Here is a 56752-nt window from a genome sequence, read left to right on the forward strand (position 1 = left end):
TTCTCACCGTATTTGGGGGACCATGGGGGTAAATATTTCCCTTAACTTCATGAAGTTGACTGCCATAAGTAATAATTAGGACTATGAAAATCCTTGTGGTGGATGATGAACAAGCTGTCCGCGAATCGCTACGCCGTTCCCTACGTTTCAACGGCTACGATGTTCTGACCGCTAATGACGGCTTGGAGGCCGTGGAGGCGGTGCGTACTGAGAATCCAGAATTGCTCATTTTGGACGTCATGATGCCTAACATGGATGGCCTTGAGGTGTGCCGCACTCTGCGCAGCGAAGGCTGGGACCGCCCTATTCTCGTGCTGACCGCACGCGATGGTGTTTCGGACCGCGTTGCTGGCCTTGATGCCGGCGCGGATGATTACCTACCAAAGCCGTTTGCATTGGAAGAGCTTTTAGCTCGCGTTCGTTCTTTGGTTCGTCGCGCCTCTGCAGACTCCATTGCTACTGAAGCTCCCGTGGAGAGCAAACTCAGCTTCGAGGACCTTGAACTGGATGCAGATACCCGCGAAGTAAGCCGCGGTGGCCGCGCAATTTCTTTGACGCGCACTGAGTTTGCCCTGTTGCAGTTGCTTATGGAAAATCCCCGCAAGGTTCTCTCTCGTAGCAAGATCTTGGAAGAGGTTTGGGGCTACGATTTCCCTACCTCTGGCAATGCGCTCGAGGTCTACATTGGCTACCTGCGCAAGAAGACAGAGGCGGATAGTGACTCCCGCCTCATCCACACTGTGCGTGGTGTGGGCTATGTCTTGAGGGAGTCTAATCCGTGATTTTAAGGAAGCCCGCTTCCCCCGCGGTGGCTTCCGGGAATGAACAGTCCACGCCCGTTTCTGAGTTCTCCGATAGTCAGGGCAGCTGGGCCTCACGGGCGCCACTGCGGTGGCGCCTAGCTACTGTAACCGGCCTTGTAGTGGCGGTAGCTGTAGCCTTGATGACCTTGGCAACCTACTGGGTGGTTTCTATGTCCTTGACCGCCTCCGTAGATGACCGCCTGGAGGCCAAGGCTGATGTTTTGTTGCGGCAAAGCCAAGACCCCCGGTTCATGGACCACGTGGACCAGGAAATTGAGGACTTCAAGTCCTATAACCCCGGTACCCGGGTGGCCCTATCTCCGCCCTCTATGAGCTTTTCCTATGGCGATACTATTCCCGTGGGCGGGGACTTTCACCGGACCGAAGACTATACGGAAACCTCCGTGCGTACCGTCGGGGGCGAGCGCGTATTAGCTAAGCGTCACGACCTTGGCTCAACAGTTGTCGTCGCGCAGTCCCTAGCTCCTACCCAAGAGCTCATCGCCATCCTGGGTACGGTTCTCCTGATCATTGTTGCCATTGGCATTGTGCTCGCCATCTTTGCCGGACTCATCGTCTCTAAGACCGGTATGCAGCCCATTGCTAGGTTGAAGCGCGCAGTGGATTACGTGACGCAGACAAATGATCTGCGCCCCATTGAGGTCTCTAGTAATGACGAGATGGCCCAACTGACTACCTCCTTTAACCAGATGCTAGAGGCGCTGCAGGAATCTCGTTCGCAGCAGTCTCAATTCGTGGCCGATGCCGGACACGAGTTGAAGACACCGCTGACCTCAATGCGTACCAATATTGAGTTGCTGATGATGCTCAACCGCGCTGGTGGTGGCTTTGGCATGAGTGATGAGGACCGTAAGGACCTGGAAGACGACGTCATGTCCCAAATGAACGAACTATCCACTTTGATTGGGGATCTCGTTGATCTGGCACGCGAAGACGGCAACGAACGCGAGCCGGAACCGGTGGATCTTTGTGAAGTCATGATGTCTTCCCTGGAACGTGCTAGGCGCCGTCGTCCCGATGTGGAATTCTTGGTGCGCTTTATTCCGTGGGAGCTAGATGGCGATCCTTTCGCGTTGGGTCGTGCCACGCTTAACCTGATGGACAATGCGGCTAAGTGGTCGCCGGCTACTGGCACGGTTCGCGTTTCTATGGAACAACTATCCTCCCACGAGGTGCGGTTGCGCTTCGATGACTCCGGGCCGGGCATTGCACCCGAAGAGCGGGAAAAGGTTTTTGAGCGCTTCTACCGTTCTGCAGAGGCTCGCTCAATGCCGGGTTCTGGCTTGGGCTTGGCCATCGTTAAATCGGTGATTGAGCGTCACGACGGCACCATTAAAATCCGTGAGTCCAATGATGGCGGCACCCGTATGGAAGTGATATTGCCGGGCCAGCCCGTGCCGGGTGAGATCTTTGTAGATGGTTTGGCGGATCCGCAGGAGGGGCTGCCGGGTGGCAAAGAAGACCCGCGTGATCGCGGTGAAATCTTTGCACAACGCTGGTTTAACCAGGGGTGAGCAAGAGCCTTTATACTGGTGATGTCACACAGTTACCTTTCAGGAACTCCTAGTAGGTTGACAGATCAGTATCAGTCTTGACCAAGCGAAGTGAGGCATAGTTTTCTCATGAACATGAGGAATGACGATTACCGCGGCTTTGAAGGAACCTCCCCGGAGGGGGAGTCCCAAGAAGGCTCTAGTCGGGCCGAGCCGGTACACGGTGGTCCGAACTTTGGAGAAGGCGGCCAGCCGAGCGCAGACGCTGGCAATGCTGGTCCCTATAGCAACGGCGCCGGCGCGCAAGCATATGAGACTGGCTCCTACTCGCAAGGCTGGAACCAGCCGCGCGGCGGCGCGGAAAGCGCTGATCCGCACACAGCAGAAGCGCTGGGTCCGTACCCGAATGGACCGCAGACCCAAAGTTTTAACACTCAGGGGCAGGAAGGTCCGATGGTTACCCCGCTGCCCCCACAGCCGGAGCAAAAGAAGAAGATCGGCCTCGGCGCTGCCACTGCCTTGGCGGCCGTAACTGCCATCGCTGCGGGTTCTATCGCCGGAGCTGTTGTTGGAATGAACTCCGGGGGAGGAAATAACGATACGTCAGTGGTCAATGAGGCGCTCAAGGCCGAGCCGGCCAACAATAGCACTGGCAAGGAACCAGAAAAGGGCTCCGTTGAAGAGGTGGCCTCCAAGGTTTTGCCGGCGGTGGTTTCTATCCAGACGATGACTCGGACGGGCGGGGCAGAAGGCTCCGGTTCCGTTATCTCCCCGGACGGCTACGTGTTGACCAATCACCACGTGGTGGCCGGCGCCGAACAGGGCGGCATACTGCAGGTGACCATGAATGATGGTAGCAAGCATGATGCTGACGTAGTCGCCTCCGATGTGAATACTGACGTGGCCATTGTGAAAATCAAGGATGTTAAGGATTTGCCGTTCCTGCAGTTCGGTGATTCTGATTCCGTCGCTGTGGGGCAAGAAGTAGTCGCAGTGGGCTCTCCTTTGGGGCTCAATGCAACCGTAACCTCCGGTATCGTTTCTGCTAAGAACCGTCCTGTCCGTGCGTCCCAAGAAGGTGGCGAATCCTCCTTGATTGACGCCATTCAGACCGACGCCGCGGTTAATCCTGGCAACTCCGGCGGTCCGTTGGTGGACCGCGACGGCAATATCGTGGGCATGAATTCCATGATTGCTTCGCTATCGAGTAATTCCACCGGTGAGGGTGGCTCCATTGGACTCGGCTTTGCTATCCCGTCCAACTTTGCTAAGCGCATGGCAGATGAGCTGATCAACAACGGCAAGGTTACCCACCCGACCCTTGGCGTGAAGGTGCTGGCGCGTGACGACGGCAATGGTGCTCGCATCGCCGAGGTCGAGCCGGGCGGCCCAGCGGATAAGGCGGGTCTGAAGGATGGCGACATTGTTACCCGCGTCAATGATCGCTTGATCGAGAATGCCGATGCACTTATTGCAGCGGCGCGTTCGCAAGACTTTGGTGCGACGGTGACCTTGGAGGCTACCCGCGAAGACTCGGATGAATCCCGTCAGGTAGAGGTAACCCTCTCTGGCGAGTAAATTACTGTGCAAGAGCACTGTTAGGTGCTGAATGCGCCGTACCTCACCCCGCCGAAAGGCCATACCGCCCTAAACTAAGGAGAAATATGCCAGATTCGCAGCACGACTTGACCGACTCCGCGCAGCTGGAGGGCGAAGACAAGCACGATTCTTTGATGGATGTCGCCGAACCAGATGATGCCTTTCTGCTCGCCAGTGAGCAGGAGGATAGCGTAGCTGCCCCGCGCCGCGCTCTCATCGTTATTGTCACCGATCATCCTGGCGAGCAATCTGATAGCACCTCTCAGTTGGTAAGTGAGTTGCTTGCAGAGGCTAACTTCCGGGTTGATGGCGCCATTGTGGTCCGTTCCAAGAAGTCCAAGATCCGCCAGGCTATTGAGACCGCCGTGGTCGGTGGCGTGGACTTGGTACTGACCGTTGGCGGCACCGGTGTAGGCCCGCGCGATAAGACTCCGGAGGCTACGCGCTCGGTGATCGACAAGATGGTTCCGGGCGTAGCCCAGGCGCTGCGGTCTTCTGGACAAGCCTGCGGTGCGGTGGATGCCTGCACATCTCGTGGCCTGTCGGGCGTTTCTGGCTCTACTGTCGTGGTCAACCTTGCCTCTTCGCGCGCTGCGGTGCGCGATGGCATGGCTACATTGGCGCCGCTGGTACATCACCTCATTGATCAGCTGCAGCAGTCCAGCGTCCAGTAATCTCAAGGCATTTTCTATGACGTCTCGGAAGTATCGCCGGCGCGCATTCCGCCAATCGGATGCGGCCGATTATGATCGCAGCGCCGATCAGCCCGGTGTATCGGTGACACATGGGTCCGATGAAGGGCGAATCGTCACCGTAGATGACGCAGGCTCAGCCGCCGAAGCAGAAAGCGAGTCTGGCCAGCGTGATGAGCAGTTCTATCGGGAGAACCGGCCCCCGCACTATGGCGGTTAGTGCACAGGGAAATCTGCGGCCACGTAGCTAATAAAAGGTATGCAAAAGCCCGCGCAGGAAGGGGTTACTTGGCCTGGTGGCGGCCGCCGCCGGTGGAACCGTAGTCAGTGTCGGTCGCGGCGTCGGCGGAACCGTTGATCCCGGTGCCCGGGATCTCCTTAGCGGAAACGCTCTGGGCCTCAAGCAGGTCGCGGATTTCGGCAAGCAGCTCCTCGGAGGTTGGGGCGGGCGCCTCAGGGTCGACACCGTGGCGGCGCTTAGCGGCCTCGGTGAGCTTATTGATTGGCATCACGATGAGGAAGTAGACTACTGCGGCGATAATGAGGAAGTTGATCGCCGCAGAGATGACGGCGCCAAAGTCTACAAAGGTGTTTTCTGCATCCGTGATCTGGAAGCCAACGGCTCCCACCTCGGCGGATCCAAGGGAGTTAATGAGCGGCTGGATAATAGAATCCGTAATGGATTTGACGATTGCGGTGAAGGCAGAGCCGATGATGACCGCGGTGGCAAGTTCGATAACGTTGCCGCGCATGATGAAGTCTTTAAATCCCTTGAGCATGGTGAAATGCACTAACCTTTCTGGGAATAACTAACGGTTGCTAAAACCAAGGACAGTGCGAAACCTTAGTGGAGCCGGTAACCAACCACAACTGTTGTGTCTGAAAAGGTCTAGTGTTGTTGAGGGTGAGCGCGGTCACCAACTATGACGACGGTGAGTGGCTGGCTTAATGACGCCGCGGCAACATCATTGGCATGGTCATGGGGCAGCGCGAGCAAAACAGTAGACGAAGAAGCCTTGCCTTCAGCGTTAGAGGTGGACACCACGCGTCCGCCGGTGGCGATAACGCGCGTGGTGGGCATCGCAGGATCCGCACCCTCCTCGGCTGGGGCAGACCCGGCGTCCACCGCGGTCACCACGTCCACGGCATCGCCGTGATGTAAATGCGGAATAATATCGGGCTCGGCTAGTTTGACCGGAATCATCCGTCCTGCCGTGGCTTTGGGGCCGCCGACCAGGGTGGAGACTAGATCTTCTCCCAGAAGCCGGGCATCGGTTACTACCTCGCCCTTGCCGGCTGCGGCGGTGATAATGCGGCCGCGAAGTTCTTCTGGCTGTGCAGCTACCGCGGATTCGGGGATAGAGGAAGCCGGAAGTCGGGCCAACTCGACGTCGGCAAGCGCAAGCTCTGCTCCCGCCGGCAGATCGCGGCTAAAGACGGGCACGCGCGGTAGCTCCTTGGCTGCGGACAGGGCCGAGACAAGCGCGGCAATAAGCAGGGCCACTGCAATGGCGCGGCGTACTAATACGCCGCGGCGGTGGCCAGGGGTGCGAAGGGTGGAAAAGAGGCGGGGTAAACGCGAAGTGGACATACTCTTTTAGACTGCCCGAAGCCACGCATGGTTCCCACGCCCTGGAAATTAGAAGCAGGTGATGCCCTCAGCAGTAACGGCGGCATCGACCTTGCGGTCATGGTCTTCGGTAGGCAGTTCATCTACCAACTCGGCGGGGTAGACCATGGCGAAGACCGGTGGCTTGCCGTGGGGAAGCGGCTCTAATGCGCGGTCATAGTAGCCACCGCCTTTGCCCATGCGGTTGCCCTTGGCATCTACCGCCATGGCAGGGGCGAGCACCAGATCGCACTCGGCCAGCACGCTGCTATCAAAGGTCGGACCCTGCGGCTCATTCAAGCCCAGTGGGCTTTCGTGCATGGCCTCTTTGCCGCGGTATTCGGCAAAGGTCAACGTGCCATTCTTGCCGGAAATTGGCAAAAGGACGCGGGAGACATGTTCCTTGAGCCAAGGCACAAAGTCGGCGCCACCGGGCTCGGAGTCTAGTGGCCAATATGCGGCCACGGTCATGGACGCAGTGAGTTCGGATTCAAGGTGCTTGCGCACGGCGGCGGTAAAGGCAGCGCGGTCCTCGGTGGAAAGTTCGCGGCGGGCCTGGACCAAGCGGGCGCGCAGCTCGTTTTTAGCAGTGTTGGGAGACGTCATAAATAAATCATAGCCCCGCGGCGTAGCGGTGCACGGGAAAAATAATGTGGCGTTGTACGCTATTACGCATGGCTATAGAACGCGAAGATTCCGCACGCGGAATCACCACGGTTGTAGTTCCAGCGGCAGGTATGGGCACGCGATTTTTGCCCGCCACCAAGACGGTTCCGAAGGAACTGCTGCCCGTTGTTGATACTCCCGGCATTGAGCTCATCGCAGAGGAGGCGGCCTCTGTGGGAGCGCGCCGCCTAGCGGTGATTACCGCGCCTGATAAGCAAGAAGTCATGCGCCACTTTGAGGCTTTCCCAGAGTTGGTGGATACCCTTGAATCCCGTGGCAAGGATGAGCAAGTAGTCAAGGTCAAGCGCGCCAACCAGCTCATCCACCCCGTTGCGGTGGAGCAGAAAAAGCCCCTGGGTTTGGGCCACGCGGTAGGGCTGGCAGAAGAGGTGCTCGGCGAGGATGAGGATTCCTTCGCTGTCATGCTCCCAGATGACATCGTGCTGCCCGCCACTGTCATGGCGGACATGGCTCGAGTGCGCGCTGCTTTGGGCGGTAGCGTGCTGTGCGCCTTCGAAGTCCCGCGCGAGCAGACCTATAACTACGGCGTCTTCGACGTAGAAGATACAAATGCCCCCGGCGTTAAGAAGGTCGTGGGCATGGTGGAAAAGCCGGCGGTAGAAGATGCCCCGTCTAATCTTGTGGCCACCGGTCGCTACCTATTGGATCGCAAGATCTTTGATGCCCTGCGCCGCATTAAGCCAGGCAAAGGTGGCGAGCTGCAGTTGACCGATGCCATTGAGCTCCTCATTGAGGAAGGTGAGCCCGTCCACGTAGTAGTCCACCAAGGAAAGCGCCATGACTTGGGTAATCCCGGCGGCTATATTCCCGCTAATGTGGACTTCGGCCTGCGCGATGAAAAATATGGTCCCGCGCTGTATAAAGCGATTAAGCAGATTATGGCCGAGTATGAGGAAGAGCACGGCCTAGCCTAGGGAGGTTTCCCAGGGGCCGAGGACGCGGAAGCGAAGAAAGGGCGGGCAGAGACCTTATGCGTTCAGTGGATGACCAGTTGGCGCTGGTAACGGATGCGGCGACGACACCGGAGCCGGTACGCATCGGTATTTCCAACGCGCTGGGCTTAATGTGCGCAGAGGAAGTGCAGGCTAACCAGCCCCTGCCGGGCTTTCCGCAGGCAGCCATCGATGGCTATGCGGTGCGCGCCGTAGATATTGGAGGCGAGCGTGGCTTGAGGGTACGCCGTCCCAAAGGGCAGGAAGAACAGCCTGCGCAGGGCGAAGAGGAGTCAGAGCCCCAGCAGCCAGAGGTAGAGCGTTCCTTACCTGTGGTGGGTGAGGTTCCGGCCGGTTCCAAGCAGCCGCTGCGCCTGCAGCCTAAGCAGGCGGTGCGCGTGTATACGGGTGCGCCTTTGCCTACGCTTGCCGACGCCGTCCTCCCCCTCGAGTGGACCGATCGCGGCCGCAAGCGTGTCACCGCTCATCGCCCAGTGCGCTCCGGTGACTTTGTGCGCCGAGTAGGCGATGATATCCAGCCTGGTGATGTCGCCGTATCTTCTGGAACCGTGTTGGGCCCCGCCCAGATCGGACTTCTGGCCGCTGTCGGCCGCTCTAAGGTGCTGGTTTATCCTCGCCCGCGCATCACCATCATTTCCTTTGGCCGCGAACTGGTTGATTTGGACCAAGAGCCAGCACTGGGCCAAGTCTTTGACGTCAATTCTTATTCTCTTGCCGCCGCGGCCCGCGAGGCTGGGGCAGAGGTACATCGCGTTGGCATTGCCGAGGGCGAGCCGCGCCGCATCCGCGAGGCGCTGGAAAAGCATATTGCCCGCAGTGAGGTGCTGGTGATCTCAGGCGCGGTTGGCGGCGCAGGTGCCGAGGCCATCCGTGAGATTCTGGATGACCTTGGTGATGTCGATACCTCCCGTGTGGCCATGCATCCCGGCTCTGTCCAGGGGTTTGGCTTGGTAGGCGAGGAGCGCATCCCGACCTTTTTGCTGCCGTCTAATCCGGTGTCCGCGCTCGTGGTCTTCGAGGTATATATCCGCCCGCTCATCCGTTTGGCACTAGGCAAGCGCAATGCACACCGCCGCGTGGTGCGTGCCCGCGCGTTGAACCACATTGATTCGCGTCCTGGCCGGCGCGGATTCATCCGCGCGCGCTTGATGCGTGATGCGGAAACCGCAGACTATCTGGTGGAAGGCCTCGGCGGTGCTGCAGGCGCTCCGGCGCACCTTTTGGCTGGCTTATCAGAGGCCAATGCCATGGTTCGCGTACCAGAAGAGGTAACGGAAATTCGCCCTGGCGATGTGGTTGATGTGTTGTTTTTGACCCAGCGCAGCTAATGCTTGATCCCTTTGGCAACGCAGCGGATAGATTCCGCCATCCTGCTAGCGGCCCTACCGATGACGTGCATCCGGGGTGGCCGGAATCTACTCCCTTTGTGCGGCTGCCCTCTTCTTCTGTCTTCCCTTCTGGGGCGCGGCTGCGTTTGCGGCCGCTGCTGCGTTCCGATGGCCACGAATGGCGGCGGCAACGCATCGAAGATGAAATGTTCCTTCGCCCCGTTGAGCCGACCCAAACCGCTCCTTGGGCGGCGGCGCATAGCCAGCAGGCGTGGTGGAATCACCTGATGTACCTGCGCAACGCCGCGCGCGAGGGGCTGGTGGTCCCACTGGTCATTGAGGTCGAGGGCCAGTTTGTAGGCCAGATGACTTTGGGAAATATCCAGCATGGCAGCATTCGCGATTGCTGGATCGGCTACTGGGTATATTCCGCGGTCCACGGTGCTGGAGTAGCTACGGCCGCAACCGCCTTGGGAGTGGACCATGCCTTTGGGCGGGTGGGCCTACACCGAGTGACAGCCACCTATTTGGAGCACAATCCTGCTTCCGGTCGGGTTTTGGCCGCCAATGGGTTCCGGCACGAGGGGTACTTGCGGCGCAACCTGCATATCGACGGCGCGTGGCAGGACCACCACTACGTGGCGTTGGTAAGAGAGGACTACGCCTTTACTGCTGTAGATCGCCTCCGCCAGGCTGGTCGATTGGTATGAATCAGCTTCCCATTCACTGAGTTAACAACCTCAATTTTCACATAAGTCACAACATTGTAATTTATGTGTATTTAGGGTGCTACAGTGCGCTTTTACCGTTTAAGGTGGAGTAATCATCTGCATCCTAGGGGAAGGTCCTATTCGTGTCGACAGCTGTGCCGATTATCGCGATCATCGTGGTGTGGCTCTTCGTACTCGCACCGTGGCTATTGGGGAGGAATAATCGCCCTATGAGCCATACCGGTGAGGCCTTTGAGGATACTCGTGTCCTTTTCGAGGGAGATTCCGGCAAGGTTGCCGGCCGCCGACGCCCACGTTTGCGCGCTGATGATGTCCACCTCCGCGATGACCAGGATGAGGCGGACTATGAAGTGGTAGAGGCCGCAGACGCTGCCGAGGATGAACCGGATGTCGAGTCCATTAAAAATTCCTCGCGCTCGGTGACTATTGCCGGCGCCGCCCGCCGCGCTAAGTCTCAGCCTTTTGGCACCGGTAGCCGTGCGTTTACTACAACGGCGGCGTCTACCACTGATGAGGAATCCCCAGCAGAGGCGGACACTGTCGACGGCGAAGTGGTGGAGGAGGGCCTCGCGGAAGAAGGCGATTCTGCTGCTAAGCCACAGGCAGATGCGGTTCCGGCCTCTCGACAGCCTGATGCGGACCAGGCCGCTGATACCGGCGATGCAGACGATGCTGATGATGTTCTTCTTGAAGACGAGGAGGATGCCGCGGACAACGCCGCAAAGGATGATTCTTCCACTGTTGACGCCGCCGAGGCAGAGGTCTTTAGCGCTCCGGCAGTTTCTTCCGTGGCGAGCGATGCTTATGCTTACGACGAGACCTATACCTCCCCGGTAGATCTTATGTATCCGGGCGCTGTAGATAAGGCCGAAGTCAGTGAAAATGACGCTGCGGGTTCTGATGCCGCGGAGGATTCCGAGCCTCACTCTGCGAATGCGGCTGATGCCGAGCTCGCTGAAGAGCCGGCCAATGCCGCTGAAGTAGACGATGCCGGCATGGACACCGATCTATCCGAGGACGAGGTGGAATTTGCGCAGCGCCGCTTGGGCCGGGGTGGCTGGGATCCGGTAGCAGAAAAGGAAAAATCTGCTACTCGCTACCAGCGCCGCCAGCGCACACTGCTGGGCCTAGCGGTGGCCGTGGTCCTCACAGTGGCCCTGGGCATCGTGGTGGGCGGCTGGACCTGGTGGTTGGCTGCGGTCGCCGGAGTACTTACCGTGGTCTACCTGATAGCGCTTCGCGCCCAGGTTCGCCAAGAACAAGCACTCATGCGTCGCCGAGTACGTCACTTGCGCCGCGCCCGTTTAGGCGTGCGCAACGCGGACGATGAAGCATTGAAGATCCCGCGCAACTTGCGCCGCCCGGGCGCTGTGGTCGTGGAAATCGATGATGAAAGTCCCGACTTCGTGCACCTTCCGCTGAGCTATAGCGATGGTGAAGACGGCGACTTTGACGGCCCGCATGCCGGGCCCGACGGCTATGGCCGCCGCGATGACTTAGCAGCCCGCCGCGCTGGATAGGAATTGATGATGGCTTAGCTAGCGGCGCTTTGGGGCCCGGCGGAAGAGGCTGGCTGGGAGTGCGTGAGCGCGTTATATTCCTGGGCTAGGCCGTAATTCGGTACGCCGCTGTCGTGCCATACCCCGGAGGTGCCGCGGCGGTGAGAGCCGATGAGGTGAGTATCAATCATGCCGATAGCCTCCATGAGGGCGAAACAGGTAACTGGGCCGACGAAGCGGAATCCCTTCTTCTTTAGCTCGCGCGACATGAGCTTGGACTCGTAGCTCTTTTTCGGAATATCTTCCATCACGGTGGGGTAGAGGTTCTCTGGAGGTTGGAAGGCCCAAATGAACTCCGCTAGCCCGCCTTCTTCGCGCAGAGCAATGGTTGCTTTGGCGTTATTAATTGCGGCGCGGATTTTGGTTTCGTTGCGGATAATGGAGGCGTCGCCAAGCAAACGCTCAATATCTGCTTCACCGAACTGGGCAACCTTGTCCGGGTCGAAGTGACAAAAGGCCGCGCGGAAGGCCTCGCGCTTCTTTAAAACCACTGCCCAGGAGAGGCCGGACTGGAAAGACTCCAGGCTCAAACGCTCGTAGAGCGCAGCTTCATCGAAAATGGGCAGACCCCATTCGGTGTCGTAGTACTCCTTCAACATCGGCGAGGACATGGCCCAGGGCGGGCGGCCCAAACCATCATCGTCGTAGACCAAGGTGGTGCGATCTTCGGACTGCGTAGTTGATTCGCTCAAGGTGTTCTCCTTTAATTCTTCTGTGCGTGGTACCCATTGAAACAGCTCGTTCCCCGCAGAGCTGCTCCTTCCCCCCGCCAAAGGGCGAATTTCCCAGGAGTACGGGTCTAGCCCACTGCCTTCGCATCGGGAGAGTGGTTCAGGGTAATCTGTTCAGCATGAATAGACCTGCCGTACGCGATGCTGCACTGCTAATTTTTCGAGCGGTCCTCGGATTAATCTTTATCGCACACGGCGTGGACAAGATGTTTATGACTGGCATGGATGAAACCGTGGGGCAATTTTCCGCCCTCGGGGTGCCGCAGCCACAACTTTCTGGCTATATAGCCGCCATCGGGGAGATGGCGGGCGGAGCCTTCCTCGTCGTCGGGCTGCTCACCACCTTTGTCGCCGGTGCTCTTGCCTTGCTCATGGGGTGTGCCTTGTATTTCGTGCACCTGGGCCACGGCTTTTTTGCCGCCGATGGTGGAATCGAATACCCACTGGTCTTACTGCTATCTTTGCTGATGATCGTAATTTTTGGCTCCGGTCGAGCCAGCATGGATGGGGTGCTCAGCAATGTTGACGCATAGTCAAGTCCAAGCGGCGATCTCTGCCCAATTGGACGGTGAGCACTCGGATCTGCCTAAGGACGTCATTGATGCTCACCTGGAAAGCTGCGCCGAGTGCCGCGCTTTCCGGGATAAAGCGGCCGCGTTATCGCGCTCATTGAGCTTTGTAGAGCCCGCGGATTCCGGCATGGCGCCGCCAACGGACCTTTCTGAGGTCATTTTGGCCGGTGTGGAGCCGGAATGGCGGCGCACCTCGAGCGCTCGCCAAGCCAACCTCACGGTCGCGCGCGCCGCCATGGTGGCTATGGGCGCCGTCTTTGCGGTCTGGGCTGTGGTGCTTATCGTGCATGCCTCCGGGCTTGTGCCGTTGGGGGAGGATGCAAAGGTGCTTGATCCTACTGCGGATCCAGGGCGAGCCAACCTGTTAATGGAGGGCGCAGCGGTGCGTTTTGGCATGGCCTGTGGCCTATTGTTCAGCGCTTGGCGCCCCGCGGCGGTGACCGGCCTGCTCCCCGTTTCGGCCACGATGTTTGCCTTTCTCTTCGGCTTTGGCATGCGGGACATAGCGTTGGGCACCGTGACCATTGAGCAGGTGTATTTCCTTATTGCTACCGCGCTGGCAACTCTGAGCCTGGGGTGGGCTTGGGCAGCAGAAAAGGGCTACTTGGTGCGCGCTTGGTGGAAGTCCCTCAACGCGCAACCGCAATAAACCCCGTTGTCGTGCGGCTAAGTCCAGCTAGGCAGCCACATCATGGAGTGGTACCAGGAATCTGGAATCTTGTATCCGTACAAAATGGGAGAGAAATAGAAGAACATCGCTACTACCAGCGCTAGGTAGAATACGGCGGCGATAGTTCCCCAGCGCACGGGCCCGCCCGCTAGACTTTCCAGCCACCCCCAGCGCACCGGCCTGCCATGGCCGATGAGTTGGCCGAGTGCCAAGGCAATGAGCACGATGACAAAGGGGATAAAGGCGGTGGCGTAGAAGAAATACATCTGGCGGTCAAAGGCTGCAAGCCATGGCACAAAACCTGCTGCAAAGCCCACCAAGGGGATAAGAAAGGCGCGGTTGCGGCGAATGATGAGGGACCACAGTCCCCACAACACGGCCGGGATGACCAGCCACCAGATGGCCGGGGTGCCAAAGAGGTAGAGCATCTTGCGGCATTCGTTGCTGCCGTCGCCGCACTGCAAGTCGGTGGAGGAGTAGTACAAGATGGGGCGGGCAGCTACGAGCCAAGCCCATGGCTTGGAATCCCATGGGTGGTGGTGGCCACCGGAAGAGGTCAGGCTGGCGTGAAACTCTAGTACAGAGGAGTGGTAGTAGAACCAGCCGGCCAGGGAATCGGGCAGGTGCATCAGCCACGATCCATTCTCTATGGTGCCGTCAACCTTGGCGTGGCGGTATACGGCAGTCTCTGAAGAGAACCAGGCGCGCCAGGTCCAGGCGTAGAGCAGCACTGGAACGAGGACGATGGAGGCCAAGGCAGCGGGGGTATCGCGCACTAGGGTGCCTAGGATATAGCGGCGCACCCCGTAGCGCTTGCGCAGGGCAAGGTCGCTAAAGACGGACATCAGGCCGAAGAACATGATGAAGTACAGGCCGGACCACTTTACGCCCAAGGAAAGACCGAGGAAGACACCAGCGAGGAGACGCCACCAGCGAAATCCAAAACGCGGGCCGAAGGCCGAAGAGCCCATCCGGCCTTGTAGAAAAGCGGCGTGGAGGCGCTCGCGCATCTGATTGTGATCGCGGGCGAGCGCCCAGGCGGCGGCTACGACGAAAAAGACTTGGAAAATATCCAGCATGCCGAACTTGGAGGAGACCAAGAGCACGCCATCAAAGACGGCGATAAGGCCAGCCAGTGTTGCTACCTGCCAGGATAAAGAGACGCGGCGCGCGAGTGACATGGTCAACAATACGGTGGCTGCACCGAAGAGGGCCGTCATAAAGCGCCACCCCAGAGGGGAATAGCCAAAGACCCATTCGGATAGTGCCACGATCTGCTTGCCTAGCGGTGGGTGAACCACCAAGCCGTACCCGGGGTTGGTTTCAATGCCGCCGATGAAAAGGTTATCCCAGCTTCGCACCATGTCCCAGGCCTGCGGAACGTAGTGCTTTTCATCAAAGACGGGCGTGCCTTTTGATACGGGCGCGGTCAGTCCGACAAATCGGGTAAGGAGCGCGAGCACGCCGACGACGCTAGTGCTTATCCAGTCAGCCTTGCCCCACTGATAGGCGCGGGGTGCTGGCGGGGCCACGGTGTCGTGCGTGGTGCGCGATGGGGCAGCGGTAGCAATAGTCACTTGGTTGAGTCTAGGCGACAAGCTACCGCGACCGCGCATTAGAGAGTATGGAATGCTAGAGACATGTCTGATTTAGGTCTGGATCCATTACCGCGCGGGGTTATCCTCGCCGCCACGCCGCTGGGAAACGTGGGGGACGCCTCCGCGCGTTTAATGCATGCCTTGCAGCATGCGGACGTCATCGCGGCCGAAGACACACGGCGCGTGCGCAATTTGGCCCAGGCTTTGGGGATCGAGATTTCCGGGCGCGTGGTGTCCAATTTTGATCACAATGAAAAAGACCGTGCCCAGCAGCTTATCGACGCCGCCGCGGCCGGCACTGTCCTTGTTGTTACCGATGCCGGAATGCCGATTATTTCTGATCCGGGCCTGTCCATTGTGGCTGCGGCGGCCGAGCGCGATATCCCCGTGACCTGCTTTCCCGGACCTTCTGCCGTGCCGACAGCCCTGGCACTGTCTGGCCTAGGCGTGGGGCATTTCCTCTTCGACGCCTTTCCTCCCCGCAAGCCCGGGCCCCGCAGAGCCTGGCTGGAGTCATTACAGAATGAAAAGCGCGCCATTGTCTTCTTCGAATCGCCCCACCGCGTGGCCGAAACACTGGCAGAGGCAGCGGAGGTTCTCGGCGCCGATCGCCCGGCCGCGGTGTGTCGGGAGCTGACCAAGACTTATGAAGAAGTACGCCGCGGCAGCTTGCGTGAGTTGGCCGAGTGGGCGGCAGAAGGAGCCCGGGGAGAGATCACCGTGGTAATTGAAGGCGGTACTGCCGCGGCCGCCACCGCCGCAGATTTGGTTCCCCAGGCGCTCGAATTGGCGGCAGCGGGAATGCGGCTAAAGGACGCCTGTAAGCAGGTAGCGAAGAGTACCGAAGTTTCCAACCGCGAGCTTTACGACGCCGCTTTGCAAGCCCGCAAGTCTTAGACAGCATTGTTTTTCGACTACGTCCCACCTTGCAGCACCCGTAGACAGCTTCACTAATGGTCCCTTTGTAATTGAATTGTTATAGTTTTCGGGCGTGTGAGCGGCTTAAAGCGCTATCTACATGGGGAAATGAAGCGTAAAAATCCTTCAGATAATCGTGGAAAATCCCTGGCAAACGGCGTTGAGCAGCGAAGTTTATGCGTAAATCGTTTGATAATTGGGCAGTCCGGCACCACTGTATAGTTCATGACAAACTCGGATAACATGGGCACAGGCGTGCCAGAAGAGGGAAAGGAACCGGTCGGCGCACAGGCGCAGCCGGCTTCTGCTTCTTCGAGCGAGCAGCCTATTGAGAATTATCAGACTGTAGATGAGCAGCTGGACGCACAATCTGCCACCGGCCAGCTGCAGGATATGATTCACTCCGATGGTTTCCACCCGGAGCGCTACGACGATCCTGAGGTGGAAATTGCGGCCGATCGTGACAATATGCCAATCGATTGGTCCATCGTTGGCATCGCGGGCGTGCTGATTGCCGCGATCGTCGTCTGGGGCCTGGCCGCTCCGGATAACTTTGCAAACTTCTCCTCTTCGGCTCTGACCTGGGTCGTAGACAACTTTGGATGGGCTTATATTCTCTTCGGCACCGTCTTTGTGGTGTTCGTTGTCTTTATTGCTGCCTCCAAGTTTGGCTCCATCAAGTTGGGCCGCATTAATGAGGAGCCGGAATTTTCCACGCCATCGTGGATCGCCATGATGTTTGCCGCTGGTATGGGCATCGGCCTGATGTTCTACGGCGCCTCTGAGCCGCTGGCTAACTACCGTGACGGAACTCCGGGCCAGGGCACTGGCAACGTCGGTTCGTCCATGGCCTATGCCATGTTCCACTGGACGCTGCACCCGTGGGCCGTCTACGCCATCGTTGGCCTGGCTATTGCCTACTCCACGTTCCGCATTGGCCGCAAGCAGCTATTGAGCCAAGCCTTCGTGCCGCTTATCGGCGAGCGTAATGCTAATGGTGCGGTGGGCAAGTTCATCGACATCCTGTCCATTTTCGCCACCGTCTTCGGTACCGCCTGCTCCTTGGGCCTGGGTGCCCTGCAGATTCAGGCCGGCCTGAAGGCTTCCGGAATCATCGATAACCCCACCAACTCCGTGGTTATCGGTATTGTGTTGGTTCTGACCCTTGCGTTTATGCTGTCTGCGATGTCCGGCGTGGGCAAGGGTATTCAGTACATCTCTAATGCGAATATGGTCCTCGCCGCAGTGTTGGCTATCTTCGTGTTCATCTTGGGCCCGACCGTTACCATCCTGAACCAGATTCCTGGCTCCATTGGTAACTACCTGAACTACTTCACCGAGATGATCGGCCGCACCGCCGAGTCCGAAAACGGCGCCGCCGCTGAGTGGCTATCCGGCTACACCATCTTCTACTGGGCATGGTGGGTTTCCTGGTCTCCGTTCGTGGGCATGTTCCTTGCACGCATTTCCCGCGGCCGTTCCGTTCGCGAGTTCTGCTTGGGCGTACTGCTTATCCCAGCTGGTGTATCTACCCTGTGGTTCGCTATCTTCGGCGGCACTGCTATCCACATGGAGCAAAACGGCGAATCTATTACCGGTGAGTCTGCCGAGGAAGAGCTGTTTAACCTCCTGCAGTCCATGCCTGGTGGCTTCGTTGCCGGCATCGTCGCGGCAATCCTTCTGGCTACCTTCTTCATCACCTCTGCGGACTCCGCTTCCACGGTGATGGGCTCCATGTCCCAAAATGGTGCTTCCACCGCTAAACCATGGCTATCTGCCGCATGGGGTGCACTGACTGCCTTGGTAGGCCTGACCCTGCTTTTGGCTAATGAGGACGCACTGTCTAACCTGCAGAACGTCACCATCGTTGCCGCATTGCCATTCCTGTTCATCGTTATCGGCCTGATGTTCGCCATCTACAAGGCGTTGAGCGAGGATATTATCTACCTTGAGTACCGCGAGGCACAGCAGTTCCAGCGCAGGATGGCCCGCGAGCGTCGCCTGCACCGCGAGTACCAGCGCACGCAGGTTCTCAAGAAGCGCCGCAATGAGCGTTTGAAGCACCCGATGAAGCGCAAGTAAAACGCGCCTTGCTCGGTTGCCTAGATAGCGCCCATCGTTTCCACAGCAGTGGGGAAGCGGTGGGCGCTTTCTGCTGAAAATGCGGTTCACCTGCGAGGCAAATATTCGCCCTAATCGTGTGGGCAGGAGTCGGCTTCGATAGAGTAGAACCCATGACTGAGTCTGTAGTAGTTAATGTTGCTTGGCCCTACGCCAACGGCCCGCGCCACATCGGCCACGTGGCCGGCTTCGGTGTACCTTCCGACGTCTTTGCACGTTTCCAGCGAATGCGTGGCCGCAACGTTCTCATGGTCTCTGGCACCGACGAGCACGGTACTCCGCTATTGGTTCAGGCGGACAAGGAAGGCGTCTCTGTTCGGGAACTTGCAGACCGCTACAACCGTCAGATCGTTACCGACTTAGCCAACTTGGGCTTGTCCTACGATCTCTTTACTCGCACTACCACCCGTAATCACTACTCCGTAGTGCAGGAGCTATTCAAGGGCCTTTATGCCAACGGCTACATGCTCAAGGAGACCACTCAGGGCGCTATTTCGCCGTCTACTGGGCGCACCCTGCCGGACCGCTATATCGAAGGCACCTGCCCCATCTGCGGTGCGGATGGTGCCCGCGGCGACCAGTGCGATGAGTGCGGCAATCAGCTTGACCCTGTGGACCTGATCAATCCCGTTTCCAAGATCAACGGCGAGACCCCGAAGTTTATTGAAACCGAGCATTTCCTGCTGGATCTGCCATCCATCAAGGATGAGCTGCAAAAGTGGCTTTCTACCCGCGAAGATTGGCGCCCGAACGTCCTGAAGTTCTCCTTGAACCTGCTAGAAGATATGCGCCCGCGTACCATGACGCGCGATATTGACTGGGGTATTCCGATTCCGGTCGAGGGTTGGCAGGACAATAATGCGAAGAAACTCTACGTGTGGTTCGACGCGGTCATCGGCTACCTGTCTTCTTCCATCGAGTGGGCATATCGAACCGGACAGCCTGAGGCGTGGAAGGATTTTTGGCAGAACCCAGAGGCTCGCCACTATTATTTCCAGGGCAAGGACAACATCACCTTCCACTCCCAGATTTGGCCGGCCGAGCTTTTGGGCTATGCCGGCAAGGGCAGCAAGGGCGGCGAACTCCACCAGTACGGCGAGCTGAACTTGCCTACGGAAATCGTCTCCTCCGAGTACTTGACCATGTCGGGCTCCAAGTTCTCCTCGTCCAAGGGCGTTGTCATCTACGTCAAAGACTTTTTGGCGGAGTTTGGCCCTGATGCTTTGCGTTACTTCATCGCCGTGGCTGGGCCAGAAAATAACGACACGGACTTTACCTGGGATGAGTTCGTGCGCCGTATCAACAACGAACTGGCCAATGGGTGGGGAAACTTGGTCAACCGCACCGTATCCATGGCCTTTAAGAATTTCGGCGAGGTTCCTGCACCGGCGGGGCTGGAAGAAAAAGATAAGGAAATCCTGCAGCTAGCGGAGGAGACCTTCGATACCGCCGGAGCCTTGCTGGAGCAGTCCAAGTTCAAGCAGGCGATTACCGCGATCATGCACGTTGTGGGCGAGGCCAACGCGTATATTGCAGACCAAGAGCCCTGGAAGCTGGCTAAGGATGAAACCCAGCGCGAGCGCCTAGCCACTGTGCTGTGGACCGCCCTCCAGGTCGTTTCTGACTGCAATGTCATGCTCACGCCGTACCTGCCGTTTACCGCGCAGAAGGTGCACGAAACCCTAGGCCGCAGCGGCGTGTGGGCGGCCCAGCCAGAGGTACGCGACGTTAAGGACGATATTCCAGTAGAACTCGTGGGCGCTGGTCTGCCGCCAGAGGGCCACGAATATCCGGTCATCATGGGAGACTATACCCAGCAGCAGGCAAAGTGGGAGCGCATTCAGGTAGAGCCAGGAGTCACGCTGGCGAAGCCGAAGCCGCTCATCTCCAAGCTGGACCCAGAGCTGGGTGAGACTGGCCCAGAGTGGGCTCCTGTCTCCCAGTAGCACCATATAAATAGCCGCGTTATTGCCCTCTTTTTACGAAATTAAGGGCATAACGCGGCTATTTGTGTGCTCCGGCGCTTTGTCGTGGAGCGGCTAGGAAAACTTGGCGGTTAGTGCTGGAAATCGCGCTGTAGGTGCACCAGGCCGAGGCGGACGCCATCCTTAGTATGGATATTCGGCATGCGGCCGGTCTCGGTAAAGCCGAACTTCTTGTGCAGGGCAATAGAGCCCTTGTTGGTATCGACGATATAGGTGATCATCGTCTGCACGTAGTCGTCATCGGCTGCATGGTCCATGAGGGCGTCGAGAAGCTCGGAGCCCACGCCCTTGCCCTGGGCGGAGGGGGCAATATAGACGGAATCTTCTACGGTGCCGTAATAGATGGCGGGGGTTACAAATTGGAAGTAGGCCGCCCAGCCAATGATTTCATCGTCGTGTACGGCGACGAAGACCGGGGAGCCAGCCTCAAACATCTCCTTGAGCCACTCTTCGCGGTCGGCCACATCTTCTTGCCAGGTGACCAGGTTGGCGGCGGGTTTCGCTGCGGAGCCGGCGTTGTAGATAGCGGTGAGCGCGGGGGCGTCGGCAAGCTCAGCAGGGCGGATATGCATAGAAATTCCTTTACACCAGAAGTTGTAGGTGGGCGAGGTTCAGCCAATGATCGAACTTGTAGCAAACCTCTTTAAGAGTACCCACGTTTTCAAAACCGAACTTCTCATGCAACTTAAGCGATGCCGCATTGGTGGAGACGATGAGGGCGAGCAGTGAATGTACCTTCTTATCGGTACGGGCCTCCTCAATCAAGGCGCTCAGGAGGGCGGTGCCCACGCCCTTGCCCCGGGCAGTCGGGGAAAGATAGATGGTGGTCTCATAACAACCAGTCCACACCTGTGGATCGCGGTAGGGATGGTAGAGCGCCCACCCCAGGTAGTCGCCAGAATCGGACTCCGCAATGAAGCAAGGGCAATCTTCTTCCCAGATATGGCGCAGGTAGTCCTCGCGTTCGGCGATGCTGGCCGGGTTAGTGCGGAAAATAACGTCGGTGTGCTCGATAGCCCAGTTGAGGGTTTCGGTCATAGCGGGCACATCCGCAAGACCGACGGGTCTGATCAACATGGCAGCCAATATTACAATTGCGAACATGGCTAAAAAGAAGCGACGTCGCACTCCCGTTCCGGCACCGGGCTTAAGCGGCCTTACTGATGCACACACGCACCTGTTTTCTCATAAGGACACCGATGAGGTGCTGGTCAATCGCGCGCGCACCGCCGGCGTTGGCCGCATGGTCACGGTAGGCGATGACCGCCGCGAGTCGGAGGCTGCACTGGCTACTGCTCATGCCTTCCCGGATGTTTATGCTGCTTGTGCCATCCATCCAGTGCGCGCCAATGAGCTGGATGCACCAACTAAGAAAGCGCTCGAGGAGATGGTGGCGGATCCGCGTTGCGTAGCGATAGGGGAGACTGGCCTGGATGCGTACTGGGTGCATCACGAGCCGGAGACTACTGCGACCATGGCCCAGCAAGAGGAATCCTTGCGGTGGCATATTGATCTTTCGGTGCGCCAAGGCAAGACGCTAATGATCCACAACCGCGAGGCGGACGCGGATTTAATGCGCATTCTTGCCGACGCCCCCGCTCCCGCTACCGTTATGCTGCACTGTTTTTCTTCGCCGCTGAAGGTGGCAGAGGAGGCCCTGGAGCGGGGCTACGTATTGTCCTTCGCTGGCAACGTAACCTTCAAGCGCAACGCCGAGCTGCGGCAGGCGGCGGCGAAGGCGCCGGCCGGCCAATTGTTGGTAGAAACTGATGCGCCGTATATGACTCCAGAGCCCTACCGTGGGCAACGCAATGAGCCCGCTCTTATCGGCCACACATATGAATGTATCGCCCGCGCGCGCCATCAGACGGTGCAGGCGCTTGTGGCGGAGGTAAACGACACCTTTGATCGCGTCTACGGCCTGAACTAATGCCTGGGTGATGGTTTTCACAAAAATAAAACCCGCTGGTCAGGGGTGGCGTGGGTGTTTGTTGTGACGGCTGTGTGCTCAGTGAGACGTGTGGCGGATTAGTCCTCGACTTTATGTTGCTGTTATCGTATCGTTATTAAACGTTCGTTTAGGTTTTAGTATCCCGCAGCGCCGCCTTTGGTGCGGCAGCAGCGGATCTGAGCACAGCAATTGCCTGCGAGGACAACTTTGCTGGCCTAAACTCTTGTAATTGTTGAAACCTGCACTACCGGAGATTTATCCAGCATGTCACCTCATCAGATCAAGCGCATCAATAACTCCCGCTCGCTGCCACTGCGCCTGGCAACGGGTGGCGTACTGGGCACCCTGGCCGTTGGCGGTGTGGTTGCCGTAGCGTCACAAAAGGATGTCACCGTGGACATCAACGGCGACAAGGTGGAGCTGGCTACTTTTGCTAAGGACGTCGACGGTGCGCTGGAAGCAGCTGGCGTCCAGGTAGGGGAGGAAGACATTGTCTACCCCGCCCCCTCCGAATCTGTGGGCGATGGCGATGAGATTTCCGTGCGTACCGCAAAGCCGGTGGCTGTGACTATCGATGGCGTGCAGCAACAGCTGTCCACCACCGATCTCACCGTCTCTGACCTATTGGGCAACCTAAGTGGGGTGGCCAAGGGTGCTTCTATTAAGTCTGGCGACTCTGACGTGGACGAGGATGCCCAGCTAGAAGAGGGCATGAACCTTGAGGTTGTTTCCCCGAAGATCGTCAAGATTAATGACGGTGGCAAGGTAACCTACACCAAGATTGCTGCCAAGACCGTCGAGGACGTTCTTAAGGCTCGCAATATTGACGTTGACGATGATGATCGAGTCTTCCCATCCAAGGACACCAAGGTTACCGACGGTATGTCCATCAAGGTAGATCAGGTTTCTACCACCGTCTATGACTCGGAAGAAGAGTTTGATGCCGAGCCAAACTTCGTCGATGACCCAGAGCTTGAAGAGGGCACCGAGGAGGTCCGCGAGGAAGGCGTTAAGGGCAAGCGCGTTATTACCCACAAGCTGGTAATGAAGGACGGCGCCAAGGAATCTAATGACGTCATCAAGGAAAAGGTGACCGTAGAGCCTAAGGCTGCCACCATCGCCCGCGGCACCAAGAAGGCCGAGGAAGCTAAGCCAGAGGAGGGCGGCAACTCTGGTGCTGCTGCTCCGGCAGTCGCCGATGGCTCCGTCTGGGATTCCATTGCACAATGTGAGGCCACCGGCAATTGGTCTATCAATACCGGCAATGGTTTCTCCGGCGGCCTGCAGTTTACTCCATCGACTTGGGCCGCATTCGGTGGCACTGAGTACGCACCGGAAGCATGGCAGGCTTCCCGCGAGCAGCAGATTGCCGTAGCGGAAAAGGTGCAGGCCGCGCAGGGTTGGGGCGCTTGGCCAGCATGTACTTCCAAGCTGGGCCTGCGCTAAACTGAAGCGCCTTATCGCCGCACGCCACACTGTGGTGTGCGGCTTTTTCACCTCTTCTACTAAATTAGAGGGCATGACTGATTCCACCGGCGCCGCGCTTTTGGGGCCCGTAGAGATCCGCGCCCTCGCGGAGAAGCTCGATATTGTGCCCACGAAGAAGCTGGGGCAGAACTTTCTGCACGATCCGAATACCATCCGGCGCATCGTCGCCGCCGCTGAGCTGGATCCCGCAGATCGCGTACTCGAGGTAGGCCCCGGATTGGGCTCGCTGACCCTTGGCCTGGTTGAAGCCGTGGGTGAGGTTACCGCGGTAGAAATCGATTCGCGCCTAGCCGCGCAACTGCCCGATACCGTGGCCGAGCGGGCACCTAGGCGTGCCCAGCGCCTTCGGGTGGTGGAAAAGGATGCACTGCGGGTGACAAAAACTGATGTCACAGAGCCAACCGCTCTGGTGGCCAACTTGCCTTATAACGTGGCCGTTCCGGTGCTGCTGCACCTATTGGAGACATTCCCTTCCATTCGCCGCGTGCTGGTTATGGTTCAGCTAGAGGTAGCGGATCGTCTCGCTGCAAAGCCGGGCAGCAAGGTCTACGGCGTGCCCTCGGTCAAGGCGGGCTTTTATGGCAAGGTCTCCAAAGCCGGCACGATTGGTAAGAATGTCTTTTGGCCGGCGCCCAATATTGAATCCGGGCTGGTACGCATAGACGTCTTCGACTCTGCTCCTTGGCCCGTCACTGACGAGTCGCGTGCTAAGGTCTGGCCGGTTATCGACGCCGCCTTTGCCCAACGCCGCAAGACTTTGCGCGCGGCATTATCGGGTCACTTTGGTTCGGGAGCCGATGCCGAGGAGGCGCTGCGAGCGGCAGACATTGATCCGAAGCAGCGCGGCGAAAAGCTTAGCGTAGAAGACTTTGTACGATTGGCAGGAATCTAATGACCGCCCCCATCGATAACGAACCATTCGTCTACACGGCTCGGGCTCACTCCAAGATCAATATTCACCTTGGCGTGGATGAGCCACGCGAGGATGGCTTTCATGAGCTCGCCAGCGTCTTTCAGTCTTTGGAATTGCACGACACCGTGACATTGACGGACCTCGGCAACCTCGAGGTGGATAAGCCACGCATTCAAGGATTAACAGTCACGGGCCCTCACGCACAAGGTGTGCCGGGGGACTATACGAACTTGGCGTGGACCGCGGTAAACCGCATAATGCAGTACTTGTACACCACCCATGGGCCGAAGGCGTTGCCGGAGGTGGCGCTGGAAATCCATAAGGCCATCCCTACCGCTGGTGGCATGGCGGGTGGATCAGCGGATGCGGCGGCCGCGCTGCGACTGGCTGAGCGCTGCTATGGCGGCTATTACGGCATCGATTCGGTGGGTGAGCCGATCTTGGATGCGCTGGGTGCGGCATTGGGCTCGGATGTTCCCTTTACGCTGCTGGGCGGCACCGCGCTCGGCACGGGGCGCGGCGAGCAGCTGACCCCGATGATGGCGCGCGGTACCTACCATTGGGCGCTCATCGCCTCGGACCGGGGGCTTTCTACCCCGCAGGTCTTTCATAAGCTCGATGAGATGCGGGAGAAGGGCCGCGGCGGTGAGCCACACATGGACACCGCCGCGGTATCGCAGGCGCTCATCTCGGGCGATCCGCACCGAGTGGCGCAGCACTTGCATAATGATTTGCAGCCGGCGGCCCTTTCGCTGCGCCCCGATCTGCGTAAAACTTTGGAGGCCGGCGTGGCTGCCGGAGCCCTCGCGGGCATTGTCTCCGGCAGCGGGCCGACCTGTGCCTTCCTCTGTGCGGGAGCAGCGGAAGCTCGGGAAGTGGTGGCCCAAGTGACGGTGGAGATTCCCGGCACCAAGGGAGTGGCTACCCAGGGGCCAGCTGATGGCGCCGTGGTGCTGTAGTTAGAGCACCGTCATCTCGGTGGGCTCGATGTCGAGATCGAAGCGGTTGACTTCCTTTTCCTGGAGGAGGTCGATCACCACGAGTTGCTTCTTTTGCGCGTCAGTAATGAACGCATAGCCATCAGCAGCCTGCAGAATGGGGCCCGGCTGCTGCCATTCCTTATTTTCCTTCCACGGGGTAATGGCATCAATCTGCTTGGTGATCTCACCGGAGTCTGGATCGATGACGTTAAGCTTTCCGTCGGTGGTGAGTACTAGCGCCTCGCCCAGCGGGCCGCGGGCTAGGGAGCGGAACCAATAAGAAGCATCGAGGTCTACCTTCTTGGCCGAAAAATTCTTGGTATCTACCAAGGTTACGGAGGTAGGGCGCTCGAGCTCTGCGTCCTTGTCAGTTTTATTATCGGCCAGAATAACATCGGATTCTTCCGAGCCTGCGGCATTTCCGGAGCGCTGGTAGCCTCCTGCACCGGCATAAGCAGAAGCGTCTACCTTGTGGAACTTCTTGCCATCAAAAACCACAGGGCCGTCCTCGCAGCCAAAGAAAATATTGCCGTTACCAGCGGCAGCCTCGCCATGCACACCAGGGCATTTGGTGGTCTCAGTAAGGAGCTTGCCCTCCTTGTCCAGATGCTGGATGGTGTGGCGTTCGTCCTCGGTGCCCTTAGTGATAACTACCGAGCCATCCTTGAGCGGTACGGCCACACCGTGGTGTGCGGCCCCAGTATCAACGGTATTGACTGGCTGGGCGTCCTTTTTGCCAATGTCTTCGGTTTTATAAATTTTTGCTACGCCATCGCCATCTGAAAATAGCGCGGTAAAGCCGTCGTGGTGGACCACGTGGCCGGCATGCGGTGCCTTAATGGGGGCGTCGCCAAGCGCGGGCTCTGCGGTGTAGTAGTGGTTGTGATCACCATGGCCCTTGGTAATGCGCCCAGTGTCGTAGGTGAGGAAGCTATCGCCCTTAGTCACCATGACGTGGCGATTATCTCCGGCATCGCTGAGGCGAAGGAAGGCATTCATCTTGTCCTCGCCGATTACTTTGCCCGTTTTGGCGTCATAAGCGCTCAAGCCGTCCGCATGAGAGATAACGATGCGGGTGGGCAGCTGGGCTACCTCGGTCTCACCCTCTTCGGCTTCGAAGCCTTCGTGTGAGTGCCCAGCGTGTTCATGGCCGTGCTCGTGGTCATGCGCGTGCTCATGGTCGTGTTCATGGGCATGGTCGGCCTCACTATGTGCATGGTTGTGGGAGTGTAGTGAGTCCTTTTCCTCCTCGGTGGGGGCGGAGCAGGAGGCGATGGCTACTGCGGCAGCGGACAGGACTGTGCAGAGGGAAAGTGTGTAATTCTTCATACGTAGAAACAATATTGGACCTGAAAATCAATAGCAATAGGTAGCAGAAATGCGGGGGTACGCGCAGGGAAGTATTAAGATGGACACTCGTTATGGCAAACCTGATCAACCTCGAGCAAGTCAGCAAAACTTATGGATTAAAAACCCTTTTAGACGGGGTGTCCCTAGGTGTGCAAAGCGGCGATCGGATTGGCATCGTCGGCGTTAATGGCGGCGGAAAAACCACCCTGCTGGAGGTGCTTACCGGCATCGAACCGCCCGATGCTGGTCGTGTATCCCATACTTCGGACCTGCGCATGGCGGTGGTTACCCAGCGCTTCGACCTCCCCGATGAGCTAACCATCGCCCAAGTCATTATCGAGCCCCTAGAACTGGAGACCTATGAGTGGGCATCCAATGCCAAGGTGCGCGATGTCTTGGGCGGCCTGGGTATTGTGGATCTTGGGCTAGATACCCCAGTAGGTTCGCTTTCTGGTGGAGAGCGCCGCCGCGTGAACCTAGCCGCGGCGCTGGTGCAGGATCTGGACCTCGTGGTGCTCGATGAGCCCACCAACCACCTCGATGTGGAGGGCGTGCAGTGGATCGCAGATCACCTGCTCAAGCGCAATCTAGCCGTGGTCGTGGTCACCCACGATCGCTGGTTCCTCGATACCGTGGCCACGTGGACCTGGGAGGTGCACGATGGCGTGGTTGATACCTACGAGGGCGGCTACAACGACTGGACCTTCGCCCGCGCCGAACGCGCCCGTCAGGCCGATGCCATGGAACAGCGCCGCAAGAATCTTGCCCGCAAGGAGCTGGCGTGGCTGCGCCGTGGCGCGCCCGCGCGTACTTCCAAGCCGCGCTACCGCATTGAAGCTGCCGAGGCGCTCATCGCAGACGTACCGGAGCCGCGCAATAAGGTCGAGCTCATGGCCTTTTCCAAGCAGCGCCAGGGCCGCGTGGTCATCGAGCTTGAGGATGCCACCGTCAAGTCCCCAGACGGCCGCACCTTGGTCGATCACCTTACTTGGCGCCTAGCCCCTGGCGAGCGCATTGGTTTGGTAGGCGTCAATGGTTCTGGCAAGACCACCTTATTGCGCACCCTGGCCGGCGAGTACGAGCTGGCCGCGGGCAAGCGCATCGAGGGCCAAACGGTGCGCCTTGGCTGGTTGCGACAAGAGCTCGATGACCTGGATCCGCAACGCCGGCTTATCGACGCCGTCGAAGACGTCGCCACCTATGTCCAGCTTGGTAAAAAGGAGCTTTCCGCCTCTCAGCTGGCCGAGCGTCTAGGTTTTTCTGCCAAGCGACAGCGCACCCCGGTAGGAGATCTCTCTGGCGGCGAGCGCCGCCGCCTGCAGCTTACTCGCGTGCTCATGGCCGAGCCTAATGTGTTGCTGCTAGACGAGCCCACCAACGACCTCGATATTGATACCCTGCAGGAACTGGAGTCTCTCTTGGATTCTTGGCCAGGAACTATGGTGGTCATTTCGCACGATCGCTACCTTATCGAGCGCATCGCGGACAATACTTATGCGCTCTTTGGAGATAGCAAGCTCACCAACCTGCCCGGCGGTATCGATGAGTATCTGCGCAAGCGCGCCGCACTTGAGGCACAGCAGAGCTCCGGTGTACTCAATCTGGGAGAGAAGAAACCAGACAGTTCTACACCGAAGCCGGAAAAGAAGCTCTCATCCCAGCAGGAGCGCGAAATCACCAAGAAAATGAACGCGCTCGAGCGCAAGATGCAAAAGCTCGAGAAGGCGGCCGCGCAGATTAATGAGAAAATGGCAACTGCTGCGGAAAAGGTCGACAGTCAAGCCTTGACCGAACTGGACGGAGAACTAAAAGACAACCGTAGCGCCTACGAGGAACTGGAGATGGAATGGCTGGAGTTGGGGGAGAAGCTCGAAGGGTAGAGGCTCGCATCGCCGATATCGTCGGTCACCTCGATCTGTGGGGCATTATCGGCGCAGCAGTCCTTTTTACCCTAGGCCTTACCCCATCCCTCCTGCCGCGGGACTGGCTCTACCAAGGGCTGGTCTCCGGCATCGCCGCCGGACTTGGTTATACGCTGGGCATTGCTCTCAAGCACGTGTGGTACCGGCTCGTGGTGCGCTATGTGGCGCCCCGATATTCCTGGCTCGATGCCACCACGTGGCCGCCTAGGCGCTACCGCGTTGCCTCTCGCATCGCTACCGGCGTCTTTGTGCTGTGGATGGTGGGCTTTGCTGTCTTCGCCGTGCGTTGGCAGCGTCAACTTGCAGATGCCTTAGCTGCCCCGGCGCCGACCATTGCCAGCTATGTTCTTGTGGTTCCCCTCGCCCTAGCGGTATTTACTGCCTTCTTGTTCATATTGCGTGTCCTGCGCTTTTGCGTGCGTTGGCTTTCTAGCCACTTTCCCCAGCGCTTCCGCGCTGCCTACCGCGTCGTAGGCGCGGTGGTCATCGTGGCGCTGGTGGGCACGTATACCGTGGAAAACCTCATCCCTGGTGCCATCGTGGGGGTGGGAGAGCGCTTTTTTACCGCCCAAAACGCCGAGCCTGATCCCGCCACCCAGCGGCCCTCCACCGCCGAACGTAGTGGTTCCCCGACGTCCCGTGTGGATTGGAACGGCGTGGGCCTGCAGGGCTCGCGCTTCCTTTCTTCCGGTGCGCACCGTGCGGAATTGGAGAAGGTGACCGGAAAACCCGCCAAAGAACCCATCCGCGCCTATGCTGGCCTGGGCAATCGTGACTCCAATGAGGAACGAGCGCAGTTGCTTATCGACGAACTAGAGCGCACCCACGCCCAAGACCGCAAAGCCCTGCTGCTGATTATGACCACCGGCACAGGATGGGTGTCGTCCTATTCTGCCCAAGCCTTCGAACTCCTCTACGGCGGCGATACCGCCATTGCGGCCGCCCAATACTCCGCTATGCCTTCTGCACTGCACTTTCTATCAGGCGGCGCCCAGGTAGAGCGCGCCGGGGAGGAGTTCATCAACCCTATTGTGGACTGGTGGAACGGGCTGCCGGAGGACAAGCGCCCGAAGCTCTACCTATATGGTGAATCCTTGGGCACCACCGGCATTGAAGCGGCTTTTTCTGGGGTGCGCGACATTGCCAACTCCGTCGATGGCATTCTGCTGACCGGACCGCCGCACTTTAACCGCTTGCGTACCCAGTTTGTAGAGCGCCGCGACCCCGGATCCTCTGAGATCTCCCCCGAATATGCCGGGGGCCTCGTGGTGCGCTTTGCCAATGATGATGCACAGGTGCGCCAGTGGGGTACGGTGCCGGAACAAGAGTGGGGGCGCACCCGCATGCTCTATATTCAGCACCCCTCGGATCCCGTGGCTTGGTGGTCGCCTCAGACGGCCTTCACAGAACCGGATTGGATGCGTGAGCGGACACCGTACTCTGCCGAGCGCGTAATGCGATGGATGCCCATCATCTCTTCCCTGCAGGTAGCCGCCGATCTGCCCGGCGCAAAGGACGTTTCCGATGGACACGGACATAATTATGGGGCTTCGGTGCTCGACGGCTTCGCCGCCATCGCCGGGCCAGACGTGGCAGGAGACATCGATCCCGATGAGCTGCAGCGCGAATTTGCCGCACTCGACGTCGGCGTTTACTAGGTCTTTTAGCCAAATAGGGCTGCGATGGCCAGCATCGCCGGCAGCGAGAGGAAAGTAGTGAGAAAAACTGTATCCCGGGCCACGGTTTCTCCCACCTCATAGGTGGCGGCATAGTTATACACGTTTTGCGCCGTGGGCAAGGCTGCCAAAATTAGCGCCGCGTATAACTGCGCGCCGCCCAAACCCAAGGCGGTACCTACAGTCAGCGCGATAGCGGGCATTCCTACCAACTTCAAAACCGTCGCGGTAACGGTGGGTAGACGGTCTTCTTCCAACAGTGCATCGCCTTTTAAAGAGGCGCCAAAGCTCATGAGGATCATGGGAATAGATGCGCCACCCAGAATCTCTAATGGCTTCATCACCACATCCGGTAGCTGCCACTCTGCTGCGGAGACGATAAATCCCGCCACCGCAGCTAGCACTACAGGCGCGGTAATTCCGGAGACCACGGAGCTCCATATTGATCGCATGCTGGTGCCCCGCGCATTGAGTCCCGCAATGATAAACGGCGAGAGCACCGCCATCTGGAGGACCAAAGCAGGGATGACGTAGGTGGCATCACCTATGACATAGGTGGCAATCGGCAGGCCAATATTGACCGAGTTGTAATAGCTCGCCGCTGCGGCACCTGCCATGGTTTCGCCACCACTGCGCGGAAAGAGTAGCCGGCTGCACAGCCAGTACACAGCCATGGTGGCTATGGACGCAACCGCGATAACAGCCACCACGGGAGATACGAACGCAGAGGTATCGGATTTAGCCACGCTGGAGAAAATAAGAGCCGGCGTTGCCGCCCAAAAGGCGGTGCGGTTGAATTGCAATCGCGCCTCGCCCTTGCCAATGATGCCCCTGTGCGCCAGCACAAATCCCACACCGATGACTACGAAAATGATTGCAAACCCAGTCAATACGTCCAGCAACAGCCAATAACCTTTCGCACTAGTCCAGCCAAATGCGCCGTGGGGTCATTGTCCCATTACCCGTGGTGGCCTCAGAATTCGGGGACATAACAAAGTTGTATCGAATTGCCTATGTAGCTCCGAAACGCCTTCCTTTTTGCTGGCGCTTTGTGGCACGGTGGAGGGCATGAAGCTTTCTCACCGCGCAACCGTAGCCGCCCTATCCACCGTCCTCGTGATCTCCGGAACGTCTACCGTGGCCTCTGCTCAGCCGGCCTTGCCGCCGCAGATTCAGCAGGCTTCTTCGCAGGCTCAGCAGCTTTCTTCTGATCCTTTCGCCGCTTTAGAAGATTTCCGCCTCACCCTGCCGCCGCAGGCCTATGAGCTGGCCGAGAAGTACAATATCCCGCTGCCAGAATTCCTCGCCAAGCCGGTGGGCCAGGCGCCCAAGGTTGCCGGCCAGCTAGGCGCCGCCACCACCGCCCACCTTGAAGAGGCCGGGCACCGTAAAGATGCGCGTGCAGCGGCTATCGCCCAGGAATGGGCCAACCAAGGTGCCGCCGGCAAGCTTGAGTACAAGGATGGCATAGCCCACGGGTTGAATCACAAGGACGAGGGCCAGGGCACGGTTCGTCGCCTTAATGAACAACAGGCGCAAGACCGCCTGAACTGGTTCAACCGCGACGTCCCAGTCAACGCTGCTCCCCAGCACGGCTTTGGCGTGGCAACCGCCTACGATGGGATCTACATCTATGTTGCGGAGTTCTTCCTCAACTAAATTTCTTATCGCAAGCCTCGATTCCGCCGCGTTCCTAGCATTCATCTGCAACGATGACGAAGCCGCAAGGCACCGGTAGAATCGAGGCATGATTCTGATTAACGTACAATTCCACGTCAAGCCTGAATATGCAGAGACCTTCCTCGATGAAATTAACTGGTACACCGAGGCCTGCAATGCAGAGCCGGGCTGCATCGACTTTAAGTGGTTCCGTGATCCGGAAGATCGCCAGCGCTTCCTGCTGCTGGAGTCCTACGTAGACGGCAAGGACGTAGAGCACGTCCAGAGCGAGCACTTCCAGCGCTCGACCGAGGAGTTCCCGAAGTACCTCGTGGAGACTCCGGACATCATTAACGTCCACATCGACGGCCGCACCGGTTGGGACAAGATGGGAGAATTCTCCGTCGACTAATCCCAACGAATAAAGCTCGCCCTCTACCGCGCTGTAGAGGGCGAGCTTTATCCATGTCTAGGCCCGTATAGCATAACGCCCTCCGCGCTCACGGCGAATGCTAATGCTAGTGGTGCATGAGCTTCCGGTGAGCGCGAAGGGCGGGCAGGGGGAGCCTAGGCGCTTGCCGACGCCGCACTCCGGCACTTACTACGCCTCTACTGCGGCGCGCACTGCGAGGACACAGTCTTGTCGTATTTCGAGTACTGCTTCAGGGCATCGTAGAAGGCATCCGAATACTCGCCGGTGCGCTCCGGCATTGGGTGAACACCATCGGAATAGAGGATTGCGGGGTCGCTCTGAGCGTGTCCGCACCAGTCAGCGATGTAGACATTGTCGTATTCCTTGGCTGCATCAATGACATCCTGTTGGGACTGGGACATCCATTCACGGTCGCCATAGGGAACCGCCATAACAACGGTGCGGTCTTTGCCGATGATATCTAGAGCTTCCTTGATCTGATCCGGGAAGGCAGGTCCGTTAGTGCCGAACCCGAGGAAAACGGTATCGCGCAGCTGGCCGGAATCCTTCAGCTGCTGGAGAACTTGAATTCCCGCGGTGTAGTGGCGGGATACGTCTGCATCGACATAAATCTGCGGGAAGCGCTGCTTGAGGGCGCCGCTAGAAGCCAGCATCACAGAGTCACCCACAGCGGTAATGTCCTTACCCTGTGGCATGGGGCGGGTCTTCTTGTCCTTCGAAGAAGTCTGATCCTCGTCCTCGGCAGGTGGCTGTGGTGCAGCATTATTCGGCTGAACTGGGGCATTGTTGCTGCTCTGGTTCTGCTGCTGGAGCTGTTCCAATTGCTGCTCCAACTCAGTTTTATCGCTGGAGTTAATAACGCCGTAGACTACGCCCGCTACAGAGGCAATGACGAGGAATGGGACTACCGGCCACATGGTCTTGCCAAAGCCATCGCGCAATTCGCTAAATCCTGGGCGGGATGACCAGTAGGTCTTCCACGTCTTCTTATATCCGCCGCGGCGGAACGGATTTTCAATGAACTGATAAGAAATCTCGGATAGAAGCAACGAAATTGGCACGGCTACCAGGCCCAGAATCCAGGATTTATCGGAATTCTGGTTGCCCTCGAAAAGCGCCTTGAGAATCATGATGACTGGCCAGTGCCAGAGATACAGCGAGAAGGAACGCTGGCCAAACCAGCGCATGACCTTGGTCCTAAATAGCGAGGTCATAGGGCCGTATTCGCGGACCACGCCCCAGACCATAAGGACACCGAGCACGCTGGTGAGGAGGAGCCCGCCCCGGTAGGTGATTTCCGCATCATCCGGCATGAGGAATAGCTGTGCACCGTAGCCGAGGAGAGCTAGGGCGCCGATGACCCCTGCTATACGGGATTCAGACTTGCCGGCCGCGGCCCAAGAATCCGCCTTTGGGTCAGACTTAGTAGATGTCATCAGCAAAGACAGCACGGCACCGGTGAGCAGGCCGAAAGCGTGGGTATCAGTGCCGTAGTAGACGCGTGTTGGGTCCTCTCCCGGCACGAAAAGAAGCGCCATGGCCACGGCAGAGCCTATGGCCAAGACCGTCGCTACGAGGATAGGAAGCCGGCGCGGCTTGCGGCGAGAGATCAGGAAAACGCCGGTGATAAGAAGTGGCCAAATGACATAGAACTGCTCCTCTACGGCCAGCGACCAATAATGGGCGAAAACCTGAATCTCATTGTCCGCGAAGTAGGACTGGGAGGTCGCGATTTGGGTCCAGTTATTGACAAAGAACAGGGTGCCCAAGAACTGCTGGCGCAAGCCAACCGCTAGGTCGTCTCCGATCCATGCCACCAGCGCGGTGCACATGACCAGAACGGATACTGCGGCCGGGAGAATGCGCCGGAATCGCCGCACCCAGAAATCTTTCAAGCTAATCGTGCCGGAGGTGCGGAATTCTCGTACCAGCAACGAGGTAATGAGGAATCCGGAAAGAACGAAGAAGAGGTCAACGCCTAAGTAGCCTCCGGGTAGAAGGGAAGGGAAGAAGTGATAGAGCACCACGGCAATGACTGCGAGGCCGCGCAGGCCGTCAAGACCCTTGACCTGGCGCAGACGGGCGTGACGCTTTTTCTTGACTACCTTGCTCTCCGGCGGTGTCGCCAGCGCTTCAGGGTCATTGGCCTGCTTTTGCAGCGGATACTTGGATTTAGCATCCCCCTGCGGAGCTGTCGCTTTCTGTGTTGCTGGTTTCTGGGCAGCTGGTTGCGCTTGGTCCGGCGCTACTGGTGCCTTTGGCTTATTCGGAGCTGGCTGTGGTGCCTTTGCTGGCTGTGCCTTGTCTCGTTGCCTCTCTTTAGCCGCGGCGGCAGCGGCGGCGGTGGCCGCCCCTGCTCCAGCTATACCACCCGTCGCTGCGGGCGTGCTGGTTTTTGCCGAAGCCGTCTTTGGGGCTGCTTGGGGCTCTGCCTTCTTCGGCCGGGGCTGTCCAGACTGCTGCTTCGCTTTAGGCTTTGGTACAGCGCGCGGTGGATTTTGCTGAGCCGAGGTAGGGGTGCCTACCTGCTGAGATTTACGGGCCAGCCCGCGGCTGATATCAGATGGTTTTACCTCTGGGCGGCGCTTTGTCGTCTTCCTAGCCTTGTCCTGAGGCGTCGACGCCTTCGACTGTGGCTGTGGCCTTTGCTCCTGCTGCTTATCAAGACTGCCCTGTGAGGATCCGCTTTGGTCCTTCTTCGGCTGGGCTACCTTATCCCTATTGTGGGCAGTCTTATTCTGAGCCGACCTAGTGGGCTGCTGGGAAGGGGCAGCCCCAGTCCTTGGTGCGGTTGCCTTCGGCGTGGGGGCAGTAGTGTTCTTCTTTTGTGTAGCAGTTTTCGGTGCTGATGCCTGCGGGGCAGCCTTTTGGTTTGCGGTACTAGGCGTGCATGTTTCGCCCTTGCTCTTAGAAGGCTGTTTTTTTTCTTTCGATGCTGGGCGTGGCTGAGTCGTCTCCTTTGCGGTGTCTTCCTGCCTGCGCTTTTGGGGGCGTGGCTTCTGTGTTTGCTGCTGCTTGTCTGCGGCCGGCTTGGCTGTGGCAGGTTTAGCGGTGGCAGGGTTAGTCTGCTTCGGCTTAGCCTTTTGTTGTTTAGCTGGCTTAGAAGGTGCCTGTGCTTGTGCAGCAGACGGGCGCGGCGACGCCGGCTTCGGGGAAGGCTTCTTCGGGTTGGGAGAGGTGGATGACTTGGGTGCCTTCTTTGGTTGTTGGGCTGCAGGTCGAGTCTGCTGCGATGGCTTTGCAGCGCCTTGCTGAGACGGCTTTTTGCCGGGCTTTCCCGCCGGCTTCGGGGAGGTATCGCGGGCAGAATCGGCCTTCGGGGAGCTCGGCGAGGTCGTGGAGCTAAAGCTGGCACCGCGGCGCGGTCGCTGAACCGGTTCGTGCGCCTTGCGTTGGGGCTTCTTCTCCTGCGCGTTCGATTGCGGCTGTTTCTCTACCGCTGCTGACTTAGGAGAGGCTGCTGGCTTGCTCTGCTTAGTGGCGGCGGGTTTAGATTCGGAATTTTGGGAAGCTGGCTTGTTTGTCGCTGCTTTGTTTGCGGGCGACTGCGAGGCTGCCTTTGCCCGCTGCGGTTTAGCGGAATTTGCCGCGCTGGAGTGTGGCTGCGCGGCCTCGGGACGAGAGGCGTCTTTGGCGGCAGCAGGCTTGGGCTCGGTAGCCTTCGCGGGCTTTCCTGCAGGTGTCTTCTTAGCTTGGTCCTTAGACTGGCCCTCCTGCGCAGAGCGGTCCTGTGGTTTTCCTTGCGGTGTGGTGGATCGTGCACTCGTGGTGGACTTGGTGTTGTCCGATTCTTGGGGCGCGGAATCTTTTTTATTTGGGGCCTGGGGCGCACTGGCAGAGCCAGCTTTGGGCTTTACTGGCTGATAGACCGGTGTGCGTGGTTCATCTGAACGCCCAGGTTTCTTCTTTCCCAGCAGTGAGCGCAAAATCTGCTTCACAAAAACTCCCAAAGCACTACGTATATTTTCTAAACGGATTATTTTAGCCTGCACACAAGCACTTTGCCCCCAAGAGGGGAGCAAGGGTGCGGCGCCGGCTGGAGGCGAAAATTCGAGTCTAAGACTCTTCGCTGTCAAAAAGCTGACGCAGAACTGTCATGACCCCATATTCGGTATTGGGTGGGGCGATGCGATCGGCCATCTCCTTTAGCTTTGGGTGTGCATTCTCCATCGCGATGGCGGTGCCGGCCTCGCGGAGAAGCTCGTAGTCATTGAGGAAATCGCCAAAGGCGGCGGTGCGAGAGATGGGAACCGCGAGGAGCTCGGCCATGGTGTGTAGCGCTTCGCCTTTATTGACGCCCGCGGCCATAACGTCGAGCCAGACGGCGCCGGAAATGGCGATATTGTGCTCCGGAACGGCCGCGAGGAGAGGCTGGTGGAGGTGCTTTTCGCTGCCGTCGGCGCAGTAAACCGCGATCTTGATTATGTCCGCATCGAGTAGGGCATCGAGGTCATCTACCCATTGCACTGCCTTGTAGTACTTGGAAATCTCTGCGCGGGCCTGCTCATCGGCGCCTTTATGTACATAGGCGGTATCCGGAGTACACAGCACTACGGTATGTGCGGCATCGACAGTGCGGAGGGTAGCAACGGCGGCGCGCACCGCTGCGGTGGGCAGGGTAGTGGCGCTGATAACGCGATTATCGTGCACGACGACGGAGCCATTTTCGGCAATGAAGGTGTCTTCCTGCGGAAACATCTCTTGCAGAGTGGCAAGCTGGCGGCCCGAGGCGGGGACGAGCGTGACTCCGAGCTGGTGGGCACGGGTGCTGATCGCTGCAAAATCTGGTGGAAGCTGGCCGTTGCCGTCCAGTAGGGTGCCGTCCATATCCAGGGCGATGAGCTGTGGGAGCAAAATTCCAAACCTATCTGTGAATTGACTATTGGTGGATAGGAGCATGAGTTCTGTGTCACACTAGGGGTTATGGCTATTACTGCACCTATCGTGTCCTCAATCCGTAACCATACCGGAGTCATTGAGCTCAACCGCCCGAAGGCTCTCAATTCCCTCACCCCGGAAATGATTGACCTCATCGCGGCATCGTTAGCGCAGTGGCGTGATAACGATGCGGTGGAGCAGGTGCTTTTTCTCTCGACCAGTTCTAAGGCATATTGCGCCGGTGGTGACGTCCGCTTTGCCCGCGAAGGCGTCCAAGAAGGAAAACTAGGCGATGTCGACAAGTTCTTTGCGGAGGAATACACCTTAAACGGCGATATTGCGGAGTATCCGAAGCCGGTCATCGCGCTCATCGATGGCATCGCTATGGGCGGTGGTCTGGGCATTGCCGCCCATGGCACCCACCGCGTAGTTACGGATAAGACTTTTGCCTCTATGCCGGAGATGAATATTGGCTATGTCACGGACGTAGGCATAGCTTATGCCGCCCAGCGTGTGGTGGGAACGCGCGGGAAGGCCTCGCCTGAGTTGGCAAAGTTCTGGGGTATCACCGGGTATCGCATGTATGCCGCAGACCTTGTGTGGAGTGGGTTGGCCACTCACTATGTGGCGGACGCAGAGGCCTTTGCTAGCGCGGTTATCGAGGAGGGGTTGGCCGCGGCGCTTTCCCAGCACGCCACGGAACCCGCGGATGAGCCTGCTTTGGCTGGGCTTATTGATTCCATCGAAGACGCCTTTTCCCACGACACCTGGCAGGACGTCACCGCGGCTTTGGATAACTACCCTGAGCTTAAGCAGCAGGTAGAGAAGTTGACTGCACAGGCGTGCCCTACCTCTATTGTCGCGGCGATGGAGCTCTTCCGTGCCGAGCAGGAGTGCAGCAGCGTGCGCGAGGCCTTGGAGATGGAGACCAATTTGGGCGCCTTCATGTACCGACGCGCGGACTTCGCCGAGGGAGTGTGTGCGGTCTTGGTGGATAAGACTAATGATGCAGCGTTTGAGCCAGCTGTGCTTGACGACGTCGACGTGGACGCCATCCGCAGCGCCCTACACGTCCACCCCGCGAAATGATCCATAGGCGGTGCGGGCACGATCGGCATCGATCCATTCCGGAGGTTGAACGTCCAAAGTTGCCTCTGTAGCTGCGGGCGTAGGCTCGGGCAGATGCAGCTCCGGCGCATCGAGGAGGACGAGGGCGATGCGGCCGTCGGAAAGCGTAGTGCCAGCCAGCGTCCAGATGCCGAGGATGGGTAAGGCCAAGTGGGGCAGTTGCTGCCTGCGCGCCAGCTGGAGCGGAAGGTGCGGACGAACCAGCTCGGGAACGACCTCGTTCATGCCAAAGCGGGCCAGGCTACCTGCCCACTTGGCGGCCGCAGAGTTCTTGAGCGAGGGATCGGCCCAAGCCCAGGTGAATTCCTCCGCCGATATGGTGGCTATAAGCACCGCTCTCGCCACAAATTGTCCATCGCGATAGGACACGCTAGCGGTGGCTTTGTCTGTATCGAGTTCTATTGTGGCAGCGGGGAAACGGCCCTGAAAATATAGTTGGCTCTCCACCCCGAGATAAAAAGCATCCTCGAGGATGCTGGTGGCGGGAAAACCCGGGGTGATGCTGGAAATCTTGTGAACGCCGTGCTCGGCTTGTTCAAAGCGCACCGTGGTGCCATCGGAAAAGTGCACGTACGGCTCTTCCTCGGTGGAGTCTATGTCCACATAACGAGCAAGGGTGAGGGCCGGCCCCTTTTCATCCTCGTCCGCTCTGCTCTGTCGCAGGCCGCATAGCAGAGCCTGGCGAAACTCTAGGTGGGGGTGAAAATCTACCGCAACGATAGCCACGTGCTCACCCTGCTGGGCGCGAAGTATCGGCATATTGCCCACGATGAGGGAAGCTAAAGCAATCATGCTTTCTGGGTCTGTTGTCACCGGGCTGTCCTGTGGTAAATCAGCACTATATTCGGTGGCTGTGGTGGTCCAGTGCCACGTGTTGGCAGAAATGACGGCTAGCCGCACGCCACGGAAATCAGAAACCTGCTGCGCGGAACTTATCCTCGTCTCCACTAACTGATCGGTGACAAAATTGCCTTTACCGTTAGTGGAGGGGCCGAGGAAATTAAATTCCACGTCGGTTGCCTTACCAATGTGGTCTTGAAATGTGGCATTAACGCCCGCCTGAATGAAGCGGGCGTTATGCGCGGTGCTCGATATAGGGGCTTTCTTATCCATAACTACTGCCGAGCATACGGATTAAAGCGCCCATTAGGCTAGCTAGTCGATGGCGCGCACGGTAGCAAAGGCTGTACGCACTATCTCATGTTGTGTGTGAGCGGTCAGTGATTCTTCGGCCTGGGAGCGGCGGTGGATTTCTTTCATGCTCACCGCGGCGGCGCCCGCACAGGCCTGGAGGATGACCGCGACCTCAAAGCGCGATTTATCCGGAACGCGTTGGTGGAAAGCTTCCAAAACTTGCTCGGATACGACCTGGAATTGTTGGCGCTCTTCTGTGGTATGGCTCAAGTTTTCTAAAGCCTCGCCGATAGTGAAAAGAGAGGTGATGGAATGTAACTCTTTTCCTTCATTTTCGGTGGCATCGAGCGTTACCTGTTCGAAGAATTCAGAAATGGATGAGTTAGGAAAGACAGTGGGCACTTCCTTAGAAAACTCGGCAAGCACATTGGTGCCAAAGGACAGTAGCGCATCAGAAACCGAGGAGAAGTAGTTATGGAAGGTGCGCGGGGAAACCCCGACGGCGGCAGTTATGCCTGAAACCGTGGCAGCTTCAGCGCCACCGTCGAGGACGAGGCGCGCTGCCGCATCGGCCATGGCCTGACGAGTAGCTCGCTTCTTTTCTTCGCGCAGACTAGTCACGGTGTGTTTCGCCTACCTTCTCTCGTTGGGTGCGCAAGAGCTCCTCGCGCTCTGAGTGCAAGGCCTCTCCCTCGATATCCATGTTTGGGGTGATCTTATCCAACCAATGTGGGAACCACCATGCCTTCTTATCCAGTACGAACATGGTGGCCGGGATGATCATCATGCGGACCACGAAGGCATCGATAAGCACGCCGGCGGCCAGAGCAAAGCCCATGGTCTTGATAAACAGCTCATCCATCAAAATGAAGGCGGCGAAGACCGAAATCATAATCAGGGCTGCAGCCGTCACCACGCGGGCGCCATGCTTAAAGCCATTGGAGGTAGCGTTGCCAGCCGTCTTGCCATTGACAAAGCCCTCGCGCATGCGGGTGACCAAGAAAACCTGATAGTCCATGGCCAGGCCGAAGGTAAGGCCGATGAGCATGATAGGCAGGAAGGAAAGAAGCGGCTGCGGGTCATCGACGATGCCGAACATACCCTCCTGCCAAATGGCTACCGTGATGCCGAAGGTAGCGGCCATCGAGAGTGCGAAGCCGGCCGCGGCGATAAGCGGTACCCAGATGGAACGGAAGACCAGCATCAAGACGATGAAGGCCAAGCCCAGCACGATGGCTACATAAGGAATGAGCACGTTATTGAGGCGCTCAGAAATGTCATCGAAGATCGGGGTGATGCCGGTGATGCCATAAGAGCCGCCGGTCTTTTCAAACTCACCCTGGTGATCGCGCAGGTGGTTGAGGGTCTCGGTGGTTTCTTCATCGGTGGCGCCGGTGGTTGGCGTGATCATGATCTGTGCAGCATCACCGTTGTCAGTGGTTTGCACGATCTGGGCGTTTTCCACACCCGAAGTACCATTGAATTTCTGCAGCAGATCCTGGAACGCCGGCATGCGATCCTGTTCGGACACGTTAGCTACGTCAACGAAAGCGATCATTGGCGCATTGCGGCCTGGACCAAAGGCATCTGCCGTAATCTCATAGGCCTCGCGCTGCGGGGTACCGGGCTTCGCGGTGCCATCAGTGGGCATGGCCAAGCGCAGCTGGGCGAATGGTACAGCCAGGATGCCCAGCAAGACGACGCCGGCGATAAGGTGTAGCCACGGATGGGCGCGCACGCGGCGCACCCAGCGCAGGCCCATGGTGGGCTTTTCGTCTTCTGGGTCCGGAACCTTGGGGCCGGGGACCCGGCCGGCAAAAATCTTGGTGCCCAAAAGGCCAAGTAGGGCAGGGATAAAGGTATTGGCAACCAGCACAGCGATGATGACCGTTGCTGCGGCGGCGATGGCCATGGTGCCCAAGAAAGGAATGCCGATGATGGTCAGAGCGGCCAAGGCAATGACCACGGTGGTGCCGGCGAAGACGACGGAACCGCCCGCGGTACCCAGCGCCATGCCCATGGCGTGAGCTCGGGTGGCCTTATCCATCTTCTTGAGCTCTGCGGCTAGCTCCTTAGGCGAAAGATCATTGAGGCCAGAAGAGGTAATGAGCTCATTGCGGAAACGATTAACAATAAATAGTGCGTAATCGATACCGACCGCCAGGCCGATCATGGAAGCCAAGGTCGGGGTCATATCGGAGATAGTATCCGTGAATACGGTGCATACCTGCACACCAAGAATGCCGATGCCCACACCAATGATGGCGGAAATAAGCGGCATGCCGGCGGCGACGAAGGAACCGAAGGTAATCAGCAGCACGATTGCGGCGACGATAAGGCCGATGATTTCGGCGCTGCCACCCATCTCTTGGCCAGCGGAGTTAAAAGCATTGCCCTGGTATTTGACCGTGAGCTCGCCCTCGTCGTACTTGTTCAACACATCCGTTACCGCAGTCATATCCTCTTCCGGGATGTCCATGACATCGTCGGCGTTGAAGGCAATAGTGACGGTACCGGTAGTTTTATCCTCGCTGAGAGGGGAGAGCTGTTGCAGGTTTTTCTTCACCTGCTCCTCCGGCATGTGCTGGGCTTTCATCTTTTCGCCCATTTGCTTTTCCATGCCAGCGGCGGCCATAACCGGACTGACCAGCTTGTCTTGCTCCTTGAGCGCACCAGTGTCTTTGAGGTCACCGAGGAGGTTATCCACCTCGCCGGCTACTTGCTTATCGGTGAGGTTTTTGCCCTCCGGTGCTTGGATAACCACTGTGCCTTCGGGGGCGCTCATGGCATCGGTGTCTTGGCCGAAGCGTTCCATCATCTTGTCTTGGGTGGTGGTCGAGTCCATCTCCGGCATGGAGAAGTTGGGGTTCGGTGACTTGGCAAAGCCGGCGGTTAGACCCACCATGGCCACCAAGACGATAAGCCAAAAGGCCAGGAAGGGCCATACCTTGCGGTATGCCCAGCTGCCTAGCCGGTAGAGAAATTTAGACATATTCGTGCTTTCTAGTCGAGTGAACGGGCAATGTTATGCGCGCGGATAAGCGCGGATATGCGATCCGCGAGCAAAGATTGCATTTCATGAGAAACATTGCACAGTCTATGCAAGATTGCTTAGTGTGTGCAAAGATCTGTGTGTCGTGTCATAAGTTAGCGCTATCGAGAGATGAAACATTCATCTTCTTCGGCATCGGAGATTACAGCGTGGAGCGGTAGACTATCCGGCATGCTCCATGCCGTTAGTTTCGCCCTTTTGGATTCCGTCAATGCCTTGCTTATTGGCATCCTTGTGGCCATCGGCATCATTTTGCCCCGCGGTAAGTACCGGCGCATCGCCGCATTGGTGGTGATAGGGGATTGGGTCGGGGTGCTCGTCGCAGCGGCCGTGGTTATGTTTTTGCTGCTTGGGGTAAAAGATCAAATTGAGGCCATTTTGAGCTCGCCCATTGCCGGCTGGGTGCTTGTCGCAGTTGGCATCGCAGTGGCCATCGGCTCGTGGCGCTCCAAAGGGCAACCCAATGCCTTGGTCAACCGGCTACTAGAACCATTGCGCACGCCGTCGCTGATTACTGCACTCATCGGCTTTGTGATGGGTGTCGTGCAATCACTGACTTCGGTGCCTTTTTATTACGGGCTAATGCACTTGGCCACAGAAAAGATTGCTCCAGCAGCACAATATGGAGGCCTAGTGTGGTACGCCAGCCTAGCCCTATCCTTGCCCACCATCTGCGGCGTATTTATCGCTGTGGTGCGCGCGCATCCCGATTCGGCGGCGGGCAGGCTTTTTGCCGCCGCCCGTGCCAATAGCACCCAAGTGGCGCTCTTTGGCGGTTACCTCGTGGCGATCTTTCTCATCCTCATGGGCGCATTGTCGCTTTAATCAAAGAGGACTTCATCCAGGCTTAATGCCTCATTGGATTGGCGCTGGGCGCACTCCACGTAGCGCGCCGCGTGTGGGATGAAGGCTTCCGATTCTTCTGCGCTGAGTTCGCGGCGGACCTTGGCCGGCACGCCGGCGGCGAGGCTGCGCGGCGGAATGTCTGTGCCCTCCAGTACCACGGCACCGGCGGCGATCAGCGAACCCGCACCGATCGTGCAGCGCGAAAGTAGCGAGGACGACATCCCGACTAAAGAACCTGCCTCCACGTGTGCGGCGTGGACCATAGCCATGTGTCCCACGGTGACATCATCTTCCAGTACGCAGGGGGTATCTTCTTCCACGTGGAAGACACAGTTGTCCTGAATATTGCATCGCGCACCGATCCGAATTTTGCCTACATCACCGCGCAGCACGCTGCCATAAAATACGGAGGAGTCTGGGCCGATTTTTACGTCTCCAATGATGGTGGCATTAGGGGCAATCCACGCGCTGCGATGGATGCGTGGCTTCTTTCCAGCAAAGGGTAAAAGGAGCATGTGCGGATTCCTTTCAAAAGTTATTCGACTACTAAAGCCAAGGCGGGGGAGAGCTCATATTCGCCGGGGCGGGGAAGGTGGTCTAAGAGGGCGTCGGCAAGCGCGGGCGTAAGCGGAATAACCCAGCCGCGCTTGGGATCCTTGATGGGCAGTGCATCCTTCTTTACAGCCGGGAAATGAGCCGTTGCGGTGGGAGAAACCAGTGTGGCCGATTCGCGGGAGCGTGCTACCTCGCGCAGAACCTCCGCGCCGGGCTGATTGGTGACCATTATGATCATTGAGCCGGCGGTGTGGATTTCCAGTTTTTCCACTTGGGCTATGGGAGCGGCGGAATCGGGGCGCGCTAAGCGCGGGGACTGCGTGCCGGTGAGCCGAGCAAGTGCATCTTTTAATCCCATAAGCCCCTAGTCTAGTGAGCGCGCACCGTAACGGTGCGGCCGCGCTCTAGATCGAAGTAGGTGCGTTGCCCCGTGGCGGCAACGTGCTTGTGAGCTAGAGATTCGTCTTGGGTAACCGACGTAGCGAAAAATACTAAAGGGCCGCCTGGGCGGCGATAGGTACTGAGATAGCGTGCGCCTTCTTGCCTGGCTAGTGCGAGGGCTGTGCGTATCACGTCCGGAGTGGGCTCATCTGCTTTCAGCAGTGCCTTCCCGGTGGGGGTATAGGCAAACCCGGTGCGGGGCTGCTGGCCGGTTTCGACGTCGAAAGTTCCTTCCTCGTCCGCGAGCAGTTGCCGGAAAATGCGCTTCATTGGGCCCAGCGTAGTATGGGGCACCATGATTGACGCCAGCAACACCGCACTCGTTATTGAAGGCGGCGGCATGCGTAATTCTTATACCGCCGCCTGCATGGTTAAGCTCATCGAAGAAGGAGTAGACTTTGGTTGGGTAGGCGGTGTTTCAGCCGGGGCATCCCACACCGTTAATTATTTATCGCGCGATGCTCGGCGTGCGGAAGAGTCGTTTACGGACTTTGCCAAGAATCCCAGCTTTGGCGGCGTGGGTTCGCTGGTGCGTGGAACGGGCTATTTTAATGCGGAATATATCTATGAGCGAGCCGCCGATAAAGATCTGCCCTTTGACTGGAAGGCTTACCGCGAGCACCCGGCCGATATGGTGCTGGCGGCAGCACGAGCGGATACCGGCGAGTCCGTTTATTGGACGCGCGAGGATGTTCACACCCCAGAGGATCTTTTTGTGCGAGTGCGAGCCTCGTCCACGCTGCCACTGATTATGCCGATGCGCTTTATCGACGGCGCACCATATGTAGATGGCGCATTGGGCTCTTCCGGCGGCATCACCATCGCGCAAGCGGAGGAGGCCGGCTATGAGAAGTTCCTTTTCATCGGTACTAAGCCGCGTGGGTATGTACGTCCTGAGGTGGCGCGCCCGGCCTTCATCCGCCGCATCTTCCGCAGGTACCCCGCTATTGCCGACTCCCTGATAGCCCGCCCTGCTATCTACAATGCCGCCAAGGACCGCCTTTTGGAATTGGAACGCCAAGGTAGGGCCCAACTATTTTTCCCCGAGGATATGCAGGTCGCCTCTACTGAGCGCAATGTACACAAGCTGAGCGCGAACTATCAGGCGGGTAAAGCCCAGACCTATACGGAGTGGCCGCGGTGGAAGGAATTCCTCCTCGACTAGTTCACTTTGGATAGTTGTTGTGAGATGTACCGCTGCTGGGGGTGGTCGGTCGACGGTGAAACTGGTCTAAGCAGTAGCGATGCCGAGTGTGGGCTTTGAAGAAAGTGCCTTTCACGTGGCACTTTGCTGGAAAATGCCTAAACTATTCCAGCGTGTTAGCAATTTTTGATGGAAATATATGGCTGAGCATCTTTTTCATAGTGCTGCTCGGCACGTTATTTGGCATGATTCCTTTCGGGCCGTTGCGCTTTGGCGCGGCCGGCACGCTTTTTGTGGGTTTGGCCCTCGGCTCGTTTATTGACCTGGACAAAGACATTCTAAGCTCCCTGCAAGAGATGGGCTTGGGTCTCTTTATTTATATGCAGGGGCTCTCCGCCGGCGAGCGCTTCTTCAAGGGCTTTTCTAAGCAGATGAAGCACATGCTCACTGCTACAATTGCGATTATTGTGGCTGCAGGTGCAGCCCTATTCTTTGGTGGCATGCTGGGACTAGACACCCTAGCTTCCGTTGGCGTATTCGCCGGCGCCACCACCTCGACACCGTCGCTGGCTGTGGCCCAACAGCAAACGGGTGAAGAGCTACCTGCCGTGGGGTACTCGCTGGGCTATCCCGTGGGTGTGGCAGTGGCCATCCTGGTGGTGGCCTTCCTGCTCAAGCAAAACTGGCCTGCCAAGCGGGATAAGGACAATTCTGCCTCCAAGATCTTCCGTTCCCGCACTATCCGCGTCACCAAAGACGTGAACTACGATGATCTGGAAGAAAAGTTCAAGGATCACTTTGTGATCGCCACCATCCGCCGCGGCAATAAGGTGCGCGTGGCTGGTGACCGTCCAGAACTGCGCAAAGGCGATATTCTGCGCGTGATGGTCACCAAGGCTAAGGCCCGTGAGCTCACCCAAATGCTGGGCAAGCGCCAGCCGCAGACTCCGTTCGTGGATAAGCGCCTAGTTATTGAAACCGTGGCTGTATCTAACCAGGATATTGCCGGTCGCACCGTAGGGGAGTTGAACCTGTTTTCTCGCTATGGCGGGCGCATCGTGCGCGTGCAGCGTGGCGATGAGGAGTTCCTGGCCAATAATGAAACTCATTTGGCCTCTGGCGATACGCTTGAACTCATCGTGAAGTTTGACCGTTTGGGCGATATCCGGGATTACTTCGGTGACTCCGTTAAGTCCTACTCCGAGTTGAACTGGGTGGCACTAGGCGGCGGCCTATTCTTGGGCTACCTGCTCGGCCAAGTCGTGGTACCGATGCCCGGTGGTGCCTCCTTCGAACTGGGCTTTGCACTCGGACCGCTGATTACGGGCCTAATTCTCGGCGCGCTGCACCGCACCCGCCGCATCCCATGGCAGGTTCCGGCCTCCATTAACACCGCCTTCCAGCAGTGGGGCCTCGTCATCTTCTTGGCATCCGTGGGCCTATCTTCTGGTGAGGCATTCCTGTCCACCGCATTCTCCTGGATGGGGCTGAAGTGCATGATCCTCGCCGCGATCGTCACCTCGGTCACTGCTGTGTTGTTCGCCGTGGCGAATCGCTTCATGGGACAATCTGAAACTCGCACCGCCGGCGGACACTCCGGCATCTTTGCCCAGCCAGCCGTAGTCAACTACGCCACGGGGCTGAGCTCGGACTCGCGGATTATGATCGGTTATGCAGCCACCATTGTGGTGGCGCAGGTCGTCAAAATCGCCGTAGTCCCAGTGATGCTGATGGTTTAACCGGCAACCGAAAAGGCCGCTCCCCAGAATGGGAAGCGGCCTTTTCCCATGTTTTATAGAGATTGAGAAAGCTGTGCCGCTTTAATCCGCCACCAGCGTTTCCATGGTCAGCTCTGGGTGTTCTTTCTCAATGAAGGCGAGCTTCCACTTATCTCCAAAGAGCGCGATGAGCTCGCCGTCTTGGCGGGTAAAGATCTCCACTCCGCGCTGGCGGCCCAGTTCCGGGGCAGATTCGGCATCGGTGCGCCGGGCCACGGAATAGGGGATGGGTTCGGTGACGGTTTCTACGTTGTATTCGAACTCCATGCGGGCCTGCATGACCTCGAACTGCATGGGGCCAACCGCCGCCATGACCGGTGAGGCATCGCCACGGGTCTCGTTCTTGAGAATCTGAACCACGCCCTCGGCTGCTAGCTGATCCAGGCCCTTGCGGAAGGCCTTGTACTTGCCCAGCGACTTCGCGCGCAGAATCTGGAAAGCCTCCGGGGCGAATTGTGGCATCGGCTTGAACTGGACCTTTTTGCCGGAATAGATGGTGTCACCAGGGGCGAGCGATCCGGCGTTGACCAGACCCACGATATCGCCGGGATAGGCGGTATCCACGGTATCGCGCGTGCGGCCGAAGACGGTCAGCGCATACTTGGTGGAAAAGCTGCGGCCAGACTGGGCGTGGTTGACCTGCATGCCGCGCTCAAATTCGCCAGAGACCACGCGCATGAAGGCCAAATTATCGCGATGCTTTTGGTCCATACCTGCCTGAACCTTAAAGACGACGCCGGAGAAATCATCGCTTACTTCGCGGACCTCATCGATAGCACTGGTGGCAGCCTCAACCGCCTTAGGATCAGATTCGCGCGAATGCGGGGCCGGGGCAATGGCACACAGCGTATCCAGGATTTGGTGTACACCGAAGTTCAGCATCGCAGAGGCAAAAATGAGTGGGGAAGTCACGCACTGCTCGAAAAGCTCCTGATCATGCAGGGCACCATCGGCGGCGAGGAGCTCGGCCTCTTCGACCGCGGTTTCCCATACATCTGCTTCCTTCTCACCGGCGGCCTCCGGATCGAAGTGTTCCTCCGGTGCGATGGTGGAGCCACCTGCGGTGCGGATGAAGTGGATATACTCATCGGCCTCGCCGTCGTCATTGATATGCGCCAGACCGCGGAAATCACCGGCGATGCCCACCGGCCAGTACAGCGGGGTGGGCTGCAGCTGGATTTCGTTGACGATCTCATCAACGAGCTCCAAGGGCTCGCGGCCCACGCGGTCCCACTTATTGATCACAGTGACGATCGGCAAGCCGCGGGCCTTGCAGACGCGGAAGAGCTTGAGGGTCTGGGGCTCGAGGCCCTTGGCGGCGTCGATAAGCATGACTGCCGCATCTACCGCGGTGAGTACGCGGTAGGTATCTTCAGAAAAGTCTGCGTGGCCTGGGGTATCAACCAGGTTGATCATGTAGGGCTCGCCCTCGTGTCCCTCGGGCGCATACTCGAACTGCAGCGCTGAGGAAGCCACGGAAATACCGCGGTCCTTTTCCATGTCCATCCAGTCAGACACTGTGGACTTGCGGTTGCCCTTGCCGTGGACCGCGCCGGCCTCATTAATAACGTGTGCGTGCAGCGCCAGCGCCTCCGTCAGCGTGGACTTACCAGCATCCGGGTGGGCGATGACGGCAAACGTGCGGCGGCGTGAGGCCTCAGAAACGACAGAACTCATGCGGCATAGTCTAGTGGGTTCGCGCTACCACTCCACATTGAGGCGGCGCCCCAAATCATCAAAGATGCGGCGGGCTACCGATAGCTTCTTCGCAATGGGACGCTGCAGCCCGGGTTTGCGCTTGTCGTTATAGTATTCGCCGGATTCGAAGTGGATGCCTTCCGTGCCGGTCAGGTAGTAGGCGAGGCTATCGGCGCCATCTGCAGGCTTGCCAAAGGTTTTGCTAAGAAACCCCGAATAAATCCTGGACATCATGCCAGTCGAGGATTTGGAAAAGTCCGTGGCCAGCACTCCCGGGTGGAAAGAGACTGCATTAAGCCCGTGGGCATCGAAATAGCGGGTAAGTAGGATATCTCCCAGCTTCGCGTTGCCATAAGCACGCTCGGGGCTAAAGTGCTCCACAGTATTGGGATCGTTTGGGTCAAAGTTAGACATGAGGAAATTGGCCAACGAAGCGGTCTGGACCACGTTGGCAGAATCTGCGCGCAGCTTCTCGCGCAGCAAAGAGGTCAACAGGAAAGGTGCAACCACGTTGACCTGCCAGGTGCGCTCAAATCCATCAGCAGTGGTGGAGGGACCATCGAAAATGCCGCCAGCATTATTGCCTAGCGCATGAATATGCTCCAGCTCGCTCAACTCTCCGGCCAGGCGGCGCACCTGCCCCAATGACTCGAAATCGGCAAGGAAGTACTGGCCTCCTACTTCCTCTGCCACCGCGCGCGTCTTCTCCGGATTGCGGCCGATGATAACCAGGTTGTCTTGCGGGCAGGTGCGATGCAACTGTCGTGCGGCCGCGGCACCCAGCCCGCCCGATGCGCCCGTAATCACAATCGTCTTGGCAGTGCTATGTGGCGAAGTCATAGCCCCAATCTTAACTTCGAGGCGGGGGTGGTGCCCGCTAGCAGTTTCCTTGTACCCCAAGCAGGTCTATACTTCCGCTCGTGAAACATCTGCTTTCCATACGGCAGTGGGGACCGGCGCGCTTAACCGCAGCCGGATTTCTTTTGCTCATTTTACTGGGAACGGTTTTGCTCATGCTGCCGTTCGCCGAGGCCGGCACCGCCCGCGCTTCTTTTTTATCTGCGCTATTCACCGCCACGTCCGCAGTCTCGCTGACTGGGCTTATCGTGGTCGATACCGGCAGTTTCTGGAGCCCGGCCGGCCAAGTGGTCATCTTGGCACTCATCCAACTGGGTGGCTTGGGCATCATGTCCTTAGCCTCGCTTTCCGGCCTGCTTTTTACCGGCCGGATTAGCTTCAAAGCACGCAAAACGGGTGCCTATGAAGGGCGCCCCATTGCTCCTGGCGGAATTCGCAAGACGCTGATTTTTACCTTTGCCTTTACCGCTGTAGCAGAGATCATCATCGCTGTCATCGTGGCTGCGCGGTTGATGATTGGCTATGGTCATTCCTTTCCGCGCGCGGTATGGGAAGGCATCTTTCACGCCATTTCTGCATTCAATAACGCGGGATTTAGCACCAATAGCGATAACCTGGTGCCCTTTGTTGCAGATGCCTGGATTCTGCTGCCCTTAGCCGCCGCGCTGATCGGTGGCGGCTTGGGATTTCCGGTATGGGCCGAGCTGGTACGCCTCGTGCGCCGCAACCGTCCCGTGGTCCACCGCATCTCCATTACCGCGCGCATGACTTTGGTTGCTACGGCTGTGCTCTTGGTTTCTGGTGCGGTCTTTTTCGCCTGCATGGAATGGACCGGGCTGATGTCGTCCATGTCGCTGGGAGAAAAACTGCTCAACTCTTTCTTTGCCAGTGCATCTCCGCGCACGGCCGGCTTTAATGCCATCGACTACGGGCAGGCTCATCCCATTACCCTGATGGGCACCGATATTTTGATGTTTATCGGCGGCGGTTCTGCCGGTACTGCCGGCGGCATCAAGGTCACCACCGCGTGCGTGCTCCTGGCAGCCATGGCAGCTGAATTTATGGGCCGAGAGACGACCACCATTGGGCACCGCAGCCTTCCGCGCTCAGTCACGCGGCAGGCCCTGGCCTTGAGCTTTACCGGAGTCATGGTGGTCACGCTGGGCGTGGCGGCCCTGCGCTTTTTCGATCCGGAATTCAGCGGTGACCAAGTCTCTTTCGAAGTGCTCTCCGCATTCGCTACGGTGGGCTTGTCCACCGGAATTACCGCGAGCCTATCTGCTCCTTCGCAGATAGTGCTGTGCCTCATCATGTACCTGGGCCGAGTTGGCCCAACCACCTTGGTAGCGGCGCTGGCGGCAAAAACCGTAAGTCGGCGTTTTAGCTATCCCGAAGAAAGGCCGTTCCTTGGCTAATATTCTCAAGGCGCTGGGCCGCACCCGCGCCGGCATCGATATTCCACCCGTCGTCGTCATCGGCTTGGGACGCTTTGGCTCCTCGCTAGCCCATGAGTTAATGGCCAATGGTGTAGAGGTCCTTGGCATTGACTCCAGCGAAAAGAGAGTGCGCGAAGAAGCGCCTTACCTCACTGAGACCATTGCGGCAGACACCACTGACCCAGAGGCCTTGCGTCAGCTGGGCGTGGAGGAGGTCGAGCGCGTCATCGTCGCTATCGGCTCCCACCTGGAAGATTCCATTCTTACCGCATCTAACCTGGTGGAGCTGGGGGTGAAAGATATCTGGGCCAAGGCAGATTCGGAGGCGCATGCGCGCATTTTGAGCCAGATAGGCACCCACCACGTCATCCGGCCAGAGCGCGATACCGGCCGCCGTGTGGCCTACCTTTTGGGCGGGCGCTTTCGTGATTTCGCAGAAATCGCTACCGATTACGGCGTGACCCAAATGGCCGTTCCTAGCTCATTGGTGGGCCGACCGCTCGACCTTTCCGCCATCTGGCGCACCCACCGCGTGCAATTGGTTTCGGTGCGTTGTGCGGAAGGGCAGTGGGCCCCGCTTGCCGACGCCACCGAGCTCGCCCCCACCGATTTCATCGTCGCCGCCGGCAGCCCCCAGGCCCTAGAGAAATTCTCTCAGTGTTAACGCGAGTGGTTAACGCGAGTGGATCTGGTTTTGGGCTTTGCTTAGCCCTTCGGTCACGATGAGCCGAGCTGCCTTAGCTGCAGTGGCAATGGCGTCGTCAAAGTCCGCGCCGGTATCCACCGGGCCTAATACATAGTCTGGAATCGACGAGCCCTTGGGCGGCCGTGCAATGCCAATTCGTACACGCAAGTAGTCGCGCGTGCCTAAGCGCTCGGTGAGGGATTTGAGCCCGTTGTGCCCGTTTTCATTGCCACCCTGCTTGAGCCGGACCTTATTGGCCGGCAGATCGAGCTCATCGTGGAGGACAATCACATGGTCTGGAGCGATTCCTAATTGCTGCGCTAGCGGTGCCACAGGATCCCCCGACAGGTTCATAAAGGTGCCCGAACGCACGGCAAGTACTTTATGGCCCTCCCAAATAAGCGGAGCTGCCTGGACATCCATCCCGCGCACCGGCACGAGGACATCTCCACCAGCTGCGAGGAGATCATCGATGGCCATATAGCCCACATTGTGGCGGGTAGCGGCATACTTCGCGCCGGGGTTGCCCAAGCCCACGATAAGCCAGCCCGCCTCCAGATCGTTCGGATTAAGCTCCGATTGCGTCTTCTTTTCTGCGCCAAAGATCCGCGCGAAAAAATCTCCTAAAGCTGCCACTGCGCTAGCTTCCTCTCTCGGTAGTGTGGGGTGGTATGAGTCAGGTTATTAGCTCCCTTTCCCGTAACGTAATTCCCGCGCCAATGGCCGGTGGTCCCACCACCCCGGAACTGGTGCACGCAGCATTTGCGGCCGGCTCTTTCGGCACCCTAGGTTTGGGCTCTGCCAGTATCGACTCTGCTCGCACACAGATAGAACAGTGCGCCGGCATTCCTTTCGGGGTGAACCTCTTTTGCCCCCAAGATCCACTTCCCGAGCCGTACTTGGCAGCCGCACGCGAGCTTGCTCAAGCAGAAAGCCAGCCGCTACCCGAGCCCGACTACTCCTTTGGCTTTGAAGAAAAGCTGGAGCTAGCCCTGCGCGGCGGCGCCCGAGTGGTGTGGTCCATGTTTGGAACCTTTAACGCTTATCAGGTAGAGCAAATTCATGCCGCAGGAGCAGAGGCGTGGGCCACCGTTACTACCCCTAAGGAGGCAATTGCGGCCGCACGTGGCGGCGTCGACGCGCTCTGCGTCCAAGGTCCGGCGGCTGGTGGACACCGTGGAACCTGGGAGCTTTCCGCAACCCCAGACTCCCGGGACTTAAAAGAGCTAGTGGCTGATGTGCGCGCTGCGGCGCCAGAACTTCCCCTTATCGCAGCCGGTGGCCTGCGCACCGCGGCTGATGTAGCCAACGCTATGTCCTGGAGCGGAGTTGCCGCCTGCTCTTGCGGGTCCGCCTTTTTGTTGGCTGCCGAGGCCGGCACGAGCGACTATAACCGGCAGCTTCTTCGCCGTGGTGGGAAGACCGTCTCCACCCGTGCCTTTTCTGGCCGGTTCGCCCGCGGTTTGGAGAGCGATTACACCCGTAGACATCCCGATCTTCCACCGGTGTATCCGCTTTTGAATCCCGTGCTCAAGGAACGCCGTGCGCAGCACGATGATGTCGTAGCTTATTGCCTCGTAGGAACCGAAGTGGAGAAAATAAACGGGGGTACTGTGGCCGACATCCTTAACCGACTATGCCAAAACCCACACTAGTAGGCGCTAATATTTATGTTTGTAGATTCAATGCCACCCCCGTGACAGAAAAGGAATGAATTACGTGACCGCGAACGCACATGTTGGCCATGATGATTGGAACGAGCGCCTTGAGCTAGCGCAGCAGATGATTCCACTCATCCACCAGCTGCACCGCAACAATAACGTTGTCACCACCATCTTCGGCCGCCCGCTGGTGGGCCAGACGGATATCGACATCATCAAGTCTCACCGTTACGGTCGCCGCATTGCGCAGCGCCACCTGTCCACGGCGGAGACCCTGCCAATCCTGGTGGAATTGGCGGACATGAACCTAGGCGCCGCCAGCGTGGATCTAGGCCGCTTGGTTCTGGGCTGGGAGGAGTCCAATGAGGAAAACCTCCGTATGTACCTGGAAGGCGAGCTGTGCGAGATCGTCGGTGCTGGCGTGGATCTGGAAACCACCGACGTCGTTCTCTACGGATTCGGCCGCATTGGCCGACTGCTGGCCCGCCTGCTCGTCGCCCGCGAGGCAGCCTATGGTGGAGTCCGCCTGCGCGGCATTGTCCTGCGTAAGAAGGGCGATGGGGATATCCTCAAGCGCGCCTCCTTGCTGCGCCGCGATTCCGTCCACGGCGCTTTCAACGGCACCATCTCTGTGGATGAGGAAAACGAGGTGATCTGGGCCAATGGCACCAAGATCCAGATGATTTATGCCAACGATCCCGCTGAAATCGACTACACCTCTTATGGCATCAACAACGCCATCCTGGTAGATAACACCGGCGCGTGGCGCGACCGTGAGGGCTTGTCCCAGCACCTCCAGGCCAAGGGTATCTCTCGTGTGCTTTTGACTGCACCGGGCAAGGGCGATATCAAGAACATCGTCTACGGCATCAATAACGAAAAAATCACCGATGAGGACCAGATCCTCTCCGCTGCATCTTGCACCACCAACGGCATTACCCCAGTGCTCAAGGTCATCAATGACCGCTACGGCGTAACCCACGGCCACGTGGAGACCGCGCACTCGTTTACCAATGACCAAAACCTCATTGATAACTATCACAAGGGCGATCGCCGAGGCCGCGCTGCGGGCCTGAACATGGTGCTCACCGCTACCGGTGCTGCTAAGGCTGTGTCTAAGGCCCTGCCGGAATTTGAGGGTAAGCTCACCGGCAACGCCATCCGCGTTCCTACCCCGGACGTGTCCATGGCCGTGCTCAACCTTGAACTGGAGAAGGAAGTAGACCGCGAAGAGGTCAACGACTTCCTGCGCAACGTTTCGCTGCACTCTGACCTGCGTCAGCAGATTTCCTACATTGCCTCCCCAGAGGTTGTTTCCTCTGACTTCATCGGCAATACCCACGCTGGCATTGTCGATGGTGTTGCCACCATCGCCTCCGGCAAGCACCTCGTGCTTTATGTGTGGTACGACAACGAGTTCGGCTACTCCAACCAGGTAGTACGCATCGTAGAAGAGCTGGCGGGTACCCGCCCGGTTGTTCTGCCGAAGCGCGTATCTCCTGCTGAGCTATAAAGCTCAATGAACTATAGCCCGCGGTTACCCGCGGGCTATAGTCGTTTTCCGGGGTATTTTCAGCAAGGCGTAAAAGGTTTGAGCACCGAGCACCACTCGGCTTAGTTTGCCGGTCGCAGCGCTTTAGTCTTAAGCAGCCGGATGACCATCCACGTGCCAGCCGTGGCGAAGATTCCTGTCAACACCACTGCCAGAATATAGCGGGCAGGGGAATCTGCGTTCATGGGCCATGCGGGGAAGGCGATCAACCACAGCGGGGTTCTAGCGAGGACGTCTCCACCCAAGGTCACGGAGACGATAGTGCAGACGATGCACAGTGCCAGGCCACTCATGATGCCCAGACGAATCACGATGAGAAGAGAGAATACCGAAATCACATATCCCACCCCAATGGCTAGGGGCAGTTGGATGATCGACGTCGAAGCCGGGCTGCCAGAAGCAATAAGCGCGAGCGAAGCGCCCATGCATACTGCGGATACTATCCCGAAAAACCACCAGAGGAGGGCGCTGGAACAATGGCGGGATTCCATGTGGCTGAGCGGCCATACCGGCGCGAGTAATGGCCACACCATAACCGGTAGCACACCTGCCCCTACGGGGAGAAGCAGAAAAACAAAGAAGCCCTGGACGTAAGTCGGAGGATAGAAAAGGGTAAGAAATAGCAATGCCAAGGCACTTAACGCCAAGCAGGCGATAACCGCTGGGCTGCACGCCGCCCGGTGGAGACCAACTAGCGCGCCTGCAAAGCGGGGGCGGGCGGTGGCACGCGGTGCTGTGGCCGGGCGCCACGTGGCAGTGGCGCCGCTAAAGGCAGGGGTCGTCTGGCCGCGGCGAGGTAAGGCGAGGCGGCGCAGGCGGCGCGGAGTGACGATGGCCGCATAGATGCCCATTACTGCGAGAAGTAGCGTCAGAGCGAGGGCCGGCAGCGGATTTTCTTGCAGGAGCGGATCGCCTGGATCCAAGGGCACGGAATTTTGATGAATGCGCAGTGAATGAAGCAAGAGTCGCATGGGCCAAGCTGGTGGAAAAACCCACCACATAGGGCCTTCGACGACCTTGGAAGTCACGCTTAAAACCTGCCAGATAACGCTGAGTATTAGTGTCGCGCCAAGGCCATAGCGTCGCGAGCAGGCAGAGGCAAGGCCAGCAATGCCAATAGCACCGAGGAAAGAATATAGCCCGGCGAGTGCCACGAGGTTGTGCTGTTCGCGGCCTTGTGCGAACACTACTGCCCAGGACACCCCAAAGTTGAGGAGATGGAACGCGGCCAAGCTGGCGAGCACTACCACCAAGCGTGCAGTGTGTTCGTAGCGAGTAGTGAGACGGCGCCACCAGGTGCCGCCGCCGCGGGCGAGAACCTCTCGGCGCTCTGTAACCGCGGCAAATACCGCAACGAGTGGGGCGTACATGCCGGTGACAAACATAGATTGCCAGCCGAGAACACCGGTAGCATCCTTAGCCGGGGAAGCGATAGCAGAAAAGACTATGGTCATTAGCGCAAGC

51 protein-coding genes (1 of these 51 cut by a window edge) are annotated in these 56752 nt (G+C 58.4%); 30 read left to right on the top strand and 21 right to left on the bottom strand.

Annotation, left to right across the window (positions count from 1 at the left end; translation table 11 throughout):
• Positions 1 to 83: 83 nt before the first annotated feature.
• From L8V22_RS07955 to L8V22_RS07975, 5 genes are all read left to right on the top strand, one after another.
• Complete coding sequence (locus L8V22_RS07955; protein WP_269966444.1) at positions 84 to 782, top strand: response regulator transcription factor; 699 nt, start codon at positions 84 to 86, stop codon at positions 780 to 782.
• On the top strand, positions 779 to 2338 hold the full coding sequence (locus L8V22_RS07960) for a HAMP domain-containing sensor histidine kinase (RefSeq protein ID WP_238801818.1): 1560 nt from the start codon (positions 779 to 781) through the stop codon (positions 2336 to 2338). Before L8V22_RS07955 ends, L8V22_RS07960 begins: the two co-directional genes overlap by 4 nt.
• A 108-nt stretch (positions 2339 to 2446) precedes the next feature.
• Entirely contained in the window at positions 2447 to 3895 is a 1449-nt protein-coding gene (locus tag L8V22_RS07965; protein ID WP_238801817.1) for a S1C family serine protease, read from the top strand.
• 86 nt (positions 3896 to 3981) lie between these two features.
• Positions 3982 to 4590, top strand: a complete 609-nt coding sequence (locus L8V22_RS07970) for a MogA/MoaB family molybdenum cofactor biosynthesis protein (RefSeq protein WP_238801816.1) — start codon at positions 3982 to 3984, stop codon at positions 4588 to 4590.
• 16 nt (positions 4591 to 4606) lie between these two features.
• The gene (locus L8V22_RS07975) at positions 4607 to 4828 is read left to right on the top strand and encodes a hypothetical protein (RefSeq protein WP_238801815.1); all 222 of its coding nucleotides are present in this window, start codon (positions 4607 to 4609) and stop codon (positions 4826 to 4828) included.
• A gap of 64 nt (positions 4829 to 4892) precedes the next feature.
• On the opposite strand, the gene mscL is transcribed toward L8V22_RS07975, so the two are convergent.
• From mscL to L8V22_RS07990, 3 genes are all read right to left on the bottom strand, one after another.
• Positions 4893 to 5387 (bottom strand): large-conductance mechanosensitive channel protein MscL, encoded by a 495-nt coding sequence (gene mscL, locus L8V22_RS07980; protein WP_238801821.1) that lies wholly within the window; start codon positions 5385 to 5387, stop codon positions 4893 to 4895.
• Between the two features lie 110 nt (positions 5388 to 5497).
• Positions 5498 to 6199, bottom strand: a complete 702-nt coding sequence (locus L8V22_RS07985; protein WP_238801814.1) for an SAF domain-containing protein — start codon at positions 6197 to 6199, stop codon at positions 5498 to 5500.
• 48 nt (positions 6200 to 6247) lie between these two features.
• Positions 6248 to 6823: a 5-formyltetrahydrofolate cyclo-ligase gene (locus tag L8V22_RS07990; protein ID WP_238801813.1), complete on the bottom strand. Its 576-nt coding sequence runs from the start codon at positions 6821 to 6823 to the stop codon at positions 6248 to 6250.
• Between the two features lie 68 nt (positions 6824 to 6891).
• Here L8V22_RS07990 and L8V22_RS07995 point away from each other — a divergent pair, with 68 nt between their 5' ends.
• The 4 genes from L8V22_RS07995 (at position 6892) to sepX (ending at position 11436) form a co-directional block, all read left to right on the top strand.
• On the top strand, positions 6892 to 7818 hold the full coding sequence (locus L8V22_RS07995) for a UTP--glucose-1-phosphate uridylyltransferase (protein ID WP_238801812.1): 927 nt from the start codon (positions 6892 to 6894) through the stop codon (positions 7816 to 7818).
• Positions 7819 to 7874: 56 nt separating this feature from the next.
• Entirely contained in the window at positions 7875 to 9185 is a 1311-nt protein-coding gene (glp, locus tag L8V22_RS08000) for a molybdotransferase-like divisome protein Glp (protein ID WP_238801811.1), read from the top strand.
• Complete coding sequence (locus L8V22_RS08005) at positions 9185 to 9895, top strand: GNAT family N-acetyltransferase (protein WP_238801810.1); 711 nt, start codon at positions 9185 to 9187, stop codon at positions 9893 to 9895. The genes glp and L8V22_RS08005 overlap by 1 nt, the downstream gene beginning before the upstream one ends.
• A 143-nt stretch (positions 9896 to 10038) precedes the next feature.
• Positions 10039 to 11436, top strand: a complete 1398-nt coding sequence (gene sepX, locus L8V22_RS08010) for a divisome protein SepX/GlpR (protein ID WP_238801809.1) — start codon at positions 10039 to 10041, stop codon at positions 11434 to 11436.
• Between the two features lie 14 nt (positions 11437 to 11450).
• On the opposite strand, the gene L8V22_RS08015 is transcribed toward sepX, so the two are convergent.
• Positions 11451 to 12167, bottom strand: a complete 717-nt coding sequence (locus L8V22_RS08015) for a DNA-3-methyladenine glycosylase I (RefSeq protein ID WP_238801808.1) — start codon at positions 12165 to 12167, stop codon at positions 11451 to 11453.
• Positions 12168 to 12325: 158 nt separating this feature from the next.
• Between L8V22_RS08015 and L8V22_RS08020 the strand changes: the two genes are divergently transcribed.
• Positions 12326 to 12739 (top strand): DoxX family protein, encoded by a 414-nt coding sequence (locus L8V22_RS08020; RefSeq protein WP_238801807.1) that lies wholly within the window; start codon positions 12326 to 12328, stop codon positions 12737 to 12739.
• Positions 12726 to 13427: a zf-HC2 domain-containing protein gene (locus L8V22_RS08025; RefSeq protein ID WP_238801806.1), complete on the top strand. Its 702-nt coding sequence runs from the start codon at positions 12726 to 12728 to the stop codon at positions 13425 to 13427. The genes L8V22_RS08020 and L8V22_RS08025 overlap by 14 nt, the downstream gene beginning before the upstream one ends.
• Before the next feature lie 17 nt (positions 13428 to 13444).
• On the opposite strand, the gene L8V22_RS08030 is transcribed toward L8V22_RS08025, so the two are convergent.
• Positions 13445 to 15064, bottom strand: coding sequence for a dolichyl-phosphate-mannose--protein mannosyltransferase (locus L8V22_RS08030; RefSeq protein ID WP_238801805.1), 1620 nt, complete (start codon positions 15062 to 15064; stop codon positions 13445 to 13447).
• A 24-nt stretch (positions 15065 to 15088) separates the two neighbouring features.
• Here L8V22_RS08030 and rsmI point away from each other — a divergent pair, with 24 nt between their 5' ends.
• The 3 genes from rsmI (at position 15089) to metG (ending at position 20031) form a co-directional block, all read left to right on the top strand.
• The gene (rsmI, locus tag L8V22_RS08035; protein WP_238801804.1) at positions 15089 to 15943 is read left to right on the top strand and encodes a 16S rRNA (cytidine(1402)-2'-O)-methyltransferase; all 855 of its coding nucleotides are present in this window, start codon (positions 15089 to 15091) and stop codon (positions 15941 to 15943) included.
• 246 nt (positions 15944 to 16189) lie between these two features.
• Entirely contained in the window at positions 16190 to 18046 is a 1857-nt protein-coding gene (locus L8V22_RS08040) for a BCCT family transporter (protein ID WP_269966445.1), read from the top strand.
• 152 nt (positions 18047 to 18198) lie between these two features.
• Positions 18199 to 20031 (top strand): methionine--tRNA ligase, encoded by a 1833-nt coding sequence (metG, locus tag L8V22_RS08045; RefSeq protein WP_238801803.1) that lies wholly within the window; start codon positions 18199 to 18201, stop codon positions 20029 to 20031.
• Positions 20032 to 20141: 110 nt separating this feature from the next.
• Here the strand turns inward: metG and L8V22_RS08050 are convergent, their stop codons facing one another.
• Together L8V22_RS08050 and L8V22_RS08055 are read right to left on the bottom strand one after the other, a co-directional pair.
• Positions 20142 to 20642, bottom strand: coding sequence for a GNAT family N-acetyltransferase (locus L8V22_RS08050; RefSeq protein WP_238801802.1), 501 nt, complete (start codon positions 20640 to 20642; stop codon positions 20142 to 20144).
• A 10-nt stretch (positions 20643 to 20652) separates the two neighbouring features.
• The gene (locus tag L8V22_RS08055; RefSeq protein WP_238801801.1) at positions 20653 to 21147 is read right to left on the bottom strand and encodes a GNAT family N-acetyltransferase; all 495 of its coding nucleotides are present in this window, start codon (positions 21145 to 21147) and stop codon (positions 20653 to 20655) included.
• Between L8V22_RS08055 and L8V22_RS08060 the strand changes: the two genes are divergently transcribed.
• From L8V22_RS08060 to L8V22_RS08075, 4 genes are all read left to right on the top strand, one after another.
• Positions 21146 to 22000, top strand: coding sequence for a TatD family hydrolase (locus L8V22_RS08060; RefSeq protein WP_238801800.1), 855 nt, complete (start codon positions 21146 to 21148; stop codon positions 21998 to 22000). The two genes, L8V22_RS08055 and L8V22_RS08060, sit on opposite strands and share 2 nt — an antisense overlap.
• A gap of 285 nt (positions 22001 to 22285) precedes the next feature.
• The gene (locus L8V22_RS08065; RefSeq protein WP_238801799.1) at positions 22286 to 23467 is read left to right on the top strand and encodes a resuscitation-promoting factor; all 1182 of its coding nucleotides are present in this window, start codon (positions 22286 to 22288) and stop codon (positions 23465 to 23467) included.
• Between the two features lie 73 nt (positions 23468 to 23540).
• Complete coding sequence (rsmA, locus tag L8V22_RS08070; RefSeq protein ID WP_238801798.1) at positions 23541 to 24401, top strand: 16S rRNA (adenine(1518)-N(6)/adenine(1519)-N(6))-dimethyltransferase RsmA; 861 nt, start codon at positions 23541 to 23543, stop codon at positions 24399 to 24401.
• Positions 24401 to 25381: a 4-(cytidine 5'-diphospho)-2-C-methyl-D-erythritol kinase gene (locus tag L8V22_RS08075; RefSeq protein WP_238801797.1), complete on the top strand. Its 981-nt coding sequence runs from the start codon at positions 24401 to 24403 to the stop codon at positions 25379 to 25381. Before rsmA ends, L8V22_RS08075 begins: the two co-directional genes overlap by 1 nt.
• On the opposite strand, the gene L8V22_RS08080 is transcribed toward L8V22_RS08075, so the two are convergent.
• A complete protein-coding gene (locus tag L8V22_RS08080; protein ID WP_238801796.1) occupies positions 25382 to 26731 on the bottom strand; it encodes a hypothetical protein in 1350 nt (449 codons plus the stop codon).
• A gap of 92 nt (positions 26732 to 26823) precedes the next feature.
• On the opposite strand from L8V22_RS08080, the gene L8V22_RS08085 reads away from it, so the two are divergent.
• Together L8V22_RS08085 and L8V22_RS08090 are read left to right on the top strand one after the other, a co-directional pair.
• Positions 26824 to 28632, top strand: a complete 1809-nt coding sequence (locus L8V22_RS08085; RefSeq protein ID WP_238801795.1) for an ABC-F family ATP-binding cassette domain-containing protein — start codon at positions 26824 to 26826, stop codon at positions 28630 to 28632.
• Positions 28599 to 30332 carry an alpha/beta-hydrolase family protein gene (locus L8V22_RS08090; RefSeq protein ID WP_238801794.1) on the top strand — a complete coding sequence of 578 codons (1734 nt, stop codon included), beginning with the start codon at positions 28599 to 28601 and terminating at the stop codon, positions 30330 to 30332. The genes L8V22_RS08085 and L8V22_RS08090 overlap by 34 nt, the downstream gene beginning before the upstream one ends.
• Positions 30333 to 30337: 5 nt before the next feature.
• Here L8V22_RS08090 and L8V22_RS08095 read toward each other — a convergent pair whose 3' ends face one another.
• Positions 30338 to 31252, bottom strand: coding sequence for an AEC family transporter (locus L8V22_RS08095; protein ID WP_238801793.1), 915 nt, complete (start codon positions 31250 to 31252; stop codon positions 30338 to 30340).
• A 166-nt stretch (positions 31253 to 31418) separates the two neighbouring features.
• Between L8V22_RS08095 and L8V22_RS08100 the strand changes: the two genes are divergently transcribed.
• Positions 31419 to 32009, top strand: a complete 591-nt coding sequence (locus L8V22_RS08100) for a hypothetical protein (RefSeq protein ID WP_238801792.1) — start codon at positions 31419 to 31421, stop codon at positions 32007 to 32009.
• Between the two features lie 88 nt (positions 32010 to 32097).
• Entirely contained in the window at positions 32098 to 32421 is a 324-nt protein-coding gene (locus L8V22_RS08105; RefSeq protein ID WP_238801791.1) for a putative quinol monooxygenase, read from the top strand.
• 197 nt (positions 32422 to 32618) lie between these two features.
• Here L8V22_RS08105 and L8V22_RS08110 read toward each other — a convergent pair whose 3' ends face one another.
• A complete protein-coding gene (locus L8V22_RS08110) occupies positions 32619 to 36380 on the bottom strand; it encodes an acyltransferase family protein (protein WP_269966446.1) in 3762 nt (1253 codons plus the stop codon).
• A 118-nt stretch (positions 36381 to 36498) separates the two neighbouring features.
• Positions 36499 to 37341, bottom strand: a complete 843-nt coding sequence (locus tag L8V22_RS08115) for an HAD family hydrolase (protein ID WP_238801789.1) — start codon at positions 37339 to 37341, stop codon at positions 36499 to 36501.
• Between the two features lie 24 nt (positions 37342 to 37365).
• On the opposite strand from L8V22_RS08115, the gene L8V22_RS08120 reads away from it, so the two are divergent.
• A complete protein-coding gene (locus L8V22_RS08120) occupies positions 37366 to 38409 on the top strand; it encodes a 3-hydroxyisobutyryl-CoA hydrolase (protein WP_238801788.1) in 1044 nt (347 codons plus the stop codon).
• On the opposite strand, the gene L8V22_RS08125 is transcribed toward L8V22_RS08120, so the two are convergent.
• Genes L8V22_RS08125 through L8V22_RS08135 form a run of 3 tightly spaced genes read right to left on the bottom strand, consistent with a single transcriptional unit; the run spans position 38386 to position 42574 of the window.
• Positions 38386 to 39561, bottom strand: a complete 1176-nt coding sequence (locus L8V22_RS08125; RefSeq protein ID WP_238801787.1) for a DUF6882 domain-containing protein — start codon at positions 39559 to 39561, stop codon at positions 38386 to 38388. The genes L8V22_RS08120 and L8V22_RS08125 overlap by 24 nt on opposite strands.
• 42 nt (positions 39562 to 39603) lie before the next feature.
• Positions 39604 to 40203 (bottom strand): TetR/AcrR family transcriptional regulator, encoded by a 600-nt coding sequence (locus L8V22_RS08130; protein WP_238801786.1) that lies wholly within the window; start codon positions 40201 to 40203, stop codon positions 39604 to 39606.
• Positions 40196 to 42574 carry an MMPL family transporter gene (locus tag L8V22_RS08135; RefSeq protein WP_269966447.1) on the bottom strand — a complete coding sequence of 793 codons (2379 nt, stop codon included), beginning with the start codon at positions 42572 to 42574 and terminating at the stop codon, positions 40196 to 40198. The genes L8V22_RS08130 and L8V22_RS08135 overlap by 8 nt, the downstream gene beginning before the upstream one ends.
• Before the next feature lie 231 nt (positions 42575 to 42805).
• On the opposite strand from L8V22_RS08135, the gene L8V22_RS08140 reads away from it, so the two are divergent.
• Positions 42806 to 43459, top strand: a complete 654-nt coding sequence (locus L8V22_RS08140) for a hypothetical protein (protein ID WP_238801784.1) — start codon at positions 42806 to 42808, stop codon at positions 43457 to 43459.
• On the opposite strand, the gene L8V22_RS08145 is transcribed toward L8V22_RS08140, so the two are convergent.
• The 3 genes from L8V22_RS08145 to L8V22_RS08155 are packed head-to-tail and all read right to left on the bottom strand — an operon-like array spanning position 43456 to position 44746.
• On the bottom strand, positions 43456 to 43995 hold the full coding sequence (locus L8V22_RS08145) for a gamma carbonic anhydrase family protein (RefSeq protein WP_238801783.1): 540 nt from the start codon (positions 43993 to 43995) through the stop codon (positions 43456 to 43458). The genes L8V22_RS08140 and L8V22_RS08145 overlap by 4 nt on opposite strands.
• 20 nt (positions 43996 to 44015) lie before the next feature.
• On the bottom strand, positions 44016 to 44393 hold the full coding sequence (locus L8V22_RS08150) for a hypothetical protein (RefSeq protein ID WP_238801782.1): 378 nt from the start codon (positions 44391 to 44393) through the stop codon (positions 44016 to 44018).
• An 11-nt stretch (positions 44394 to 44404) separates the two neighbouring features.
• Positions 44405 to 44746, bottom strand: coding sequence for a hypothetical protein (locus tag L8V22_RS08155; RefSeq protein WP_238801781.1), 342 nt, complete (start codon positions 44744 to 44746; stop codon positions 44405 to 44407).
• Positions 44747 to 44771: 25 nt separating this feature from the next.
• Between L8V22_RS08155 and L8V22_RS08160 the strand changes: the two genes are divergently transcribed.
• A complete protein-coding gene (locus L8V22_RS08160; protein WP_238801780.1) occupies positions 44772 to 45641 on the top strand; it encodes a patatin-like phospholipase family protein in 870 nt (289 codons plus the stop codon).
• Between the two features lie 152 nt (positions 45642 to 45793).
• Complete coding sequence (locus L8V22_RS08165) at positions 45794 to 47359, top strand: aspartate-alanine antiporter-like transporter (RefSeq protein ID WP_238801779.1); 1566 nt, start codon at positions 45794 to 45796, stop codon at positions 47357 to 47359.
• 81 nt (positions 47360 to 47440) lie between these two features.
• On the opposite strand, the gene L8V22_RS08170 is transcribed toward L8V22_RS08165, so the two are convergent.
• Together L8V22_RS08170 and L8V22_RS08175 are read right to left on the bottom strand one after the other, a co-directional pair.
• Positions 47441 to 49075, bottom strand: a complete 1635-nt coding sequence (locus tag L8V22_RS08170; protein WP_238801778.1) for a peptide chain release factor 3 — start codon at positions 49073 to 49075, stop codon at positions 47441 to 47443.
• A gap of 24 nt (positions 49076 to 49099) precedes the next feature.
• Entirely contained in the window at positions 49100 to 49936 is an 837-nt protein-coding gene (locus L8V22_RS08175; RefSeq protein WP_238801777.1) for an SDR family NAD(P)-dependent oxidoreductase, read from the bottom strand.
• Between the two features lie 80 nt (positions 49937 to 50016).
• Here L8V22_RS08175 and L8V22_RS08180 point away from each other — a divergent pair, with 80 nt between their 5' ends.
• Entirely contained in the window at positions 50017 to 51369 is a 1353-nt protein-coding gene (locus L8V22_RS08180; RefSeq protein ID WP_238801776.1) for a TrkH family potassium uptake protein, read from the top strand.
• Entirely contained in the window at positions 51362 to 52054 is a 693-nt protein-coding gene (locus L8V22_RS08185) for a potassium channel family protein (RefSeq protein ID WP_023021931.1), read from the top strand. The genes L8V22_RS08180 and L8V22_RS08185 overlap by 8 nt, the downstream gene beginning before the upstream one ends.
• Before the next feature lie 9 nt (positions 52055 to 52063).
• Here L8V22_RS08185 and pth read toward each other — a convergent pair whose 3' ends face one another.
• A complete protein-coding gene (gene pth, locus L8V22_RS08190) occupies positions 52064 to 52711 on the bottom strand; it encodes an aminoacyl-tRNA hydrolase (RefSeq protein ID WP_238801775.1) in 648 nt (215 codons plus the stop codon).
• Positions 52712 to 52746: 35 nt separating this feature from the next.
• Here pth and L8V22_RS08195 point away from each other — a divergent pair, with 35 nt between their 5' ends.
• Entirely contained in the window at positions 52747 to 53730 is a 984-nt protein-coding gene (locus L8V22_RS08195) for a nitronate monooxygenase (RefSeq protein ID WP_238801774.1), read from the top strand.
• 64 nt (positions 53731 to 53794) lie between these two features.
• Positions 53795 to 55249 (top strand): glyceraldehyde-3-phosphate dehydrogenase, encoded by a 1455-nt coding sequence (locus L8V22_RS08200; RefSeq protein ID WP_420839977.1) that lies wholly within the window; start codon positions 53795 to 53797, stop codon positions 55247 to 55249.
• Between the two features lie 101 nt (positions 55250 to 55350).
• On the opposite strand, the gene L8V22_RS08205 is transcribed toward L8V22_RS08200, so the two are convergent.
• A protein-coding gene (locus tag L8V22_RS08205; RefSeq protein ID WP_238801772.1) for an ABC-2 family transporter permease crosses the window boundary here: on the bottom strand, positions 55351 to 56752 show its 3' portion. 80 nt of this gene lie beyond the right edge of the window; the window shows 1402 of its 1482 coding nt (coding positions 81-1482); the start codon falls outside the window, past its right edge; its stop codon occupies positions 55351 to 55353.

This window comes from Corynebacterium yonathiae, assembly GCF_027570195.1.
GTDB lineage: Bacteria > Actinomycetota > Actinomycetes > Mycobacteriales > Mycobacteriaceae > Corynebacterium > Corynebacterium yonathiae.

Excerpts from the sequence above, each read along its gene's own strand:
- L8V22_RS07955 (WP_269966444.1), top strand. The coding sequence starts at position 84 with ATGAAAATCCTTGTGGTGGATGATGAACAAGCTGTCCGCGAATCGCTA.
- L8V22_RS07965 (WP_238801817.1), top strand. The coding sequence starts at position 2,447 with ATGAACATGAGGAATGACGATTACCGCGGCTTTGAAGGAACCTCCCCG.
- L8V22_RS07970 (WP_238801816.1), top strand. The coding sequence starts at position 3,982 with ATGCCAGATTCGCAGCACGACTTGACCGACTCCGCGCAGCTGGAGGGC.
- L8V22_RS07975 (WP_238801815.1), top strand. The coding sequence starts at position 4,607 with ATGACGTCTCGGAAGTATCGCCGGCGCGCATTCCGCCAATCGGATGCG.
- mscL (WP_238801821.1), bottom strand. The coding sequence starts at position 5,387 with ATGCTCAAGGGATTTAAAGACTTCATCATGCGCGGCAACGTTATCGAA.
- L8V22_RS07985 (WP_238801814.1), bottom strand. The coding sequence starts at position 6,199 with ATGTCCACTTCGCGTTTACCCCGCCTCTTTTCCACCCTTCGCACCCCT.
- L8V22_RS07990 (WP_238801813.1), bottom strand. The coding sequence starts at position 6,823 with ATGACGTCTCCCAACACTGCTAAAAACGAGCTGCGCGCCCGCTTGGTC.
- L8V22_RS07995 (WP_238801812.1), top strand. The coding sequence starts at position 6,892 with ATGGCTATAGAACGCGAAGATTCCGCACGCGGAATCACCACGGTTGTA.
- glp (WP_238801811.1), top strand. The coding sequence starts at position 7,875 with ATGCGTTCAGTGGATGACCAGTTGGCGCTGGTAACGGATGCGGCGACG.
- L8V22_RS08005 (WP_238801810.1), top strand. The coding sequence starts at position 9,185 with ATGCTTGATCCCTTTGGCAACGCAGCGGATAGATTCCGCCATCCTGCT.
- L8V22_RS08020 (WP_238801807.1), top strand. The coding sequence starts at position 12,326 with ATGAATAGACCTGCCGTACGCGATGCTGCACTGCTAATTTTTCGAGCG.
- L8V22_RS08025 (WP_238801806.1), top strand. The coding sequence starts at position 12,726 with ATGTTGACGCATAGTCAAGTCCAAGCGGCGATCTCTGCCCAATTGGAC.
- L8V22_RS08030 (WP_238801805.1), bottom strand. The coding sequence starts at position 15,064 with ATGCGCGGTCGCGGTAGCTTGTCGCCTAGACTCAACCAAGTGACTATT.
- rsmI (WP_238801804.1), top strand. The coding sequence starts at position 15,089 with ATGTCTGATTTAGGTCTGGATCCATTACCGCGCGGGGTTATCCTCGCC.
- L8V22_RS08040 (WP_269966445.1), top strand. The coding sequence starts at position 16,190 with ATGACAAACTCGGATAACATGGGCACAGGCGTGCCAGAAGAGGGAAAG.
- metG (WP_238801803.1), top strand. The coding sequence starts at position 18,199 with ATGACTGAGTCTGTAGTAGTTAATGTTGCTTGGCCCTACGCCAACGGC.
- L8V22_RS08050 (WP_238801802.1), bottom strand. The coding sequence starts at position 20,642 with ATGCATATCCGCCCTGCTGAGCTTGCCGACGCCCCCGCGCTCACCGCT.
- L8V22_RS08060 (WP_238801800.1), top strand. The coding sequence starts at position 21,146 with ATGGCAGCCAATATTACAATTGCGAACATGGCTAAAAAGAAGCGACGT.
- L8V22_RS08055 (WP_238801801.1), bottom strand. The coding sequence starts at position 21,147 with ATGTTGATCAGACCCGTCGGTCTTGCGGATGTGCCCGCTATGACCGAA.
- L8V22_RS08065 (WP_238801799.1), top strand. The coding sequence starts at position 22,286 with ATGTCACCTCATCAGATCAAGCGCATCAATAACTCCCGCTCGCTGCCA.
- rsmA (WP_238801798.1), top strand. The coding sequence starts at position 23,541 with ATGACTGATTCCACCGGCGCCGCGCTTTTGGGGCCCGTAGAGATCCGC.
- L8V22_RS08075 (WP_238801797.1), top strand. The coding sequence starts at position 24,401 with ATGACCGCCCCCATCGATAACGAACCATTCGTCTACACGGCTCGGGCT.
- L8V22_RS08080 (WP_238801796.1), bottom strand. The coding sequence starts at position 26,731 with ATGAAGAATTACACACTTTCCCTCTGCACAGTCCTGTCCGCTGCCGCA.
- L8V22_RS08085 (WP_238801795.1), top strand. The coding sequence starts at position 26,824 with ATGGCAAACCTGATCAACCTCGAGCAAGTCAGCAAAACTTATGGATTA.
- L8V22_RS08090 (WP_238801794.1), top strand. The coding sequence starts at position 28,599 with ATGGCTGGAGTTGGGGGAGAAGCTCGAAGGGTAGAGGCTCGCATCGCC.
- L8V22_RS08100 (WP_238801792.1), top strand. The coding sequence starts at position 31,419 with ATGAAGCTTTCTCACCGCGCAACCGTAGCCGCCCTATCCACCGTCCTC.
- L8V22_RS08105 (WP_238801791.1), top strand. The coding sequence starts at position 32,098 with ATGATTCTGATTAACGTACAATTCCACGTCAAGCCTGAATATGCAGAG.
- L8V22_RS08115 (WP_238801789.1), bottom strand. The coding sequence starts at position 37,341 with ATGCTCCTATCCACCAATAGTCAATTCACAGATAGGTTTGGAATTTTG.
- L8V22_RS08120 (WP_238801788.1), top strand. The coding sequence starts at position 37,366 with ATGGCTATTACTGCACCTATCGTGTCCTCAATCCGTAACCATACCGGA.
- L8V22_RS08125 (WP_238801787.1), bottom strand. The coding sequence starts at position 39,561 with ATGGATAAGAAAGCCCCTATATCGAGCACCGCGCATAACGCCCGCTTC.
- L8V22_RS08135 (WP_269966447.1), bottom strand. The coding sequence starts at position 42,574 with ATGTCTAAATTTCTCTACCGGCTAGGCAGCTGGGCATACCGCAAGGTA.
- L8V22_RS08140 (WP_238801784.1), top strand. The coding sequence starts at position 42,806 with ATGCTCCATGCCGTTAGTTTCGCCCTTTTGGATTCCGTCAATGCCTTG.
- L8V22_RS08145 (WP_238801783.1), bottom strand. The coding sequence starts at position 43,995 with ATGCTCCTTTTACCCTTTGCTGGAAAGAAGCCACGCATCCATCGCAGC.
- L8V22_RS08150 (WP_238801782.1), bottom strand. The coding sequence starts at position 44,393 with ATGGGATTAAAAGATGCACTTGCTCGGCTCACCGGCACGCAGTCCCCG.
- L8V22_RS08155 (WP_238801781.1), bottom strand. The coding sequence starts at position 44,746 with ATGAAGCGCATTTTCCGGCAACTGCTCGCGGACGAGGAAGGAACTTTC.
- L8V22_RS08160 (WP_238801780.1), top strand. The coding sequence starts at position 44,772 with ATGATTGACGCCAGCAACACCGCACTCGTTATTGAAGGCGGCGGCATG.
- L8V22_RS08170 (WP_238801778.1), bottom strand. The coding sequence starts at position 49,075 with ATGAGTTCTGTCGTTTCTGAGGCCTCACGCCGCCGCACGTTTGCCGTC.
- L8V22_RS08175 (WP_238801777.1), bottom strand. The coding sequence starts at position 49,936 with ATGACTTCGCCACATAGCACTGCCAAGACGATTGTGATTACGGGCGCA.
- L8V22_RS08195 (WP_238801774.1), top strand. The coding sequence starts at position 52,747 with ATGAGTCAGGTTATTAGCTCCCTTTCCCGTAACGTAATTCCCGCGCCA.